The organism is Stanieria cyanosphaera PCC 7437 (assembly GCF_000317575.1).
Lineage (GTDB): Bacteria > Cyanobacteriota > Cyanobacteriia > Cyanobacteriales > Xenococcaceae > Stanieria > Stanieria cyanosphaera.
Map to the genome: position 1 here is coordinate 3,023,870 of NC_019748.1, position 57,671 is coordinate 3,081,540.

At 36.9% G+C, this 57,671-nt stretch carries 34 protein-coding genes, 1 pseudogene and 1 CRISPR repeat array (2 of these 36 running past the window's edge); of the genes and pseudogenes, 12 read left to right on the plus strand and 23 right to left on the minus strand.

From position 1 onward, the window contains the following. The 4 genes from STA7437_RS13070 to STA7437_RS13085 all read right to left on the minus strand — a co-directional run. A protein-coding gene (locus tag STA7437_RS13070) for a non-ribosomal peptide synthetase (protein ID WP_015193865.1) crosses the window boundary here: on the minus strand, window positions 1–1,792 show its 5' end (the start). It extends 2,804 nt beyond the left edge of the window; the window shows 1,792 of its 4,596 coding nt (coding positions 1–1,792); the start codon lies at window positions 1,790–1,792; the stop codon falls past the left edge of the window. An 88-nt stretch (window positions 1,793–1,880) separates the two neighbouring features. Further along, window positions 1,881–6,620 (minus strand): non-ribosomal peptide synthetase, encoded by a 4,740-nt coding sequence (locus tag STA7437_RS13075; RefSeq protein ID WP_015193866.1) that lies wholly within the window; start codon window positions 6,618–6,620, stop codon window positions 1,881–1,883. An 85-nt stretch (window positions 6,621–6,705) separates the two neighbouring features. After that, the gene (locus tag STA7437_RS13080; RefSeq protein ID WP_015193867.1) at window positions 6,706–11,310 is read right to left on the minus strand and encodes a type I polyketide synthase; all 4,605 of its coding nucleotides are present in this window, start codon (window positions 11,308–11,310) and stop codon (window positions 6,706–6,708) included. Beyond that, window positions 11,310–16,823, minus strand: a complete 5,514-nt coding sequence (locus STA7437_RS13085; protein WP_015193868.1) for a non-ribosomal peptide synthetase — start codon at window positions 16,821–16,823, stop codon at window positions 11,310–11,312. The genes STA7437_RS13080 and STA7437_RS13085 overlap by 1 nt, the downstream gene beginning before the upstream one ends. 848 nt (window positions 16,824–17,671) lie before the next feature. On the opposite strand from STA7437_RS13085, the gene STA7437_RS13090 reads away from it, so the two are divergent. The 6 genes from STA7437_RS13090 to STA7437_RS13115 all read left to right on the plus strand — a co-directional run bounded on the left by STA7437_RS13090 (window position 17,672) and on the right by STA7437_RS13115 (window position 25,708). After that, window positions 17,672–18,835 (plus strand): TonB-dependent siderophore receptor, encoded by a 1,164-nt coding sequence (locus STA7437_RS13090; RefSeq protein WP_150109069.1) that lies wholly within the window; start codon window positions 17,672–17,674, stop codon window positions 18,833–18,835. Between the two features lie 57 nt (window positions 18,836–18,892). Then, window positions 18,893–19,915 (plus strand): helix-turn-helix transcriptional regulator, encoded by a 1,023-nt coding sequence (locus STA7437_RS13095; RefSeq protein ID WP_015193870.1) that lies wholly within the window; start codon window positions 18,893–18,895, stop codon window positions 19,913–19,915. Between the two features lie 121 nt (window positions 19,916–20,036). Further along, window positions 20,037–22,721: a TonB-dependent siderophore receptor gene (locus tag STA7437_RS13100; RefSeq protein ID WP_245562026.1), complete on the plus strand. Its 2,685-nt coding sequence runs from the start codon at window positions 20,037–20,039 to the stop codon at window positions 22,719–22,721. A gap of 242 nt (window positions 22,722–22,963) precedes the next feature. Continuing rightward, a complete protein-coding gene (locus STA7437_RS13105) occupies window positions 22,964–23,989 on the plus strand; it encodes an ABC transporter substrate-binding protein (protein ID WP_015193872.1) in 1,026 nt (341 codons plus the stop codon). A 21-nt stretch (window positions 23,990–24,010) separates the two neighbouring features. Next, a complete protein-coding gene (locus STA7437_RS13110) occupies window positions 24,011–24,370 on the plus strand; it encodes a DUF1636 family protein (RefSeq protein ID WP_015193873.1) in 360 nt (119 codons plus the stop codon). A gap of 42 nt (window positions 24,371–24,412) precedes the next feature. Beyond that, on the plus strand, window positions 24,413–25,708 hold the full coding sequence (locus STA7437_RS13115; protein ID WP_015193874.1) for an MFS transporter: 1,296 nt from the start codon (window positions 24,413–24,415) through the stop codon (window positions 25,706–25,708). A gap of 11 nt (window positions 25,709–25,719) precedes the next feature. On the opposite strand, the gene STA7437_RS13120 is transcribed toward STA7437_RS13115, so the two are convergent. The 5 genes from STA7437_RS13120 to STA7437_RS26215 form a co-directional block, all read right to left on the minus strand. Continuing rightward, window positions 25,720–26,022, minus strand: a complete 303-nt coding sequence (locus STA7437_RS13120; protein ID WP_015193875.1) for an NIL domain-containing protein — start codon at window positions 26,020–26,022, stop codon at window positions 25,720–25,722. A gap of 275 nt (window positions 26,023–26,297) precedes the next feature. After that, on the minus strand, window positions 26,298–26,495 hold the full coding sequence (locus STA7437_RS13125) for a DUF6887 family protein (protein WP_041619412.1): 198 nt from the start codon (window positions 26,493–26,495) through the stop codon (window positions 26,298–26,300). Further along, window positions 26,482–26,676 (minus strand): DUF6888 family protein, encoded by a 195-nt coding sequence (locus STA7437_RS13130; RefSeq protein WP_015193877.1) that lies wholly within the window; start codon window positions 26,674–26,676, stop codon window positions 26,482–26,484. The genes STA7437_RS13125 and STA7437_RS13130 overlap by 14 nt, the downstream gene beginning before the upstream one ends. A 52-nt stretch (window positions 26,677–26,728) precedes the next feature. Then, window positions 26,729–26,962 (minus strand): hypothetical protein, encoded by a 234-nt coding sequence (locus STA7437_RS13135; RefSeq protein ID WP_015193878.1) that lies wholly within the window; start codon window positions 26,960–26,962, stop codon window positions 26,729–26,731. A gap of 73 nt (window positions 26,963–27,035) precedes the next feature. After that, on the minus strand, window positions 27,036–27,224 hold the full coding sequence (locus STA7437_RS26215; protein WP_150109070.1) for a hypothetical protein: 189 nt from the start codon (window positions 27,222–27,224) through the stop codon (window positions 27,036–27,038). A gap of 170 nt (window positions 27,225–27,394) precedes the next feature. Between STA7437_RS26215 and STA7437_RS13140 the strand changes: the two are divergent. Further along, window positions 27,395–29,002 (plus strand): annotated as a pseudogene (locus tag STA7437_RS13140) (IS1634 family transposase). A gap of 377 nt (window positions 29,003–29,379) precedes the next feature. Here the strand turns inward: STA7437_RS13140 and STA7437_RS13145 are convergent. Beyond that, on the minus strand, window positions 29,380–30,750 hold the full coding sequence (locus STA7437_RS13145; protein WP_015193879.1) for a cytochrome c biogenesis protein: 1,371 nt from the start codon (window positions 30,748–30,750) through the stop codon (window positions 29,380–29,382). Between the two features lie 20 nt (window positions 30,751–30,770). Further along, a complete protein-coding gene (locus STA7437_RS13150; protein WP_015193880.1) occupies window positions 30,771–31,517 on the minus strand; it encodes a cytochrome c biogenesis protein CcdA in 747 nt (248 codons plus the stop codon). 185 nt (window positions 31,518–31,702) lie between these two features. Between STA7437_RS13150 and STA7437_RS13155 the strand changes: the two genes are divergently transcribed. Continuing rightward, window positions 31,703–33,832: a tetratricopeptide repeat protein gene (locus tag STA7437_RS13155; protein ID WP_015193881.1), complete on the plus strand. Its 2,130-nt coding sequence runs from the start codon at window positions 31,703–31,705 to the stop codon at window positions 33,830–33,832. Here STA7437_RS13155 and STA7437_RS13160 read toward each other — a convergent pair. Beyond that, the gene (locus STA7437_RS13160) at window positions 33,829–34,362 is read right to left on the minus strand and encodes a COP23 domain-containing protein (RefSeq protein WP_071882386.1); all 534 of its coding nucleotides are present in this window, start codon (window positions 34,360–34,362) and stop codon (window positions 33,829–33,831) included. The two genes, STA7437_RS13155 and STA7437_RS13160, sit on opposite strands and share 4 nt — an antisense overlap. Window positions 34,363–34,607: 245 nt before the next feature. Here STA7437_RS13160 and STA7437_RS13165 point away from each other — a divergent pair, with 245 nt between their 5' ends. Then, on the plus strand, window positions 34,608–38,654 hold the full coding sequence (locus STA7437_RS13165; RefSeq protein ID WP_015193883.1) for a two-partner secretion domain-containing protein: 4,047 nt from the start codon (window positions 34,608–34,610) through the stop codon (window positions 38,652–38,654). Here the strand turns inward: STA7437_RS13165 and STA7437_RS24925 are convergent. Further along, window positions 38,638–40,014, minus strand: a complete 1,377-nt coding sequence (locus STA7437_RS24925) for a tetratricopeptide repeat protein (RefSeq protein WP_015193884.1) — start codon at window positions 40,012–40,014, stop codon at window positions 38,638–38,640. The two genes, STA7437_RS13165 and STA7437_RS24925, sit on opposite strands and share 17 nt — an antisense overlap. Window positions 40,015–40,323: 309 nt before the next feature. Between STA7437_RS24925 and STA7437_RS13175 the strand changes: the two genes are divergently transcribed. Continuing rightward, window positions 40,324–40,689, plus strand: a complete 366-nt coding sequence (locus STA7437_RS13175; protein ID WP_015193885.1) for a hypothetical protein — start codon at window positions 40,324–40,326, stop codon at window positions 40,687–40,689. 198 nt (window positions 40,690–40,887) lie between these two features. Next, complete coding sequence (gene radC, locus STA7437_RS13180) at window positions 40,888–41,619, plus strand: RadC family protein (RefSeq protein WP_041619416.1); 732 nt, start codon at window positions 40,888–40,890, stop codon at window positions 41,617–41,619. Window positions 41,620–41,629: 10 nt separating this feature from the next. Here the strand turns inward: radC and STA7437_RS13185 are convergent, their stop codons facing one another. Then, window positions 41,630–43,435 carry a two-component system response regulator gene (locus STA7437_RS13185; RefSeq protein WP_015193887.1) on the minus strand — a complete coding sequence of 602 codons (1,806 nt, stop codon included), beginning with the start codon at window positions 43,433–43,435 and terminating at the stop codon, window positions 41,630–41,632. A gap of 36 nt (window positions 43,436–43,471) precedes the next feature. Next, window positions 43,472–45,991, minus strand: coding sequence for a GAF domain-containing hybrid sensor histidine kinase/response regulator (locus STA7437_RS13190; protein WP_015193888.1), 2,520 nt, complete (start codon window positions 45,989–45,991; stop codon window positions 43,472–43,474). Between the two features lie 434 nt (window positions 45,992–46,425). Here STA7437_RS13190 and STA7437_RS13195 point away from each other — a divergent pair, with 434 nt between their 5' ends. After that, a complete protein-coding gene (locus STA7437_RS13195) occupies window positions 46,426–47,007 on the plus strand; it encodes a DUF6335 family protein (RefSeq protein ID WP_015193889.1) in 582 nt (193 codons plus the stop codon). 227 nt (window positions 47,008–47,234) lie between these two features. Here STA7437_RS13195 and STA7437_RS13200 read toward each other — a convergent pair whose 3' ends face one another. The 8 genes from STA7437_RS13200 to cas6 all read right to left on the minus strand — a co-directional run. Then, entirely contained in the window at window positions 47,235–47,462 is a 228-nt protein-coding gene (locus tag STA7437_RS13200; RefSeq protein WP_015193890.1) for a hypothetical protein, read from the minus strand. Between the two features lie 211 nt (window positions 47,463–47,673). Beyond that, window positions 47,674–48,288: a CRISPR direct-repeat array (repeat unit 36 nt; unit sequence GTGATCAACGCCTAACGGCATCTAAGGTTAGTACAC). A gap of 253 nt (window positions 48,289–48,541) precedes the next feature. Continuing rightward, window positions 48,542–48,835, minus strand: coding sequence for a CRISPR-associated endonuclease Cas2 (cas2, locus tag STA7437_RS13205; protein ID WP_015193891.1), 294 nt, complete (start codon window positions 48,833–48,835; stop codon window positions 48,542–48,544). Window positions 48,836–48,843: 8 nt separating this feature from the next. Further along, complete coding sequence (locus tag STA7437_RS13210) at window positions 48,844–50,502, minus strand: type I-MYXAN CRISPR-associated endonuclease Cas4/Cas1 (RefSeq protein WP_015193892.1); 1,659 nt, start codon at window positions 50,500–50,502, stop codon at window positions 48,844–48,846. Window positions 50,503–51,789: 1,287 nt separating this feature from the next. Next, entirely contained in the window at window positions 51,790–52,428 is a 639-nt protein-coding gene (gene cas5 / locus STA7437_RS13215) for a CRISPR-associated protein Cas5 (protein ID WP_015193893.1), read from the minus strand. Beyond that, window positions 52,428–53,288 (minus strand): type I-B CRISPR-associated protein Cas7/Cst2/DevR, encoded by an 861-nt coding sequence (gene cas7i / locus STA7437_RS13220; RefSeq protein ID WP_015193894.1) that lies wholly within the window; start codon window positions 53,286–53,288, stop codon window positions 52,428–52,430. The genes cas5 and cas7i overlap by 1 nt, the downstream gene beginning before the upstream one ends. Window positions 53,289–53,320: 32 nt before the next feature. Beyond that, a complete protein-coding gene (cas8a1, locus tag STA7437_RS13225; protein WP_015193895.1) occupies window positions 53,321–54,796 on the minus strand; it encodes a type I-MYXAN CRISPR-associated Cas8a1/Cmx1 in 1,476 nt (491 codons plus the stop codon). A 5-nt stretch (window positions 54,797–54,801) separates the two neighbouring features. Next, window positions 54,802–57,084 (minus strand): CRISPR-associated helicase/endonuclease Cas3, encoded by a 2,283-nt coding sequence (locus tag STA7437_RS13230; protein ID WP_015193896.1) that lies wholly within the window; start codon window positions 57,082–57,084, stop codon window positions 54,802–54,804. Continuing rightward, window positions 57,084–57,671, minus strand: the 3' portion of a protein-coding gene (cas6, locus tag STA7437_RS13235) for a type I-MYXAN CRISPR-associated protein Cas6/Cmx6 (RefSeq protein ID WP_015193897.1). Its footprint extends 75 nt past the window's final position; the window shows 588 of its 663 coding nt (coding positions 76–663); the start codon falls outside the window, past its right edge; it ends in the stop codon at window positions 57,084–57,086. Before cas6 ends, STA7437_RS13230 begins: the two co-directional genes overlap by 1 nt.

Genomic DNA, 57,671 nt, shown 5'->3' on the forward strand with positions numbered 1-57,671 from the left:
CTCCTTTGGGTTTTCCCGTCGAACCAGAAGTAAACAACACATAAGCCAGATTTTCTCTGTTTGTTTCGTTGAGAAGATTGGCATGACTTTGAGCTTCAATCTTTTCCCAGTCTGCATCGAGACATATTATTTCTTTGGTAAATTGAGCTAAATTAGAAGCTAATGTTTGATCGCTTAAAACTATTTTCGCTGCTTCCAAGCGATCGCTCAAGGCTGTGGCAGGAAAGTTAGAATCTAAAGGTAAATATGCGCCTCCTGCTTTGAGAATTCCTAACAGCGCGATAATTGCTAAATGAGATTTTTCTAAGTACAAGCCTACTAAAACTTCAGGTTGAACACCTCTTTGGCGTAGATAGAAAGCTAGTTGATTGGCTTGTTGGTTGAGTTGAGCATACGTTAACTGTTCCTCTTCAAAGATAATAGCGATGTGATCGGGTGTTTTTTCTACCTGTGCTTCAAACAGTTGATGAATACATTGATCTTGAGGATAATTTTGTTGGGTTTGATTAAACTCATAGAGTAGCTTATGGCGATCGCTTGAACTAAGTAGATTTAATCGCTCGATTCTGGTATTAGGATTTTGAAGTGCATCTGCTAACAGGTTTTGAAATTGTTGAGCAATTGCCGTAATGCTTTCTGGAGAGAAATAGTTGCGGTCGTAATTAAATTCTAGCTGTAATGTATCGTGAACAATAGCAGAGAGTTCGAGTGTAAATTTTTCAAGACAACTAGATTGTTTTAATAAGGAAAATGATACTTCTTCTGTATTTCTGGGAGTGGGTAATTCTTGAAACTCAAAACCAATGGGAAAAGCGAACTCCTCTTCTGGTACAAAATAATCTTGCCATTCTCGAACTGATTCTAAAGTCTGTTTAGTTAGTTCTAAAACTTCAGTAAAAGTTAGCCCTGGGGTGAAATCACTCTTAATCGGAATCCAGGTAGCTAATAACCCCATAATTGAGTGCATTTCTTCATATTCTCGGCGATCGCATTCCATCCCAATCACCATTTGTGCTTCTGTGATCCGCCAAATCAATATCTGCCAACAGGCTAATAAAATTAATTCAGTGGAAGTTTGATACTGTTGAGCAATTGTTTCTAATTGAGTTGTTAACTCTGAAGAAAGTACCAACTCTAAACTCTTAATCACCATTGATGATGAATTTAAAGACTTATTCTCTCCAGGTAATCTCACCGAAGGAAGCTGTTGTTGCTGCCAAAATTGTTGTGCTGTTTCAGCATCTTCATCTGTCAGTAATTCATTTTGCCATTGGGAAAATTGAACGTACTGTACAACTTCATCCTCTGACTGATCCAGACAGTTAGAATAACCATCAACAATCTCATTAAACAGATTCTTCAACGTCCAGCGATCGCCACATAAAGCAGGTAAAGTAATGAGTAAGATGTAGCTATTTGCTGCCACGTGGTATAAAACTAACCGTAAGATTGGCTCGCTTTCTAGGTTATATTTCTGCTTACTTGCTGAGTCTAACAACTCCTCAAGCTTGAATTCGCACTCGCTCAATTGTTTTTCTTCCCAACCAAAGGAAAAGCGATCTCTGATAGTCATCACTGGCAATTTGACACCAGGTAAACGACAAAAATTTGTCCTTAAGATTTGATGACGAGCGACAATTTGTTCAACAACTTGTTTTAATTTAGCTGGCTGTAAATTACCGTTAATCGCGATCGCAGCTTGGGTTAAATAACTCGAATCATTTTGTTGTAACAACCACAGTCTTTGTTGCTGGGGTGAAAGCTGAAAACTTTGAAGAGTTGGAGTTGGCATAAATTTAAAATCCTAGATAGTCAGTAAAGAGGAGGCAGAAAGTAAAAAGTAGAGACGTAACATGTTACGTCTGTACAAAAGTAAAAAGTTAATATTTTTGTTTAATTGCGTTAAATTTGTTTAATTTAGAAAATTTTTTCCGTTGTTTTGTTTGATTTAATTCTTCTAGCTCCTGATCGCTTAACATTTTGACATTATTAATGCGAGCATCGGGTGTTTCTGTAACGCTGTTGAGTAAATTTTGGAAGTGAGTAGACAGACTGATAATCGTAGTTTGGGTAAACAAATCTGCGTTGTATTGCCATTCCCCTTCAATTCCAGCTTCGGTTTCTTTTAAAAACAAAGCCAAATCGAATCTGGTGGTGGTATCTTCTACTTCCCTCAGTTTTAAACTCAATCCTGGTAGCTCAAACACTGGCATCGGAGTATTTTGCATTACCAATAAAACTTGAAATAGAGGCGGAGTATAACTTAAATATCGTTGGGGTTGTAAGGCTTTAACCAAGCGATCAAAAGGTAAATCTTGATGAGCATAAGCTCCTAAAGTTACTTGGCGTACTCGTTGTAATAATTCCGTAAAAGTAGGATTACCGCTTAAATCTGTTCTTAAAACCAATAAATTGACAAAGAAACCAATTAAAGGTTCGATTTCCGAGCAGTTACGATTAGCTACATCCGTACCGACTACAATATCATCTTGATTGGTGTAGCGTTGGAGTAACACCTGTAAAACTGCTAACACAGTCATAAACAAACTTACTCCTTCTCGACGAGATAGTTGCTCAATTGCTTGGGATAACTCGACAGGAATTAAAAAAGTTTCCTTTGCACTGGGATTAGTAGTAACTTCTTGTCTAGGACGAGTAGTAGGTAAGTTTAATACGGGAAGATTATGACCTAATTGTCGCTCCCAATAATTCAACTGAGTTGCTAAAAACTCTCCCTGTAATAATTGCCGTTGCCACACAGCAAAATCTGCATACTGAATTGCTAATTCTGGTAGGGGATTTGGTTGATTATTAACAAAAGCTGTATAAAGTGCCGACAATTCCCGAATAAATACTCCTGTTGACCAAGCATCGGAGATAATATGATGCATGGTAATTAACAACAGATGTTGATTAGTTTGCAGTTGAAAGAGGTTAAGTCTAAATAAAGGAGCTTGGCTTAAATCAAATACTTGTTGGGTATAAACTTGTGTTAGTTGTTTGATTTCTGTATCAAGTTCAGTTGGCGATAACTTGTGTAAATCTGCGCTCGCTAAATTAATCTTTAACTCAGGAGCAATTTTTTGTTTTGGTTGCCCATCAACCATGGTAAAACTTGTTCGTAATACCTCATGTCTTCTGACAATTTCGTTGATGCTTGCTGTAAGTGCCTCTAGGTTGAGTTCACCTTGCAGTTCTAAAATACTAGAACCATTGTAAGCATAAGATTCTGTTTCTAATTGAGCCAAAAACCATAGTCGTTGCTGGGCAAAGGATAAAGGTAAATCTCGCTCTCTTGCTACAGGTTTAATTGGTGGTAGTGCAACGCCGGTATGGATTGTTTCCATTTGATTAGCTAATTGAGCAATAGTTGGATACTCAAACAAACACCGTAGAGCTAACTCAACCGATAAACTTTGACGTATTTTAGAGACAACTTGAGTTGCGAGTAGAGAATGTCCCCCCAATTCAAAGAAATTATCATCAATACCTACTTGGGGAAGATGCAACACTTCTTGCCAGATTGTAGCTAAAGTTTTCTCTGTAGCATTACGAGGTGCAAGATATTGGCTTGTAGTTGGAGTAAAATCGGGAATGGGTAAAGAATTGCGATCGCATTTGCCATTAGGAGTTAAGGGGAAAGCTTCTAACTCAACGAAAGCAGAAGGAATCATGTAATCTGGTAATTTGGATTTGAGGAAATCCCTTAATTGTTTAATGTCTAGTTTTGCTTCAGAAATATAATAAGCAACTAATCTTGTATCCCCAGTAGTATCCTGATAAGCAACAACAACACAATCTTTAACTAGCGGGTAACTAGCTATAACTACCTCAATTTCCCCTAATTCAATCCGAAATCCCCGAATTTTAACCTGATGATCAATTCTGCCCAAATACTCAATTATGCCATCGCCATGATAACGAGCTAAGTCTCCAGTTTTGTACAGTATTGGTGTCAGGTTGCTAAGATTGACACCTGATAGCTGATGACTGGTAACTGTAAAAGGGTTAGGAATAAATTTCTCTTCAGTTAATTGAGGTTGATTTAAATACCCTCTAGCTAAACCTACTCCACCAATGTGTAACTCTCCAGCTACTCCAATCGGAACGGTTTGTAAATCTCGATCTAAAATATATATTTGAATATTGGCAATCGGACGACCAATAGGAACAATAGAAAGAGAACTATTTTTCTGACAACGCCAATGAGTAACATCAATAGCTGCTTCGGTTGGCCCATAAAGATTGTATAACTCGCAGTTAAGTCGAGCAAAAAACTTTTCTTGTAAAGCAAAAGATAATGCTTCGCCACTACAAATAACTCGCTTGAGAGATTGGCAATGTTCTAATCCTTCTGCCTCCAGAAAAATCTGTAACATTGAAGGAACGAAATGGATGGTAGTTATCTGTTGTTCTTTAATTAAATTGATTAAATAATTGCGATCGCGGTGTCCTTCAGGTTTAGCAATGATTAAGCGCGCACCTACCATTAAACACCAAAAAAATTCCCAGACGGAGACATCAAAACTGAAGGGAGTTTTTTGTAAGACAGAATCTTCTGTAGTTAATTGATAAGCCTCTTGCATCCACAGTAAACGATTTAATATCCCTCGATGGGTATTCATTGCACCTTTGGGTTTACCCGTCGAACCAGAAGTATAAATGACATACGCTAGGTTATCTATATGCAAATTACAAATAGGATTAGCAATACTTTCTTTTGTCTTGATTGGTTGCTTCTGTTCTAAAAAGATTACCTGCGCTTGATGAGGAGGAAGATTTTGTTCAATTTGCCGTTGAGTAATTAGAATAGAAGTTTGAGAGTTCTCCAACATAAAAGCTAATCTGTCTCTAGGATAACTAGGATCGAGAGGGAGGTATGCACCTCCTGCTTTGAGAATGGCTAAAAGACCAATTACTAGTTCAAGCGATCGCTCTAAGCAAATCCCGACTATTACTTCTGGTTTGACTCCTAGTTTCTGGAGATGATGGGCTAGTTGATTGGCTCTAGTATTTAATTCTCGATAGGTTAGTTGTTGATTTTCAAAAATAACTGCTACTGCATCTGGAGTTTTTTCTACTTGTGCCTCAAATAATTGATGAATACATTTATCTTGTGGATATTTAACTTCAGTATTATTCCATTCAACTAAAAGCTGTTGTTTTTCTGCTGCTGTTAACAGATCAATTTGAGATAGATGCAAATCGGGATTAACAACTACATTTTCCAACAGTGTTTGATAATGAAGCAACATTCTCTCGATCTGAGCGACCCCAAAGCGATCGCTATTATATTCAAAACACGCCTCTAAACTACTCCCCCTGTCTCGAATTTCTAGAGTGAGAGCTAATTTTGCCATGCCATGAGCAAGCGGTACTTCCGCTACGGTTAACCCTGGTAGTTCTAAATCTGAATTTGGTAGATTGTACAAAATGAACATCACCTGAAACAAAGGCGACTGGCTCAGATTTCTTTCGGGCTGTAAGTGAGCGACTATTTTTTCAAAGGGTAAATCTTGGTTAGAATAAGCTTCAAGAGCTACTTGTTTAACTTGTTGAAGTAATTCAGCAAAAGTTGGATCGCCTGATAAATCGCTTCTTAGTACTAAAGTATTAACAAAAAGACCGATCGCGTCTTCTAATTCTGGACGGTTGCGATTAGCAATAGGTGAACCTACTAAAATATCTTCTAAAGCCGTATAACGAGACAACAAAACTTTGAATGCTGCTAAGAGCAACATAAACAAAGTGACATTTTGTTTTTGACTCAGAGTTTTGAGGGCTTGACTGAGTTGGGAGGATAGTACAATTGATTTTCTCGCACCTCGGCAAGAATTTACTTTGCTGTGGTTGATTTGCTGATTAAGAGTCGGAATTTCTAAATAAGGTAAACTGCCACTTAGTTTTTGCTTCCAGTATTCGAGTTGAGTGGCAAAAATACGATCTGATTGTTGTTTTTCCCACCAAGCAAAGTCTGCGTATTGAATTGATAATTCTGGTAAAGAAGGAGATTTTTTTGCTTGAAAGTCTGCATACAGGGTAGCTATTTCTCGAATAAAAATACCCATTGACCAACCATCACAGATGATATGATGCACTACCATCAGCCACAAATATTGTTGCTCTGAAAGGCGATATAGTTTCAGCCTAAATAAAGGATATTCGGACAAATCGAAGGGTTTTTGAGCTTCCTCGGTCGCTAACTGCATTGCTCTTGCTTCGGCATTAGCTTCCTGCTCAATATCGACGACAGGCAAAGTTATCCAACGATGAGGTGTAATTTGAGTAACTGGTTTACCATCTTTGGCAACAAATTGACTCCGCAGAATCTCATGACGTTGAAGAACTTGATTAAAGCTTTGTTCGAGTGCTGTTAGATTGAGACAACCTCTTAGCTTAAACAGACTAATTTCATTATATAAAGGACAATCTGGTTGTAACTGATGCAGAAGCCATAACCTTTCTTGGGCATAAGAAAGAATTCCTGTCTCAGAGTTTGGCTGCGAATTACTGATTAATGGTGGTTTTAATTGATTTAATCCTTTGCTCTGAAAACGGCGTTCCAATAACGCCCTTTGTTCGGGAGAAAGAGCAGCAATTCTTTCAGAAAGATCCTTCATACAATCAGTTAATAATCTTGTCAGCTTGAAATTTGTTGATAATTAATCTTAATAAGAACAGAAAAAAAAGACCCTATTAATGTCCTCAAGATTCCCTCGCCAGTTCTTGTTTAAGAGCTTCAGGCGAAAGATTCTCTATTTCTGTCAATAATTGTTCCATCTCATCAATGTCTGCTGCTGGCGTGATTTGATCCGCTATAGCATCAGCTAACTGAGCGATAGTAGGAGCTTCAAAGAGAAGCGTCCTTAAGGGTAAATCTAAATTAAAAGCTTCCCGTAGGCGAGAAGTAACCTGTACAGCGAGCAGAGAATGCCCGCCTAACTCAAAAAAGTTGTCATGAATTCCAATCTTTTCAAACCCTATCACTTCTTGCCAAATTTTTGCAATAGTTTTTTCAATTTTGTTACTAGGAGCAACATAATTTTTACTCAGATGTTGATAATTAGAATCGGGTTTTTGTGTAGTATAGGTAGCCAGAAAATTATTATTTTGCTCGATTGCTGTGGCTAAATCTTGAGTCGAGACAATTACTTGTGCCAATTCACTAACTAAAGCTCTTTCAAATACTTCTACTGCTTCAGCAGACAACAATCCATTTTTGAGATTATCTGCTTGCCATTGCTTCATTTCTGGGGGAATTTCGGTATTTACTGCCATCCCAACTTCTTGCCAAGCATCCCAATTAATAGCTACTGTATGGCAATTACTATGATTACAACGAGCGAAAACATCTAAAAAAGCATTCGCCCCAGAATAATCAGCCTGTCCAAATCCTCCTACAACCGAACTAAGAGAAGAACAAAGCACGAGAAAATCTAAGTCTATTCCTGCTAAAACCTGATTAAGAACTAATGTTCCTGTTACTTTCGGTGCAAAGACACTTTCAGCTATTTCTGGTGTTTTTAATTGAATGATGCCACCACCAGCCACACCAGCAGCATGAATAACACCATTGATCTTACCAAAACGTTTTAAAGCAACAGCGATCGCATTTTGCATCTGAGCGCGATCGCAGATATCTGCTGTCAGGGTTAAAACTTCTGCGCCTAAAGCTTCTAAATCTCTAATTTTGGTAATTTTTTGGCTAATAGAATCTTCTGCATCGTGATTGCTTAACCATTCATCCCATGTTTCTTGGGAAGGTAATTGAGAACGTCCTAATAAAATAAGTTTAGCTTGTACTGTACGAGCCAAATATTCAGCTAAAACTAAGCCAACACCTCCCATTCCTCCTGTAATTAAGTAAACACCTTCTTGTCGTAACTTGGATTTTTCCTGAGTATTTTTAGCAAGGGGAATTGGCTCAAAAGTTTGTACCCAACGACGATTACCTCGATAAGCAACAATTTTATCTTTAGTATCAGTGGTAAATTCTGTAATTAAATTTTGCTCGGATTCTGGAATGACAAGATCTACTTGACGACAATCGAGGTAAGTGTATTCTTGGGGAATTACTTTAAGCGCGCCTAGTACTGTTGCTTGTTCATAAAACAAGGTTTCATTGCCGATAATGTCATAAAGACTATTTGTACCAACGACAATTTTAATTTTGTGCTTGGGTTGTTGTTGTTCGAGTGCTTGGGCAAGGTAGATGAGACTGTAGAAAGATTGATTGTAGGGGAGATGGGGTGAAAGACTCCACAAGTGAATAATTTTGGTGGGAAGATTGCTGGTAAGGGAGATCGCTTTTAACAGACTATGATAATCTTCTGGATTAGTAGGATTAATCTTATAGTTATGATCATGCTGGCTAAACTTGTCTCCACAATATACAGTACTTACTTCTGTTCCGTTTTGTCTTAATTGTTCAACTAATTGTTTACCAATTCCCGAACTATCTACAAAAATTAAATAGCTTTCTTTACTAAGATCATTTGTTTGAATTAGAGGTACACTTTTCCAAGCAGGAACATAAAACCAATCAGAAAGATTGACTTTTTTAGCAATATTCTCCTCTACACCTTTACTTCTGGGTGCTTCTGCCTCTTTACTATCGATCCAATAACGTTGACGTTCAAAAGGATAGGTGGGTAAAGGTACTCGCCGACGCTTTTGATGGGCAGAAAAATTGCACCAATCAATTTCTACTCCTGCCAGCCACAACCTACCCAACATATTTAAAATAAAAGCATGATCCGAAACTTGTTCCTTTGGATGAGGCAGGGAAGACAAAACGATTTGCCCTGTTGCTTGAGAAGAATTGCGTCTAACCAAAGTAGATAAAGTCCTTCCTGCACCCACTTCTAGTAGGATTTGATGAGAATTTTGTAAGAGTCGATCAACTCCCGCAGCAAAACGAACTGTTTCCCTAATATGTTTTGCCCAATAATGAGGATTTGTTGCCTCTTCTGCGGTGATCCAAGTTCCTGTAACACAGGAAATAAAAGGCATTTGAGGCGGATTTAATTTAACTTTAGCAACTTCTTGTTGAAACGGCGCGATCGCGTCATTCATCATTGAGGAATGAAAAGCATGAGAGGTATGGAGATGACGGCATTCAATTCCTTGCTCATTGAGTTGATTTTCAAGTCTAGCGATCGCTTCAGTATTACCAGAAATTACACACAAATTTGGCGCATTACTAGCAGCTAAAGATAACTCATCGTTAAGTAGGGATAATTCATGAATTGTCCTTACTTCTGCCTCTGATAAAGAAACCGCTAACATCGAACCTGGAGGCATTTGTTGAATTAACTTACCTCGTTGTGCAACTAAATGCAGGGCATCTTCTAAAGACATCACACCAGCAAGAGTTGCAGCTACATATTCCCCAATACTATGCCCGATGGCAGCTTGAGGTTTAATTCCCCAAGACATCCACAATTGAGCTAAGGCATATTCAATTACAAATAAAGCTGGTTGGGTTATTTCAGTTTGCTGTAGGGGCGAATTGGGTAAGGGCGATTCGCGAATCGCCCCTATGGGATACAATAGCGATCGCAAATCTAAACCCAATTCAGGTTCTAATAATTGACAACAGCGATCGATCCACTCACGAAATACAGGTTCAGTTTCATACAGTTCTTTCCCCATATTGACATACTGAGAACCTTGCCCAGGAAACATAAACACAATTGAATAACGTTCCTGTTGGGTACAATGAGTTAAAACCCTTTGAGGATTTCTAGATTGAAGAGCGATCGCTATATCTTCAACATCTTGCCCTACTACCATGCGACGATAATTAAATTCCTTACGCCCCACCTGCAAGGTATACGCCACATCCGCTAAATCTAATTCAGGATGTTTTTGTAAATGTTCAACTAAATTATCCGTTGCTGTATCTAATGCCGATTCAGTTTTTGCAGAGATCATCAACAATTTTTGTAAGGGCGATTCGTGAATCGCCCCTACGAGATATGGGGCTTCTTCCAGTACCACGTGAACATTAGTACCACCAATCCCAAAAGAGCTAACCCCTGCCCGTCTAGAATATCCTGGGGTTTTCCATTCCCGAAGTTCAGTATTAACGTAAAAAGAACTATTAGTGAAATCAATTTTGGGATTAGGTTGTTGAAAATGTAAGCTAGGGGGAATTTGCTTGTGTTTAAGTGCTAAAACTGTTTTAATTAGCCCCGTAATTCCTGCTGCTGCGTCTAAATGCCCGATATTAGTTTTGACCGAACCTAGGGCGCACTCTGTAAGGGCGATTCGCGAATTGCCCTTACGAACTCCAAAAACCTGGTTTAATGCAGCAATTTCAATTGGATCTCCTAAAGGAGTTCCCGTACCGTGAGTTTCAACATAAGAAATAGTTTCGGGTTCAACTTCTGCTAAAGCTAAAGCCTCGGCAATGACTTCCGCTTGTCCATCTATGCTAGGGGCAGTGTAGCCAATTTTACCAGCACCGTCATTATTAATTGCCGAACCGCGAATAACAGCATGAATGCAGTCGCCATCAGCTAAAGCATCTTCTAAACGTTTTAAAACAACTACACCAACCCCACTTCCTGGCACAGTTCCCTGTGCTTGGGCATCAAAAGCACGGCAATGTCCATCAGGCGATAAAATTCCTCCTTCCTGATACAAATATCCCGTTTTCTTGAGGTTAGAAATACTAATTCCTCCTGCCAAAGTTATGTCAGATTGATAAGTTAATAAACTTTGACAAGCCATTGAAGTAGTAACTAAAGATGTGGAACAAGCTGTTTGTATATCAATACTTATTCCCGTAAGATTTAATAGATAAGAAATGCGAGTAGTTAAAAAATCTTTTTCGTTACCAATTATTGTTTGATAACCTAAAGCAGTCTTAAAAAAATCTTCATTGGGATTGAGGTTAAATAATAAATAATTATTCCAACCCACTCCAGCAAAAATACCAATTTTACCTGTATATTTATCTGGATTATAACCAGCATTTTCCAAAGCAGAATAGGCACATTCTAAAAAGATACGATGTTGAGGATCGAGCGCGGATGCTTCTTGAGGATTGTAACCAAAAAAATTAGCATCAAAGAGATCGATATCTTCTAAAAATGCTCCTGCTTTAACATAATTAGGATCATTAATAACAGTTTTATCTACGCCACTAGCTAATAATTGATCATCAGTTAATTGAGTAATAGATTCTCTACCTGCTTTAAGGTTCTCCCAGAATTGCTCGATATTTTTAGCTCCAGGAAAACGACCATCCATACCGATAATGGCAATACTTTCTTCAGTATTTAAACTTGCTCCACTATTCATTATTTACTTTTCCTCCTTACTTGCTTTCTACGAGCGAGCGCATTTTTTTGTTTGTCAATGCGATTAATAAATTGCTCAGAATTATTGCGGTTAGTTATTGTGAAAGAATTATTTTCTCTTTGATTTAAATAATTAGCTAAAGAACTAATACTGGGATATTTAAATAAATCCGTAATAGTTAAATTTATTTGGAAAGAACTTTCTAGTTTTTCTTGTACTTGAGCTAAAAGTAAAGAATGACCACCTACATCAAAAAAGTTATCATTAACATCAATGTTTTCTCTCTGAAGTATTTCTTGCCAAATTTCGGCGATTATTTGCTCTTGTTGATTACGAGGTAAATTTGTAGTAGAGGTAATTTGTAAATTGTCCTCGATCTTAATTGTTTTTAAAAATTTTCGATCAGTTTTACCATTGACAGTTAAAGGTAATTCTTTCAATAATTGCCATTTAGTAGGAATCATGTAATCGGGTAAATGTTCTTTTAAATAAGTTCTTAATTTTTGAATTAATTCTTCTGTTAATTTATCTGTTTCTGGTTGTTGTAGAACTAGATAAGCTACCAAAGTTTTATTATTTGAGTCTTGATTGTCAACAATAACTACAGCTTGTTTAATATCTTGATATTTATTTATAAATGCTTCAATTTCAGTTATTTCAATCCGAAAACCTCGAATCTTAATCTGATTATCAACTCTCTCTAAAAATTCAATATTACCATCAGGTAGATATCGGGCTTTATCTCCAGTTTTGTACAGTATTGGTGTCAGGATGCAGGGGTGTAAAGGTGCAGAAGAGCTAATACTGATAACTGGTGTACAGACGTTCCATGGAACGTCTCTACTGGTTACTGTAAAAGGGTTAGGAATGAATTTCTTTTTGGTTAATTCAGAATTATTTAAATATCCTCTAGCTAAACTAACACCACCGAGATAAATTTCACCCCAAACTCCAATGGGAACTGGTTGTAAATTATGATCTAATAAATAAACTAGGGTATTAGGAAAAGGACGACCAATAGAAACAATGCGATCGCTTGATAAGTTTAATTGTTTAGCTTCAAAATAAGTACTATCAATAGTCGCTTCACTAACACCATAGGCATTAATTAATTTAGTATTTAAACCACATAATTTTTTAACTCTTTGATAGTCTTGGACGTACCAACTATCAGAACCAACTATCAACAATTTTATGAAATCTAAACTTTGCTTGGTTTGCTCTAAATAATTAACTAAATTCATCAAGACGGCTGGGACAAAATCAGCACAGTTAACTTTTTCTTGGAGCATTAATTGATAAAGTTTTTTCGGTTCTAAGAGCAACTCTTTAGGACAAATTACTAATTTCGCTCCCGAACATAAGGCTTTAATTAAATCTCCTGTAAAAACATCAAAGGAGAAACTCGCCATTTGTAAAAAACAACTGTTATTACTATCAGGTAACAAGTTAGCTTTTTGCCACGCTAAATAAGTATTAACTAAACCACCATAGGTACAAACTACGCCTTTTGGTTTACCTGTTGAACCTGAAGTATAAATTGTATAAACTGCATTTTCCGATGTAATCCGAATCTCTAAATTTTCTGAACTTTTCTGACTAATATTGTTCCATTCAGAATCTAAACAAATAACTTTAGCTGAACGAGTTGGTATTTTTTTTCTGAGATATTCTTGCGACAAAATAACTGCTGGAGAAGCATCTTGTAACATCCAAGCGATTCTTTCGGTAGGATATTCGGGATCGAGAGGAAGATAAACACCACCTGCTTTAATAATTCCTAAAATAGCAATAAAAACTTTTAAAGAACATTCTAAATAAACCCCAACTAATACTTCTGGTTTTACCCCAATTTCTTGTAGATAATGAGCTAGTTGATTTGCCTGATTATTTAACTGTTGATAGGTTAATTTTTGGTTGCCAAAAACTACTGCTACAGCATCAGGATTTTGCTTTACCTGTGTCTCAAAAAGTTGTTGAATCGAAACATCTTGTGAATAGTCAACTAGAGTTGGATTCCAATCAATTAGTAATTGCTGTCTTTCTTGGTTCGATAATAAAGGTATGTCTGATAATTTGGCTTGAGGATGAACAACAATTCCTGTTAACAAATTTTGATAATGACTTATCATCCTGTTAATAGTTGCATCATCAAATAAATCCGTATTGTATTCAAAGGTAGCAATTAATTTTTCTGCTGTATTTTCAATTGATACACTGAGATCGAATTGTGCTATTCGAGGATCGACTTTAAATTCACTAAAAGTTAAATCGGGAATTGTTGGTAACTGAGGTGCATTTTGCCAAGCAAACATCACCTGAAACAAAGGTGTATAGCTTAAATCTCTTTCTGGTTGTAATACTTCTACTAATTTATCGAAAGGTAAATCTTGATGGGCGTAAGCTTCTAATGCTACCTGACGAATCTGAGATAATAAGTCTAAGAAACTGGGATTTCCTGCTAAATTACTCCGCAGTACTAGAGTATTGACAAAAAAGCCGATTAATTCTTTTAATTTTTCATGGTTACGATTAGCTATTGGTGAACCAACAAGCAAATCTTCTTGTCCAGTATATCGATAAAGTAAAGTTTTAAATCCTGCTAGCAACAACATAAATAGAGTAACCTTTTCCTGTTGAGCAAGATTTTGTAACTGTTGTGTTAAACTTGCTGGTAATTCCCAAGCTTGACTTTTACCTTGATAACTTTGTACTGGTGGTCTTGGTCGATCTGTAGGTAGTTGTAATAGAGGCGGTGCATCTTTAAGTTTTTGCTTCCAATAATCAATTAATTTCTGTTCTTGAAATGATTGCTGTTGCCAATAAACAAAGTCTTTATACTGGATTGGTAATTCTGGTACAGATAATCTCTGATAATGTTGAGCAACTTCTGTCATGAAGACTTCTGCTGACAAACCATCAGCAATAATATGGTGCATCGTCAACAGTAAAAGATGTTTTTCTGAAGCAAGCCTTAATAATTTCAGTCGTAACAGAGGTATTTGAGTGAGATCGAAAGGCTGTTGATGTTCTTGTGTTGTAATTAAATTAAGATCAATATCTTTTTGCCCAATACTTTCAGATGGAAAACAATCAAATTTCTCCCCGTCAACTACTGACAAAGTGACTGTCAAAGCAGGATGAATTACTTGTACTGGTTTCCCTTCTGATGTAGCAAAAGAAGTTCTCAGTATTTCGTGTCTAGCAATAACCTGATTAAGAGAGTTTTCTAAAGCCTGAACTTCCAGTTTGCCTTCAATCTGCACCGCAAACGAGATATTATAGGCAGGATTACCAGATTTAAGACGATCTAAAAACCAAAGTCTAGCTTGAGCAAAAGAAACTGGATGAATATTATTACTAGTAGTAACTCGTTGAAGAGAACTCGATCCTTTAGAACTATTTGTTTTTAATTGAGCTAATATCTTATTAGAAAGCGATCGCGTTGTGCATCCAGAAAACAAATTCGCGATCGCAATTGTTACTTCTAAGTCAGCTTCGATCTGATTTTTTAATTCAAAGACTTTTAAAGAATCAAGTCCTAAAGAAGTTAAAGAATGATCTAAATTAATGTCTTGAGGCAATCTTTTAAGTACCTGAGCAACTTTTGATTGCAGATATTGGGTTAAAAGTTCTTGGGGAGACAGTTGTAAAAGTTCTTTTTTAATTAAATTATTCTCTGCATCAACCCATTCCTGAGTTTCTAAAACACTACTAGCAACCGTATCTAATCTACCCTCTAAAAACTTGTTTCTAGTTGTTCGACGTTGAATTTTTCCACTTGAAGTTTTGGGAATCGAACCAGGTTTAATTAAAACCACACCATAAACTTCTATCTCATGGGTTTCAGTTACAGTTTGCCGAATAGCTGTAATTACTTCTTCTAGATTAGGTTTAGCGCGAAACTCTAACTCTTGTACAATTAATAATTTCTCATCATTGTCTATCTCTACCGTAAAAGCTGCATTACTATCCAAACGTAAAGCATCATGACTTCTCTGCGCAGTTAATTCAATATCTTGCGGATAAAGATTACGCCCCCTGATAATAATTAAATCTTTCAGTCTACCAGTAACAAACAACTCTCCCGAATCATCCAGAAAACCCAAATCACCAGTGCGTAGAAAATGATGTTGCTCAATGGATGTATCATTATTGCGGAGAAAATCAGCCTCCTCTTTACATCTGTGCGTCTTTGCGTGAAATACTTCTTCAGTCTCTTCTAAACGATTCCAATAACCCTTAGCAACACTATCCCCAGTAACCCAAATCTCCCCAACACAGTTGTTTTCACAAAGAGTCAAAGTGTCAGGATTAACAATTACAATTTTTTGCCCAGGAATACTTGTACCACAACCAACTAAAGTTTTACTATTTCTATTTTCCTCAAAGACTTCCACAATGCGATTTTCAGCCAAAGCCAACTTATCTATAGCTTTACTAAGATTTCCCCTTTTCTCCTTTTCCCCTTGCCTTCTTCCAGCAACCAACAGAGTTGCTTCCGCCATGCCATAACAAGGATAAAAAGCTTCCTCACGAAAGCCACATTCAGCAAAAGTTGCAGCAAATTCCTTTAAAGTCTCATGACGAATCGGTTCTGCACCATTAAATGCTACTTGCCAACTACTTAAATCTAAACAGGAACGTTGTTCGCTACTAATCTTTCTAAGACACAATTCATAAGCAAAATTGGGCGCACCACTTGTAGTTCCTTGATATTTAGAAATAGCTTGTAACCAACGATAGGGACGTTGTAAAAAAGAAGTAGGCGACATCAAAACACAGGGAAAACCACCATACAAAGGTTGCAAAATCCCACCAATCAATCCCATGTCATGATAAATCGGTAGCCAAGAAACAAACTTACTCTTTGGTGAATGTCCCATCCAACGATAAGTCATTGCTGCATTGTGCAGTAAATTACCATGACTTACCATTACTCCTTTTGGTGTACCTGTCGAACCTGATGTATATTGTAAAAAAGCAATTGTATCTCGATCTAAATCTAATTCTTGCCAATGAGCTTCAATTTTTGTAACTAAATCGTCTGTTGCCAGCCATTTTAAATTTCCTAACCAAGACTCCATTTTAGGTACAAGTGTCTTAGTTGTTAAAGCGATCGCTTCGCGCCTCGGCTGCGCCGAGATCGCAGCTTGAGAATCTGCTACAATAGCTTGTATACGAGGCGTATTTCTTTGGTTTTGTGGTGGATAAGCAGGAACAGCAATTACTCCTGCATATAAACAACCAAAAAAAGCTGCTAAATAATCTAACCCTGAAGGATAAAGTAATAAAGCTCTTTCTCCTGTTAATCCCATTCTTTGCAGATAAGCAGCAATTCGTCGACTATGCAGATCTAACTCTTGATAAGTAACTTTAGTCTCTTGATTTTCCCCGTCTTCTAAAAAAATAAAAGCATCGGCATTGGGTTGTTTGCGACTTTGCTGACGCAGAAGTTGGACAACCGAAAAGTAGTTATGACTTGTTAGTAAGTTATTGTCAAGTTGATTCATCTTTGCAATCACAATGTAGGCAAAAATTGATTAGTTATTTATAACGGCAGCGTCGCTCAAGCCTACGCACCTATGTGGCTGTCAATTTTTAATTGATGGGTTTCGTTCAGCTATTAGATTGATGAACAGTATTGCTTTGAACTCATATAAACTGTTTGGATTATTCAGCAATTTTACTGTACAGCGTTTTGCCAATTAATGCAAATAATTCTTATTTATCTTTGCAAAGCATGAGCGAAACTCTCGCTTTTTTTTTACAAATTGCAAGATAGTTAACGAGGTGTACAAGCTCTGGCAATCCGCTTTACATAGAATGGCAGCACAAGTTACAGCCCCTCACAAACAATTTGCCAAAGATTGATTGGATAAAACTGAAGCTATGCTCTTATATTTACAATTTCAAGCTTATTATTGCTATTTTTATCTAAAATCACACTTGTTATGATAGAGATGAGAAATCAATTAAAGACTTAAACTTCATCTTGATTTGTTGCAAATAATAAGCATTTAGATTATACAAATAATTAGCGACTTAAAACCTAGTTCATTGAAAAAATAATTTTTTATTGATACGAGGCAACATATAAAGAAACGCTATATATGCTCGTTTCCTGAAATGAGGCAAAAGGCAGCAGAACAAAATTAATTGAGCCAAAAATGATTCAAAACAGTTTTAAAACCTTGGTCTTGATCTTTTCAATCACAATTACTTCCTTTACTTTTTTACTTAAATCTTCACCTACATTAGCTACTCCGATCAACTTAGAATCTTGGCGCATTTCTCAGCCAACTATTTCTTTTAATGACTTATCTAGGGGAAAGTTGTCATTTTACCAAAATTTCACGACTTGACTATTCAAAGACATAATTCTTCTCAAGCATGGACAATGACTAATTCTTTCCGTGCAGCTTATCTTAGTTGGGATCGCAGTCATAATTTAGCTACATCTCAACTAGAAACTGAACGCTATTTTGATTACGGAGAATTTCCCCTCGAACAGTTTTATAACTTAATTCTAGAAACAACTCAGGATTTTCAAATCGAAACCACAGCACAAACCACCACAATTGGCATAGAAGTTAATAAAAATCCTTTTATGATCTCTGGTGATAGAATTGAATCTTCAGCTTTTAAAACCTCTATTCTTCCCAGTCCTTATTTAGCCAGCGATTTTTTCAGTAAAAAAAATTATCTAGGCTTGTTCATTGTCCATGAAATTAATTTTAGCGATCGCTTATCATTTTATGTTGAAGGAACTTTCGATGTCGTAATTAACGATACGAGCGATCTTCCTGAATTACCTTCTGTCGAACCAATTGAAAACAATAATTTTTATCCCGAACTAGGTCTTAGCTATCAACTAACTAAAAATACTCTTCTGTTTACCACTTTGTTTTATGCTAACGAACCAATTGAAGGAATTGATGCTTTCAATAACCCTTTACAGTCTGAAAAATATACGGGAATCGAACTGGGAATTGAAACTGAACTAGCTCAAAACTGGTTGGTAATCTTTTCATTTTATGATGAAACTCAAAATAATATTACGACAATCGATCCAAACCAACCTGATTTCGAGCTACAAATTAACGAGCAAATAAGTCGATATTGGATGGGGGAACTGAGAGGTGAAATTACTCCTGGTTGGTCGGTGTATGGGTTTTATAGTTATACCGACGCCAAAATTACTGAAGATGAAGTAATCACAGTAGGAAATTCGGTTGCAGGGGTAGCAAGTCATAGCAGTGGTTTTTGGACTAGCTATGAAGTTACTCAAGATAGATGGCAGGGTTTGGGTTTTGGTGGTGGAATGACCTGGAATGGCGATCGCTCTGGAGATGCCCAGAATAGTTTTATTTTACCAGGTTATCTCCAAACTGATGCAGTTGTTTTTTACTCTCAAAACAATTTTAAAGCTGCAATCAGCATCCAGAATCTTTTTGATGCAGGGGTAGAGGATGAAGAAATTACACCCCAAACGATTTTTGGTACAGTGCTTTGGGAATTTTAATTATTAGTTGCAATTAATGAGAAAATTTGTAAATAAACTTTTAATAAAAAAATACTAATGGAAATTTTAACTGAAAAAGAATTTGATTTGCAGTGGTTAGAAAGTTTGCAATCGAACCAAGTATTATACAATCTACGAGGATTCGATCAAGTCAAAAACAGCATCAGCAAATGGTCTGAAGATAGCTGCCATATTTGTCAGTTTGCTTCTGGAGTCGAAGTAAGTTTAAACGATGAAATTATCTATTGCAACCACAGTGTTGAGAACGAACATCATGACTTGCGAATGCTAGTCTCTAAATTTTATTTATCTGGCAATCAAGGTGTTATTTCTCCTGGAATTGAGAATGTTGAAGCTGAATACAGTGAAAATCAGGGATACAATTATCTATTTTATTTACCAGATATTACAGAAACAGAACAATTTTTTACAGGAACTCCTTTGCAAAAAGTACGAATCAATCTAGATTTGGCATTTCTAAAAACTTTTGTTCAAGGACTAGAAGATATTCCCAAACTACTACAACCTTTAATCGAAAGCGATCGCGCACCTCGGTTTCATTGTCCTGTAGGAAAAATCACTCCCATGATGCGGACAGTGATTCAACAGATGTGGCATCATCCTTATTCTGGTGCGATCGCTCGTATGTATTTAGAAGGAAAAGTTTTAGAATTACTAGCCTTGCAGTTGTCTCAACTCCTTGAAGCAGAGCAAATTAAACCCTTACCTCAAAAATTACACTTCAAAGACATCGAGCGTTTGTATCATGCTCAGGCAATCTTACAACAACAGTATCTCAATCCACCTTCTGTGATTAATTTAGCACGGCAAGTAGGGTTAGACCGCATCAAACTACAACAGGGTTTTCGGCAAGTATTTCAGACTACTCCTTTTGGCTATCTGCAAAATTACCGTTTAGATTTAGCGCGAATTCTTTTGGAGAATGAAGAACTGACTGTAACCACTGTAGCTAACCGAGTTGGTTATTCCAACATCAGCTATTTTTCCCGTACTTTCAAACGTCGATTTGGCATAACTCCTGGTCAATGTCGTTCTGAACAAAACATCTTGAAGGACTAAAAATTTATCTTTTAGGACATAGACTTATCTACGCAAAATCACTTAAACTCAACTCGTTCTTACTAATTGCAAATAATTTTCTATAAGTATTATTAAAAGCTGGTAGATGAGGATTTTTGAGTTGAAACAAAGTCTAGGGTTATCTGCGATCGCGTCGATTAAAGCGATCGCTATGGGGTTTAGTTTAATTGCTATAGTTCCTTTATCAATTGAATCTGTGAGTGCCGAGGAAGTGGCAAAAAATCCAATTAGTTCTCAAAACAACCAAGCTTCAAGACAGTTACTTGAAAAAACGAAACAGCGCAACAATAATAAATCATTAGAACCTATTTTTTTAAATGCCAAAGACCTCTTAGTACAAAGACAAAATCAAGGCATTGCCCGAGTAACAGATGTACAAATCAACCAAACAGAGAATGGCTTGGAATTGATACTGGAAACTCCATCCAGACAACAGTTAGTACCATTAATTCTTCCTGAAGGAAAAGATCTAGTGATTGATATCCTCGACGCAACGTTAGGATTTTCCCTCAGAAACGGATTTAAACAGGCAAATCCTGCACCAGGAATTAGTCAAATAACGGTAACTAAAGTAAATGAAACTAGTATTCAAGTTAGGATTACCGGGACACAACAAGTACCAAGTGCAGAAGTAATTTCTAATCAAGACAATTTGGTTCTAGGTGTGACTCCTGACGGAACAACGGTTCAACAAACACCAGATGAAGCGATGCAGCGCGGTCATGGGGGAAACCTCCATGAGCGACTGCATCAAGAAGAGATCGAAATTATTGCCACTGGTGAAGTTCAAGAGGATGATGATTACTTTGTTCCCGATGCAGGTGTTACTCGTACCGATACGCCAATTATTGATACCCCTGGAACAATTCAAGTAATACCTAGACAAGTAATTGAAGACCAAAGAGCAATTGAATTACGTGATGCTCTATCAAGAAATGCAGTGGGTGTAGTTACTAACAGTGCGCCTAGTTCAAACTTTAATAATGTCTTGATTCGCGGTTTTAATGTTTCTTCCAACTTTTTAAGAAATGGAATTCCCGAATCGTTTTTCACTCTCACACCACCGAGAGATTTAAATAATATTGAGCGACTAGAAGTCTTGTCAGGACCTGCTTCTGTAATTGGAGGTCAAATTTCTCCAGGAGGCATTGTCAATCTGGCAACCAAACAACCTTTATCGTCTCCTTTCTACGAGTTATCGGCTAGCTATGGTAGTTTTAATAGTGTTGAAGGTGCATTCGATTTTTCTGGTCCGCTCAACGATAGTAAAACAGTAGCTTACCGTCTGAATACTTCTATCTATCATTCTGATACTTCAATTGATGTAGATGAGGTTGATATCGAAAGATTTTCAATTGCCCCAGTCCTCAATTGGCAAATTGGCGAGCAAACAAAAATTAGTTTTGAAGGACTATATCTTAACTCGCGGACTCCTCAACGGATAGGATTACCAGCACAGGGAACAGTTTTAGATAACCCTAATGGTGAAATTCCTCGAGATCAATTTGTCGGAGAACCTAATTTTGACGGCAATGACCGCAAAATTACCCAACTTGGATATGATCTAGAGCATAGTTTGAGTGACGATTGGTCGTTGCGTCATGCTTTTCGTTACACTAATTTTCAAAGTAAGCAAAGAGAAGCATTTGTTAATGCCATTCAAGATGATTTAAGAACTTTAGAACGTTCTGGCGATTCCTTTATTGACGATATCAATAATTATCAAACTACCGCTTATCTGACTGGTAAATTTAAAACTGGTGAAATTAATCACGAGTTATTGGCAGGTATTGATTATGTCTTTGAAGAAGATTATTTTGAATCTGAATTTTTTGAAGCAGAAAATATAGATTTGTTTGAACCAGTTTATACAGGTGGGGTAGGAGCAGCTTTTGAGGATTCTTTAGGTAGATTTAGAGATACAAACCAAGGAGTAGGAATCTATCTACAAGACCAAATCAAATTTTTTGATGACCGCTTGATTGTAGTTCTTGGTGGACGAGTCGATTTTGTAAGTAGTTCATCGCAAGACTTACGCGATCAAACTTCCGAAGAAGCCTCTCAAGACGATACTGCTTTTAGCCCTAGAGTAGGAATTGTGTATAAACTTGCTGATAATATTTCTCTCTACGGTAGCTTTAGTCGCTCTTTTGAACAGGTAACAGGAGTAACTGCTACTAATGAAATTTTTGAACCCTCTCGCGGAACTCAATATGAAATTGGAGTCAAGGCTAACTGGCTAGATAATCGCTTGTTTACAACTTTGGCTTTTTATGATTTAACTCTTTCAAATTTAACCACATCAGATCCTAACAATCCTCAATTTGACATTCAAACAGGAGAACAAAACAGTCAAGGAATTGAATTGCAAACAGGAGGAGAAATTCTGCCTGGTTGGAATATTATTGCTAATTATGCCTATACTGATGCCAAAATTACCCAAGACAATATTTTTACAGTGGGTAACTCTTTGGCTAATGTTCCCGAAAACGCTCTGAGTTTGTGGAGTACCTATACCATTCCCGAGGGTAATTTGTCTGGTTTAGGATTTGGTTTTGGTTTGTTGTATGTTGGACAAAGAGAAGGAGATTTAGATAACTCTTTTCAGCTTGAGGACTATCTCAGAACCGATGCAGCTATTTACTATCGTCGAGAACAATTGAAGCTGGCACTCAATTTTCAAAATCTATTTGATGTAGACTACATTGAAGTTTCAGACGACGATCTCAGAGTTTACCCAGGGGATCCTTTTACAGTGCTATTTTCTGCTTCTTATGAGTTTTAGCCTGGGCAGTTATCAGTTAATAATTACTAATTACTAATTACTAATTACTAATTACTAATTATGAGGGATGAATAATCAACTATTAACAATCAACAATCAACTATCAACAGTTATCAGTGATGACTGGTTATTGTTCCCCTTTCTCCTTCTGCCTTTGATCCTTCTTTTTACTTTGTCGCCTATAGTTTATCAAGCACAAAAACTCCTTTAAATGACACGCCCTTCCCCTCTTTCTTTGGTTTATGTCCCAACTACGTCGTTGCTTATATTGGTTAATTATTGGAATCTGTACTTCGATTTTAATCGTAGCGTGCGCCCGTTCTCCTAGTTCACTTCAAAGCGATCGCTCTGGGTCAGAATCTTGTCGTCTGGTTCAACACGAGATGGGAGAAACAGAAGTTTGTGGACAACCGCAAAAAGTAGCTGCCCTTAGTCCTCATATTTTAGATAGTATATTGGCACTTGGAGTACAGCCAATGGCTTATGCTGAAACCGAAGATTTAAACATACAAGTCTACGACAATCCAGCAAAACAGATTCCCTATATAGGCAAATGGGTAACGACACAGCCAATCGGATTAGGCGATCGCAAATCTCCCTCTCTCGAACGTCTTGCCTTACTTAAGCCAGAGGTAATCTTGGGAGAACAATGGTTGCACCAGGAAGAATATCCTTTGCTTGCTCAAATTGCACCTACTTTAGTTTTTAGCGATGAACAAGCAGATGGACAACAAGTTTGGCAACAAGACATTCAAGGAATTGCTCGTGCTTTAGGTCGAGAAAAACAAGCAGAAGAACTTTTAGCAGCTTTTGACCAGCAAATCGCTCAAGCTCGTAAGGCACTGCAACCTGTTTTACAAGCTTATCCCCGTGTGTTTTTGATTAATTCTAATTTAACTACCTACGTTGCCTCAACACCGAAAAGCACTACAGCAAGATTATTAAAAGAAATTGGCTTTGAAATTGTTCAACCACGAGGAGTTCAAGACTATGCCGAAATTTCCTTTGAGATTTTACCTAATGTTGAAACAGATATTATTTTAGTTTTATCTTCGACTGATGAAAGTTTACTCAATCCTGAAGAAGTTGTCAGGAAAAGATGGGCTAACAATCCTCTACTCAATTCGATGTCAGTTTTTCAGCAAGATCGAGTATTTTTTGTCGATTATCAATTGTGGGGTAGCAGTATTCGAGGACCATTAACCGACAAACTTATTTTAGAAGCCTTACCCGATCTACTATTAACAACTGTAAAACCAAATAGTTAAAAAAATTGAGGAATTATTTCCATGTCGAAACCTGTTTTATTTGTCTGTCAATCTTGTAATCTTAGTTCTCAAAAAGATTTAGAGCCACCTCTGGGTATTAGTTTGGTAAATCGGCTCAACGAAATTAATTCCGATAAGTTTGTAGTTCAAGCAATAGAATGTCTGTGGATGTGCGAAAGAGGTTGTGTAGTAGCTTTGTGTGCAAATAATCTACCTACCTATTTATTTACCGATTTACCTCTTCACGAAATCCCCGAAGCTTTAGTCAAGTTTGCCGAACTTTATCTTAATTCTAAAGGCAAGTTTATTCCTCATAGCAAATTACCTCAAGTGTTGCAGTCAGCCCACGTTGCCCGTATTCCAGCTATTCAAGCTGGTTAATCTCGCTCAATTTTTATGTCTTTACCTGATTAAAAAAAGTTAGTGCGACAATTTATCCTGATTTGGTTCGGTCAATTAATTTCTACTATTGGCAGTTATATGACCGATTTTGCCTTGACTCTCTGGGCCTGGCAAATCACAGGTTCGGCAACAGCCCTTGCTTTGATCGGATTTTTTTCTCAACTGCCTCGTATTGTTATTTCTTTATTTGCAGGTATTATTGTTGATCGCTTCAACCGTAAGTATTTAATGATGTTAGGAGATGCGATCGCAGCTTGTGCTACTGTTGGAATCCTAATTCTTCATCTGACTGGACAGTTGGCTATTTGGCATCTGTATTTAGCTGCATCAATTAATGGTGGTTTTGGTCAAATTCAACAATTAGCTTATTCCACATCTATTACTACTTTGGTATCGCCCCAGAATTATACTCGTGCCAACAGTATGAATTCTGCTGTTCACTACGGCTCAAATATTATTGCTCCTGCTTTAGCTGGGGTGTTGTATCCGATCATTGGTTTAGAGGGTATTTTACCGATTGATTTGGTAACTTTTGTCATTGCGATCAACACTTTACTTTGGATACGTATTCCCCAACCCCAAACAACAGAAACACAACCAGCCCAAGCAAGAAGTGAAGGAAAATTAAGTAGACTAAAGTTTTGGTGGCAAGAAATCACTTTTGGTATTCGTTATATTTGGCAGCGTTCCAGCTTACGTACTTTACTAATTATCACTACTTTATTTTGGTTTGCTCATGATTTGGGTGCTACCATAGACGATCCGATGATTCTAGCTCGCTCGAACAGTAATTCTCAGGTTCTCAGTGGGATTCTTTCTATTGCAGGTATTGGCGGAATTACTGGTGCGGTGATTTTAACAGCTTGGGGTGGAACAAAACAACGGATCAATGGAATGCTGGCTGGGTTTATGGGCGCGGGTATTGCCAAAACAGTATTTGGATGGGGTCAAAGTTTAAATGTTTGGTTACCCGCTCAATTTTTTTCTTCGATTAATTTTCCTCTTCTAGGTAGTTCAGAAACTGCTTTGTGGATGGAAGTTATTCCTGCTAACCTCCAAGGACGAGTTTTTGCAGCTAATTCCTTAGTTTTAGAATTAGTTAGTGCCAGTGCAACACTGATAGCAGGACTGTTGAGCGATCGCGTTCTTGAACCAGCTATGCAGTCACCAAGTCTTTTAAGTTCTTTGTTTGCTCCTATTTTTGGTACTGGTAGAGGTGCAGGAATGGCATTGTTGTATGTTTTTACTGCGATCGCTATGTTTTTGATTGGTGCGATCGGCTATAAACTACCTCAACTGCGTCGACTGACAAAGTGACTCGTATTATTTTACCAGCCATCAAATTCTTGCTCGTTTTTGTGCCAAACCTCAATATCTAATTCCGACAGATAGATCAAAGCACTATCAATTTGTCGAGAATTACCTTCTAGTTCTATGTCAAACCAACCATCTCCTTGACCATCTTTACCTAAAATAGCTGCAATTATATTGAGTTTTAAATTGAAATCAGCAGCAAGTCTAGAAATAACTGGTTCTAAATAATATTTTTGAGGAATTCTCAACTGAAGATGAACTTGCAGGGAACGGTTTGGATAGGAAGAGTCTAGTTGCAACATATCAGAACTAATCATTTTCAACCAATCTTTCGGAAAACAATAATTTTTTTACGACAATAATCGTCGCAGTACAGCTTGTTTGGCTTGACAAACTAACCTATTTTCATTGTAATTCATTTTTGATTTAATCTCAATTTATTTGTAAAACAATTTAGTTTATACCAAGTAATAATCAGAAAAGGCGATCGCGGTCGATCAATCCCTTTTAAAAGCGATCTCGGCGCAGCCGAGGCGCGAAGCGATCGCACAGACCGCATTAAAATCTAAACAAAATTTTTGTAAAATTGGTATTAACTAGACCGCTTTTGCTGAATAAAGTTATCAAATATTTGCTTTTGTTCTGATAAGGAAATCTCTGCGTTAACTAAAACAGAATTTGGACGAGGACGGTTCGCATATTCATCCCACGCTTCTTGGTCTTCTCTATGGGATAAGACGTATTTTCTTAGTTCTTGCAAACTCATTTGCTTGTAGTTAGGTTTGGTCATTGTTGCTAAACCTCCATCTACCATCAGGATAAACGATAAATTCTATTCCTTCTTCAACTCCTGCAATAATAAATATCTCTTGTCTGTTTGTATCGAAACGAAATAATTGAATTGGTTGATAGTAATTTGATAAGTATTGGCATAAAATTGCTGCTTTAATTGCTTGCACTGCTGTTGGCATTCATTATTTTCTAATTTTGGGCTTTTTGGACAATTATCTCACCATTTTAGGATTATTTTAGTAAGAAAAAGCGATCGCCATTTTTTTTGTTGTAAAAAGGAGTAATAATTCCATTACGGTTAGTTAAGTTTCCTCCTTCAAATTCCATTACTTGACTGCCATCAGCCTGTATGTAGATAGAAGAGGTTGGTAAACCTAAACCAGAGTAAATTCCAAATAAGCCATTTTTAGAGTCAGGATTTTTAAAATAAGTATTGGTATAATAATCGGCAATTGCTCCATACATTAAGAATTGCCCTAATTGACTTTGATAAACAGAAGCTCCATTACCAATATTGTTGTAGAAAGTCCGAGAGACATTAGTTCCAAAGTAAGACTGAACTTAATGAAGAGTCGATATAATTCGGAACTTCTAATGATGAAGCGGATAAGCTCAAAGTATAGTTAGAATTAGCATTTGTCACTCCAGGGAAAACTGTGACATAATAAGTCCCTGCAAGTAAAGGAAGATTAAAAGATTCGGCTATAGTACCTTGATTTTGCGACAATGCTAAAATTTCTTTGGAGTCGACAACACCATTATTGTTGAAGTCTTGAATCAGTTGTACGTTGGCATCAGCACTTAATTGAGACAGATTTAGGTTGAAACGGGGATTTCGCAGGTTGAAGAATAAATGTAGGGTATTAATATGAAGAGTTTAAATGACCCATATTGAATATCCAAGTTAAAAACTTAGACCACTTAGGAATAGTAGCAGGAATTGTGGCTCAAATTGGGCTGGTCGAAGAAATAGATCGGCAGATAGCCAAACATCCTCAACAAATGATTAGTACAGGTCAAGTAGTAAAAGCCATGATTCTTAATGGATTAGGCTTTGTTAGCGCACCTCTGTACCTGTTCGGAGAATTCTTGATCGGCAAAGCAACAGAACATCTTTTGGGAGAAGGAATCAAACCAGAACACCTCAACGATGACCGAATCGGAAGAGTGTTAGATAGTTTATCGAATCAAGGACTAACACCATTGTTCACCAACATTGCCATGTTAGCCCATCAAAGATTTAATCTCTCGACCAAGAGTCTGCATCTAGATTCGAGTAGCTTTAGCGTCGAGGGAAGTTATGAAACAGGAAACGCAGATGAATCCAGCAAATTAATCGAATCCGTCAAGATTACCTATGGTTACTCGAAAGACCATCGACCAGATTTAAAACAATTTATGATGGATGTGATTTGTACTGGAGATGGAGATGTACCCCTGTTTGTGAGAATAGGAGATGGTAACGAATCCGACCGTGCCATTTTTGCCAAGTTGATTGAGCAGTTTAAACAGGAATGGAATTTAGATAGTATTTACGTTGCTGACAGTGCGCTTTACAGTGCAGAAAATTTACAACAATTGGGAGAGCTAAACTGGATTAGTCTTGTCCCTCGAAGCATAAAAACTGCGAAGATTCTAGCCGAATCAATGGAAGACGAGGTTTTTGTTGAGAGTGAAATTCCTGGCTATCGCATTGCATCCTGTTGTTGTGATTAGAGTGGAGTGCCTCAGCGTTGGTTAATTATTGAAAGTGAGAAGCGTTGTGATAGCGACTTGAAGCAGCTAGAAAAACGACTAGCAAAACAACTAAAAATAGCCACCAGTGAACTCAAATCACTAATGAGGCAAGATTTTGCCTGTGTTGCTGATGCCAAACAAGCTGCTGACAAACTGAGCCGAAGTTGGAAATATCATTGCTTAGAATCAGTCCAAATTGAGTCTCATCCTCACTACTCTCAACCAGGGCGACCAACTAAAAATCAATCTCCTGAATATCTTACCTATCGGGTCATCGCTCAAATTATTCCTGTAGAGAAAGTAATTGAGATTGCCCGAAGACGAGCAGGAAGATTTATTTTAGCGACCAATGTTCTCAATGAAGCTCTTCTACCCAATGATAAGGTGTTAATCGAATACAAAGGTCAGCAGAGTTCTGAGAGAGGCTTCCGCTTCCTGAAAGACCCTTTGTTTTTTACTTCCAGTGTTTTTTTGAACACTCCTCGAAGAGTGGCAGCTTTAGCAATGGTCATGGGTTTATGTTTGCTGGTTTACACTCTCGGTCAACGTCAGTTAAGACCAGCTTTAGCTGATGCAGAGGAGACTATTCCTAATCAGCTTAAACAGCCTACTTCTACGCCTACTTTAAGATGGGTTTTTCAGTGTTTTCAGGCTATTGATCTGGTTGCTCTTGATCGCCAACTACAAATTTCCAATCTGACTGATACCCGTGTACGGATTTTGCGTTTTCTCGGATGCTCCTGCCAAAAATATTATTTAGTTTGCTAACCTACCTGCGAAATGTCCGATATAAAGTTATAGTTAAAATTTTATTTAGATTTTAATTATTCAATCAAATTTATCTTGATTAATTAAGTACAAAAATAATTTTTATAAATTCAACTAGTAAAGATTCTAGTTGCTTCAACTAGCAAAAATACTTATTAATTAACGTTCATCAGTAGAGAAATATAGCAACCGAACTATAGTAGGGATAATTCATGAATTACCCCTACTAAACCTCTCTGTGTCTGGTGCCTCTGGTGTACAAAAATATTCTATCGTCCTAATTTTTAATTCAACTGGTATAACAAGCTATCTCTCTACTGCGATTACGGACATTATATTACCACGCCTCCTACAAGACTTTAGAAATAAAGATAAACTTAAACCAAGGATTCTTGCTTAACTTGATTAGTTTCTACTTGCTGTATTTGTTCAATAATTTCAACAAATTCTCTTTCAAAAGTTACCTGGGCGCGATTAGTTTTTCCACCCAAGAAAAATCCTGTTTCTGTTTCCAAAGCCCAAATTTGTGAATGAGAAAAATAACTCATCACTACTCCCAACATTAATAAAGCAAAACCTGTATAAACCAAAGGTACACCAGGATCTGCTTTAATTTGTAAACCAGTACTACCAATAAGCTCTAGTAATTTAAGCGTAACTCCATTGACTTCAATATTTTGTCCAACCCGAACCGCATTAACTAATTGTCCTTGTTGATTGTAAACAAAAACAGTTCCTTGTAAATCTCTAGCAACTAAAGAAACTCCTTCACTTAAATCTGGTTTGGTTGGTAACCAAGTCCCCCAAATTCTCCCGTTACCCTGAGTATTTAACTGAGCCATTGGTAACTTAAAAATAGGACTATTATTTAACTGAACTTTTACTCCTGCAATACTCCAATTAGTTTGATAAAAAGTTACCCCATCGTAACGTAAGGGTTGATTGACAAAAATTGTTTGTCGTTTTAATTCTTGACCTTGAAGATCTACTACTGATAAATCAGAATAAAATTGATCGATCGCACCATCATTAGTATAGTCAATCCAAAAACGATTTACTTTTACTGCCCATTGTTGAGGAACTTGTTTTAATGCCAAAGGTCCCGCTTCAAAAATATTTCTTACCTGAAAGGTTTCTCCACTAGGAACAAGTTCTTGGGCAAAAAAACCTGTAAAAGCACCCCAAATTCCACCTGCTAAAACAATCAAAATTCCTAAATGAACTACAATTGGGCCAATTTTACCTACTAAACCACGACGAGCGTAAAGAGCGTTATCTTGTAAAAAAACCTTGTAGCCTTTCTGTTGTAATAAAGAATTTAAATTTTTAATTGAACCTTGAGTTAATTCTACACTCAAAGCTAATTTATTAAACTGACGGGGTTTGAGATAAAATTTCCAATTACGGGCTGCTTTAAGGGCTGGTAGTTGTCGAATAAAGGTACAAGTAGTCAAACTAGTACCAAACAAAACTAGTAAAGATAAATACCACCAGGTGCTGTAAACATGATTTAATCCCCAACTGAGAATTACCTTCCAAGTTAAAAAACCATATAAAGCTGGTGCTTCGGGATAATTTTGTTGATAAAAAGTTAATGATTCTCCCTGTTCGATGACTGTACCGCTAATACTAACAAGGGCAATAATTAATAATAATGCGATCGCTAATCTAAGATCGGCAATAATACTAAAAGAACGACGTAAGGAGCTAGAAAAAATTGTAGCTAAAGGAGAATCAGATTCATTCATCTTCAAGGTATTCGGAAAATCTAGAAATTAATAGTCGACACTCGCGATAAAAGCGAAAAAATACCAAAGCTTAACAGTAGCGTACCACTAACAGGATTAATCCAACCCGACCAACGACGTAAAGACAATAATTTTTTCAACGAAGCGGTAAAAGTTCCTGCCAAAATCAAAGGTGCTACATAACCAGTTGCATAAGCTAAGAGTAAACTAGTTCCTACAATCAAACTTTTAGTTGTAGCTACCCAAGCGAGTAAGCTAGCTAAGACTGGAGTACTACAAGGAGAAGCAACTAAACCAAAGGTTAAACCGAGGGAATAAGAACGAACTTCCCGAGGAAGATTTTTGGCTAGTGCATTGGGATCGCTATTTCCAAAAGCAGGAAATTGTAGTGGTAAGATTTCTAAGAGATTTAATCCCATGATAATCGCTACCAAACTAACAAGTATCGGCAAACCAAAACCGATTTGACCGTAAACTTTACCTATCGAAGTAGCAATTATCCCCAACCCGGCTAAAGTTGTTGCCAAACCCAAAGCAAACCAAATCGATTGAATTGTTGCTTGTAATCTACTTTGAGATTCATAACCACCAATGTAACCAATCGTAATCGGCAGCATCGACAGCATACAGGGTGTTAAACTGGTTAATAATCCTGCTAAAAAAATTAGACCTATACTCACAATGCTGAGATGATTTAGCTGAGTATTAACAAGGTGATTAGCAAACTGTTCAAGTTGATAGAGTTGAGTTTGGAGCAATGTCAGCATTTAAAAATTTTAATTTGCTTTTAGCTTGAATTTTAGCAAATTCCAACTTTATACTTGTCGATGCAGAAAGATTGTCTATAATATTAAGCCAGATTTATCAAGTTTAACTGAAATAAATCAAGCTAATCTTATTTAACAAAAACAACTTTATAAGATAAAGAGGCAAGTTAGCTTGCAAACAACCTATGGCTCAAACTCAAATTATTAAGCCTCTCGGTTTTGTACTGCAACAGGCTGGTTTAATTTCACCAGAACAAGTAAGAATTGCCCTGAGAACTCAAAATCAACTACCAGAAAGAAAAATAGGTGAGATTTTAGCAATTAAAGGCTGGATTAAGCCAGAAACCGCTTATTTTTTTGCAGAAAAATGGCCTAAAATTCTCCTTAAATCTCAAAAACTTCCAATAGGACAGTATTTTAAAGCAGCAGCGTTATTAAATGAAACTCAAATTGATAATATTCTGCAAAAACAACAAAAAACAGGACAAAAATTTGGTGCGATCGCTGTAGTAGAAGGTTTTATTTCTCAACAAACTCTTGATTTTTTTTTAGAACAATTAGAACTAGCTAAACTATTAAAGCAGGAAAACTTTAATTTTTCTATTACTAATAATCCTAGAGATTATATTCCTTATATCAAAGATTATTTACTCCGAAATAAAAATTGTGAACCAACTACCTTACTAAAACTATATCGCCAAATTTGGCATCAAGGAGAAGTACTTGCCAGTGGTAGTAATGAAGAAATCGAATTAATTAATAGTGGTTTAATTGTTAGAAAAGGCAACAAAATTAAAATAGCTCAATCGGTTTATAAATCGGTTTTGAATCTTAATTGGATTGAACAAGAATTAGTTCGTTTACAACCTTATGGTCAAATTAGACTGAAATTGTTTGGACTAGAAAGTAAAGCTAGTCTTCCTTATAAAGTTTTAACTGAAGTTAATTATTGGACAAGTAAACAACCTTTTTTGACTCAGAAACTATATCAACTCATTAAGGAAAGAGAATCTTTTATTCCTAAAGGAAAAGAAACAGTAATTATTGAAGAATTAGTTCAAAATCACATTATTGAAAATTGGCAACAACAAATTGCGGGTTCTCATCTTCAAGAAATTAGCGACCGCATCTTGAACAATCAACATTGTTCTCCTGTGGCTTTACTAAAATTATATAAAAAAGTCTGGCAACAAAGAGAAGTTAGTGTCAATAATAGTCCAGAACAAAATGAATTAATTCAAATTGGATTACTTAAACAAGAACAAGGCAAAGTTACTGTAGCTAATCGGATTTATCAAACTGTTTTTAATCAGGGTTGGATTGAAAGTCAATTAGCTTTGTTAAATCCCTCTCCTACAAATAATTCAGCTATAACTATTGTCCCTAAAACTCAATCAGCTAAAACTAAGCGCGATTATTCTAAAATCAGTTTAGCTTTTTTAAGCTTGTTAGTATTAGGAAGTCTCTGTTTATTTGGATTTAATATTTTGGCAAAAAATCGCGAAGCAAAAATGTTTGAGCAAGCCAATAATTTGTTACAAAAACAAGAATATCAAAAAGCTTTAGCTATTTATAATCAAGTGCTAAAAACCAATGGCAATTATTATCAAGCTTGGACTAATCGTGGATACGCCTTAGCAGGATTAAAACAGTATGATAAAATGCTACAATCTTGCGTCTCAGCCACAGTTATTCAACCCCAAGCGGATTATGCTTGGAATTGTCAAGGAGAAGCACTTCATAACTTGAAACAATATCAACAATCTCTTGTAGCTTTTGATAAAGCGATCGCAATTAATCCGAAAGAAGCAATTTTTTTGATTAATAAAAGTGACTCTTTGAACAAATTGCAACAAGAGCAAGCAGCATTGGATACTATTAACCAAGCTATTGAAATTTTAGAAAATAGCCAGGAAAGTGTTGAAAATAGTCAAATTGCAGGAAATTTAAAAGTTGCTTTTTACTACAAAGGACAAACCTTACTCAGACAACAACAATATCAAGAAGCTTTACAAGCTTATCAACAAGCACTTCAATACGATCCTAATTATTTACCTGCTCAATGGGGCAAAGGAATAGCTCTCAAAAAACTCAAACGCTATTCTGAAGCTACAAGCGAATTTAACCAAATCTTACAAAGATTAGACTTATCGGCAACCCAAAGAGCCACAACTTGGTTTTATTTAGGTTTAAATCTTTGTGACGCGATGAATCTATCTGAAGCTATCGAAGCTTTTCAGACAGCCATTGAACTTCAGCCTAATTATGAAGCAGCCCAAACTGCCCAAGCTAGATGTCAAGCTAAATTAAACTAAAATCGCCAAAAATCCCACCAAGAACGGTCAATTTTAGTATAAATACGACTAACAGTACGAGGATTAAAAGGTTCAGCCGATTTAAATTGCTTACCTAGCAGTTCATACAAAACTTGATTAGGAGCAGTTTTGGTAGCTAAAGAAAATAAAACTTCTGCTTGAGGAGATGTACATCCTTTTCCTCTTCGCTCTACAGTGCAAACTACTGATTGCTGATCGACAACTTCACTAGTTAGATAACTAAGATGATTTTGTTGAAGTTTGTTTTGTAGGGTTTGCGCAGTATGTTGACAATTGGTTAAAGCATTCTGAGGAGCAAAGTATTGAGGCAAAAATTGCAGAATAGCAACTTCTTGTTGGGAATTGTGCGCCACTACAGTAGGAATTTGCTCTTGAGTACTACATTTAATTTCTACATTCGTAGCTTTACTAGGAACAGCAGCTAAAGCTAAACTAATCAAAGCCAGAGTAGGGGTAGCACAGAGATTAGCTAAAAGCGAGAGTTTCGCTCTCTTTGTTCGCGACCGCATCGAAACCATAACTTGTACTGCTAATTTATTTAGTTGAATTTTGTTGTCAGATCAAATTTAAAACATTTTAGTTTTTTTTGCTTCTTTAATCAAGTTATTGTCATAATAAACTTAATATTTAAAAGAATTAAAAATATAAAATTAAACAAAATTTGCTCTAATTTTAATTAGATTTTTGCTTGAATCACTCACTCAAAATAATTTATAATTTAACTCAATTAATCTCGATTAAAATCTCAACAATAATGAAATTGCTTGCCTGGCAAACTATAGTTTTTTCAAGTTTGAGTGTTAGTTTATTTCTAGCTCTTAGCCCTGCTCAAGCCCAAATTACTCCAGATAATACAGTTGATACTCAAGTAAATCAAACTAATAATGTCTGGCAAATTGACGGAGGACAAACACGAGCAGGTAATTTATTTCATAGTTTTGAAAATTTTTCTTTACCTACAAATCAAACGGCTTTTTTTAATAATTCTGCTCAGATAACCAATATTATTAGTCGAGTTACAGGTGGTGCTTTATCTTCAATCGACGGATTAATTAAAGCCAACGGTGTAGCTAATTTAATTTTGATTAATCCTAATGGAATTCAATTTGGTGCTAATGCCCGTTTAGATATCGGTGGTTCGTTTATGGGCAGTACCGCTAGTAGCGTAAAATTTGCCGATGGTACTTTTTTTAGCGCTAATGAGCTTCAAACTCCTCCCTTACTGACCGTGAGTGTACCAGTTGGGTTACAGTGGGGTCAAGGTAATGGAGCAATCAAGGTTACAGGAGAAGGACATAATTTAAGTGAAGCTTCTGTCGGATTTTCTCCTTTCATTAGAGGTGAAGTTAACGGTTTAGAAGTAAAACCAAATCAGACATTGGCACTTTTAGGCAATGGAATTACTCTAGAAGGAGGAACTTTAACTGCTGAAGGAGGAAAAATTGAATTAGGAAGTGTTGCTAACGGGTTAGTCAATTTCAATTTTAGCGACCAAGGTTTAACTTTTAGCTACGAAAATGTTGCAAATTTTGCTAATCTAGAAATGCGATCGCTAGCTTTAGTTGATACCAGTGGTACGGGTAGTGGTACGATTAATCTACAAGGAAAGAATATTTCCCTTACCGATGGCTCAGTTGCTTTAATTCTCAACGAAGGCGAACAACCTGCTGGACAATTGACGGCTGAAGCAACCGAAAGTATTACGATTAGTGGCACTAACCTTGACGGAGAGATTGGTAGTGGTTTGTACACCGAAGCTATTAGTAGTGGCAAAGGTGCAGATATTATCATTAAAACTGGGCAATTGAGCTTACAAACAGGTGGGGCAATTTTTGCTGATACTTTTAGTTCCGGAGCAGGAGGCAATGTTAGGATTGATGCCTCTAACTCAATTGCCATCAATGGCTTTTCTTCGATCAACCCTAATACTTTTAGTATTATTACCTCAACTACTTTTGGTTCGGGAGATGCAGGAGATGTAACAATTTCTACTCAAAGATTAACTGCTTTTGATGGCGGAAATCTTACTTCAACCACAGGAGGATTGCAAGGTACTGGCTCTGGTGGCAATGTTTTAGTTAATGCTAGTGAGCTAGTCGAACTAGTGGGTGTGACACCAGGAGTATTTACTCCTAGTCAAATTACCGCAGGAACAGGCGGTACAGGTAATGCAGGGACAGTTACCATCAACACCCAAAAATTGGTCTTACGAGATGGGGGCAGAATTGATGCTTCTACCTTGGCAAGTGGCAATGCCGGTAGTGTGACGGTGAATGCTTCTGATGCAATCGAAGTCAGTGGCACTGTACCTAATTCTCTTAATCCAAGTTTGATCATTTCTTCTGCTAATTTAGTAGACAAACCTCTACGAGAACTTTTGCAACTACCAGACGCACCAAGTGGCAACTCAGGAGACGTAACTCTCAATACTCCAAAATTAAATATTACAGATGGAGCGCAAGTTACTGTCAGAAATGATACGGTTGGGAATGCTGGTACTTTAAGAGTTAATGCTGATAACATTTTTTTGAGTAATCAAGGCAGTATCACCGCTACCACCAAAGATGGGATTGGGGGTAATATTGAGCTTGAGGCCAAAACAGTACAACTTAACAACGGACTGATTAATGCTTCCGTACTTGGCTCCGGAGGTGGAGGCACAATTAAGATTAAAGCATCGGAATTAGTCGATGTCTTTGGTAGTGGTAATCAAGATTTGCGAGAAAATATTATCTTTCCTATCATCCAAGGAACAGTCGATCAAATTAATCCTACCCAAGGGATAATTGCGGTTGCCAATAGCAATGGTAAGCCTGGAAGTATTAGTATTGATACCAACCGTTTTAATGTTATTAATGGAGGTTTGGTTGTTTCTTCTACTTTAGGTAGTCAGCCTGCTGGAAATATTGACATCCAAGCTAAACAAGTAGATGTGGCAACCTCACTACTGGTAGCCTCCACTTTTGGCTCTGGTAATGCTGGTAATATTACAATTGATACAGAAAAATTAAACATTAGTGATGGGGGAGAATTTCTCGTAACTACTTTCGCTTCAGGAAATGCTGGAAATCTAACTGTTCGTGCTAAAGATTCAGTCGAATTAGTTGGTCGTTCTCCTGGTGATGGTTTATTTGCTAGTGGTTTAGTTGCTTCTTCAGAAGCTCAACCAGTACCGGCAGAAGGCAATAGTGGCAATTTGTCGATTACTACTTCCCAACTAACTATTAAAGATGGTGCAACTGCTTCAATCAATTCTTTGGGTTTTGGCAATGGTGGAACACTAAAGATTAATGCTGATTCAGTTGTTTTAGAAAATCAAGGTACTTTACAGGCAACTACAACTTTTGGTCAAGGGGGTAATATTCAAATTAATGCTGATACAGTGTTAATTAATCAAGGTTTAATTAATGGTTCTACTTTTGCCCAAGGAAGAGGAGGAAATATTGAAATTAAAGCTAGTGACTCTCTGCAAATTATTGGTTCTGGCTTAGATTTCTTACAAGAAAATTTTATCTCGACCCAAAGTATAAATTTAGAATTACTTCAAAATATTGATCTGGTTACTGTTCTTCAAGGAATTCTAGCTGGTACTGCTGGAGAAGGTGATGCTGGTAATATCACCATTACAACCCAACAATTGCAACTTAATCAAGGTGGTTTAATTGGGACGGCTACTATAGGTAGTGGAAATGCTGGCTCAGTATTTATTAATACTGAATCTTTGCTCGCAGACGGTGGAATTATCTCGGCGAGTACGTTGGCGACAGGTACAAGCGGAGACGTTACAGTCAACACCAACAATCTAACTCTTAGAAACGGAGGACAGATTGTTAGTTCAACTCTTGCTAATGGAGATGCAGGCAATCTCACTATCAATGCAGATGAATTTGTAGAATTGAGTGGTAGTGCTTTCAATGGTAATTTTCCTAGTGCTTTATCAGCAGGAGGACAACCTTTAGCAACGGCGACGGGTAACGGTGGCAACTTAACCATTACGACTCCTCAATTAAAAATTGAAGATGGGGCTTTGGTTTCGGTGAGTTCGATTGGCAGTGGTAATGCTGGAACTTTATCGATTAAGGCAAATTCTCTCTTTTTAGATAATCAAAGTGCAGTTAGTGCTAGTACGGCTTCAGGAACAGGAGGCGATATTCTGCTTACCATTGCCGATGAAATTCAATTACGTAATACTAGTCTAATTTCCGCTCAAGCAGGAGGAATTGGTAATGGTGGTAATATTAGTATTGACTCTGGCGCGATCGCTTTATTAGAAAATAGTGGTATTGAAGCGGATGCTAATCAAGGCATGGGAGGCAATATTCAGCTTGACACTTTGGGACTGTTTGTTTGTCAAACTTGTCGGATCAGTGCTAGTTCTAATTTAGGAGTTGATGGCATTATCGATATTATTACTCCTGCTGGAGAAGCTAATTTAGAAATAGTCGACTTGCCTTTAGAATTTAATCAAGTCGAAGAAGTAGTTGAACTTTCTTGTCAGCCTAATAAGAATCAAATCGGCAGTCAGTTTGTTATTACTGGTAGAAACGGTTTACCACCTCGACCAAGCGATCCTCTTAGTAGTCCTGCTTTAACGGATTTCGATAATAATTACCAAGCTGATAATTTGAATCATTCACAACCAGCTAGTAACTCACCTTTACCTCCACCAGCTTTAGGATGGTACGTCAATTCTCAAGGTGTAGTTGTGCTTAGTGCCAATCCATCTGATCATAATCCTGGTTATTCGGGATTAAATTCTCCTAATTGCCAATCAGTAGGAAATTCTAAAAAAGACTATTAGCGATCGCACGAACCTTATCTTTTAATTCTACTGTTGGAGCAGATTGTTCTGCTAGTTGCAGTAAATTTTTGGCTGTGTTGCTATCTCCTTGTTGTTGACGTAAGACCGCTTTTCCAATTAAAGCGGAAAGATTATTAGATTCTTGCTGCAAAATACGGTCGTAAACTACTTCTGCTTGGGTCGGTTTGTGTTTTAATTCATAGATTTTGGCAAGATTTAGCTGCCAATTTAAATTATTTGGTTGTTTTTGAACAATTTGTTCAACTATAGGCAGCGCACCTTCTAAATTTCCTTGTTGAATATTTTGATTAGCTCGATTAACTAAACTATCAAAATCTTCTGGAGATAATTGATTAGATTGATTTGTGATTGAAGTTAATTGAGGATTTGGTCTAAACCAATTAAAAACATAAGCCAAAACAGCGCTCGCACTAAGAGAACTTACTAAAGCTAAAATTAATAAAATAACGTAATTAAAAGATTTTTTGGGAGTATATCTAGAATTAAACTCTAATTTTTGGCTATTTTCTAAATTTTGAGCTAACTGAGGACTGTTACTACCAACTAATTGTGAAGTTAACCACAACAAAGGCGCTGCCGTACCTATCGGCTGAAGAGAATAATTTCCTGCTTCTCCTTCAATTGGGATAGCAGAATAAAATCGTTTGTAGTTAACAGCCAGTTTGTCTAAGCGTTCAATTAAAGGTTGAATTTTTTCTTCAATTTGAATCTGACGAAATCCAAGCTGGTTCTGTTTTTGCAAAGCGGAGTAACTTGAATTGAATAAACCTGTTTCTACGCGAGAGGTTCGCTCTTTTAGTTCGCGGTCGCATTGAGTAAAAATTAAAGCAAAATTATATTTTAAGTTATGTTGTTTAATTACAGACGCGATCGCAATTCCTTGTTTAATAATAGGTTCTAATCGAACAAGATAATTATTATTATTAATTAATTCATAAGCATTAATAAAAAGGCAACAACTATGAGAATTCATTACTATTTGTTGAAAATCAGGATGAGATAGTTCACAAAATTCTCCTGGTAAATCCCACCAATTAAAACGACAAATATTTTGTTTGCCCCAAATATTATGACGTTGCAAAATAAAGGGAAATTGACTAATTTTTAGAGTGGGTGGTGGATAAAGACTTGTAGATTTTACATAATCAATCACTCCTTTTAAATTATCTAAAGCTTGAGTTTGGGGCGATTGTATACAAAATTTTTGTCTTTTATTTTGACGATAAGCGTTATTAATTTCTAAATAACTTCCAACTAGAAAAACTGTTTTACCCACTCCTCTTTGACCAATACTGAGTAAATTATATTCTTCTAGGTTATTTTCAGAATTTAAAGTCATTGTTAATCTTGTTTGAGCAATACTCAAATCCTAAAACTTACTAAGCAATTAGTTACTTAATTTTTGTTTTTAAACTTAATTATATTTGACCACTAAATCAGCAAGGTTTTATTACCACTGATTTAAAGTGAAATCTTTAACTGGTTTGTACTTTATCTCAAGTCCGTCAAACTGTGGTCTACAAAATAATTACTAATACTCTGATAACTTGAAAAATATTTTAACTTTTCTTTACTTTTTTAAACATTATTTGATAAATTTTAATTTAACGCAATCATTAGCAAAACTAATCCTAGGAGCAATTACCCAATGGCAAAGAATGATTATTTCCTCGAACCTGATGACGCTCAAACCTTTGGCAATATAGAGTTTATGAGAAAGAAAATTAAAGTCAAAAGAAGTTTTCCGAAAACCATCCGCAATCAAAACGGTTTTAAAATAGAAACAGAAATTTCTTCTGTTAACGATAGAACTCCCGCTTCTGACGGATATAAATCTATTCCTGATTATCTTAAACCAGAAACTAATTCCAATAACGGCATTAATCCTAGTTCTGCTCAGTCGCAAACGAATGTAAATAATGGTGCTGGATTTACCAGCCCAGAAGAACGTCGTAAAATCGATACGAATATGGATATGTTTCGGAACATGGCTCGTAGCATAAAAAAAAGATAGTTCAAATCTTTCGATTAAAAACTAATTAATTTGATTTTAGGAGGCGTTGATTCGTCATCCTAATTTTTTTATAGGTTAGGTAACGCATCGAAGGCTAACGAAGTATAGATCAAACTCTCCGATTAAGCGAGATTTAAAACCTTGCCAGTGTCATTAATTGGTAGCTATAACCAGCCTAGCCTACAACTATCAAATTATATGACCTACAATCTGAGAATTGCCGATATACCTGCTAGTGAACGTCCTCGGGAAAGATTAGTCAGTTTGGGAGTAAAAAGTTTAACTACCGCAGAATTATTAGCAATTTTACTCAGTACAGGTCAAGGTAAAGGAAAATTATCTGCCATTGGCTTAGGACAACACATCTTACAACAACTGAGTCAACATCGTCGCGATCCTTTGGATGTATTGCGAGAGGTTAATCCTCAAGAATTGATGAAAATTCCTGGAATTGGTTTAGCTAAAGCAGCTACGATTGTTGCAGCCGTAGAATTAGGTAAAAGAACTTTTCAATTTAGACCTAATCAAAGAGCCTTAATTGATAGTCCTGTTGCTGCTGCTGCTGCCTTGAGTCATGATTTGATGTGGCAACATCAAGAAAGATTTGCGGTATTAATGTTGGATGTGAAAAACTGCCTGATTGGCACTCAAGTAATTACCATTGGTACAGCGACAGAAACTCTAGTTCATCCTCGGGAAATATTTCGAGAAACAATTAGGCAAAGTGCAACTAAATTAATTGTGGCGCATAATCATCCTTCGGGAAATTTAGAACCTTCGCAAGCAGATTTGGAATTGACTGAACAATTATTACAAGGAGGAAGTTATCTTGATATTCCTTTATTAGATCATTTGATTTTGGGCAATGGTAATCATCAGAGTTTACGACAAATTACTGATTTATGGACTCGTTATCCTCAAGGAGATTAAATACAATTTTTTACCAGTGAGGATTTTGAGCGATAAGTTTGGTTGCTTCCTCCGCATTGAGAGGTTTAGCAAAAAGAAATCCTTGACCAAAATGACAACCTAACTCTCGAAGTTGAGTCAATTGCTGCTTAGTTTCAATACCTTCAGCTACCACATTCAATTTCATTACATGGGCAATACTGAGAATAACTGGAACTAAACCCAGATTATCAGGAGTTCCATCAAGATTTTGAATAAAAGAACGATCTATTTTTAAAGTGTTGACTGGAAAAGTTTGCAGTTGGCTAAGAGAAGAATAACCCGTGCCAAAATCATCAATACTAAGCTTAATGCCACGCTCTTGTAATTGCCGAAGCAAAAGTTTAGTCGATTGTAAGTTTTGCATCATCGAACTTTCGGTAATCTCCAGCTTAATTGAGTCTGAATCAAGTTTAGTTTTTGCAAGGATGCGATCGATTTCTTCTACTAAACTACTTTGACTTAGTTGTTGTACAGCCAGATTAATATATATGTTGAGATGAGTAAATCCTTGCTGCTGCCACTGAGAAAGTTGATCACAAGCTTGCTCGATGACTAAGCTACCAATCGAACAGATTAAACCAGTTTCTTCAGCAACGGGTAAAAATGAGTCGGGAAACATTAATCCGTGTTGAGGATGTAACCAACGAACTAAAGCTTCAAAGCCAACAATTTTTCCCTGAGCTAAATCGACAATTGGTTGATAATAAACAAGCAACTCTTTTTGCTTAATGGCTCGATGTAAATCCGTTTCAATTTTTAACAATTGATGGGCAGCGTAATACATTGTCGGTGTAAAAACCTGATATTGCCCTCTTCCTAAGTCCTTAGCTCGATACATAGCTGTATCAGCATCTCTTAAAATATGTTCAGGTTGTTGATAGTCGGGATTGATCAAAACAATACCAATGCTGACATTGATAAAAATTTCATAATCAAGGCAATAAAATGGTTGTTTCAAAAGACTGATGATTTGCTTTGCTGTTTCAATTGCTTGATTAAGCTCGGAAATTCCAGATAAAAGAATAGCAAACTCATCTCCACCTAAACGAGCAAGGGTGTCTTTTACTGAGACTATGTTTTGCAATTGGTGAGCAATTTTTTTTAACAGTGCATCTCCTACTAAATGTCCGAGAGAGTCGTTGACTACTTTAAAGCGATCGCAATCGAGAAACAACAGTGCAAATTGATAAGCAGAATCGATTTTAGTTCGATAGAGCGATTGTTCTAATTGTTCCATGAACTCAGAGCGGTTAAACAGTCCAGTCAGATCATCATAGATTGCCATCTGTCGCAGTCGTTCGTTAGCACTAAGCAGTTGTTGTGTGCGTTGTTTGACTCGTTCTTCAAGCTCGTTGTTTAATTGAACAATTTTTCGTTGTGCTGCTTTTAAGGCTAACTGGTTATGTACTCGCACCAAGACTTCTTCAATTTGAAAAGGTTTTGTGATGTAATCTACTCCTCCAATTTGAAAAGCTTTTACTTTGTCGAGAACATCATCCAAGGCACTTAAAAAAATAATTGGCAGTGTAGTAGTTGTCGGATTTGCTTTGAGTTTTTGACAAACTTCATAACCACTCATGTCAGGCATCATGATATCGAGCAAAATTAAATCTGGTGGCAGAGCCTGTACTGCTGTTAATGCCATTTGACCATTGGTTGCTTTACGAACGGTATAACCTTGTTCGGTTAACATAGTTGATAGTAATCGCAAATTTTCCAAGGTGTCATCTACAATGAGAATGTCTTTGGGCAGAGATTGATCAGCTTGATTTAAACTGGGAATTTTCTCGCTCATAATTATTGTTAAGCTGCTGTTGAAAAGTTGAGAATTTTAGCGGTTGGATAATTGAGTTAGGTTAATAATTTCGTCAAATTTAAAGTTTTCAATCAGATTGGTGAGAGCCTCTGCTAAATCTTGCTGTTCTGCTGGAATGAGCTTAATTAATTGAAGTAATTGAAGATCATCTCCTTGAGAAGCTCTTTGAAAAACTTCTTCAAGCCATTCTGGTGACATAGTTTTAAAACTGTCGCTGTTTAGAGTCAAATGAGCAGATGAATTGTTTGGTGACTGGGAATGTGATTGATTATTGTCTTTATAGATATATCGCACTCCCAAATACTGAGCCATTTTTTCAAACAACTCCCCATGACGAAAAGGTTTACGAACAAAATCATCACATCCAAAAGCAAGAATTTTTTGACGCTGTTCTTCAAAGACGCTGGCGGTAAGAGCAATAATCACAGTTGCTTGTCCACGTAAAGAAGATTTAATTCTTTTGCTAGCTTCAAGACCGTTCATTACGGGCATTTGCATATCCATCCAGATCAAATGAGGTTCCCAACTTTCCCAAAGTGCGATCGCTTCTTGACCATTAGCAGCTTCTCGAACCTGAAATCCAATTGAACTAAGGATTTTTACCATCAGATTACGATTAGTAGGTTTGTCTTCTACAACTAAAATACGAAACTCTGGTTGATCGGGAGCAAGTGCGATCGCTATTTGAGATTTTCTCAGGGATGTTTCTGGGTTAACTGGTGCGCTAGTGATCAAGGGAATCGTAAACGTAAAAGTTGTTCCTTGCCCGACTTGACTATTTATAGTAATTTCGCCACCCATCAATTCTACAAATACACGACTAATCGATAGTCCTAATCCTGTGCCTTCCTTTGATTGCCAGCCTGCTTGTGCTTGTTTAAAGGCAACAAAGATATTTTCTATTTCTTCTGGAGAGATACCAGGTCCTGTATCTTCAACACTAAAGTAGAGCATTTGTTCTTGAATCGATACTTTTAGCTTGACTTGTCCTTGTTCAGTAAATTTAATGGCATTGCCAAGAATATTAATCAGCACCTGACGAAGTTTGTTGCGATCCGTTTTGATGTATTGAGGAACATCGCTATGAAGATTAAAAGACAATTGAAGTTGTTTGTATTGAGCTTTAAGTTTCAGCAAATCCTCAAGTTCAATGAGCAGGTTATATAAGTCAAAACTAGTTTCGTTAAGAAAAGTTTGTCCTGCCTCAATTTTGGACATTTCTAAAACGTCATTGATCAGGCTTAATAAGTGTTCGCCACTAGAATCGATAATATTAATGTATTCTTGATGTTCTTGAGAAAGATTAGAAGCTCTTTGCATCAATTGGGCATAGCCAAGAATGGCGTTGAGAGGAGTACGCAGTTCGTGACTCATATTGGCTAAAAATTCGCTTTTGGCACGATTAGCTCTTTCTGCCTCGTTTTTAGCGAGTCTTAATTCTTGTGCTTGTTGTTGAGTGCGTGCTAGTAATTCAGCTTGTTGCACAGCTACACCTAACTGTGTGCCAACTTGAATCATGATTTGAATTATGCCTGGTTGCCATTGACGAGGAGCAGACAACTGATAGGCAAACAGTAATCCCCAAAGATAATCGTTATAGAAAATTGGCACAACCAGATAAGCTTTAGCCTGTAGTTGTTCTAATAATTTTAAGTAACACTGATTAAAACCAGATTCGTAGATATTATTAACAGCGCGATAACTATTTTTTTGAACAAAAATTCCTCCTTGGGAGTCTTGTAAATAAGTATCTTTAAGCGTCTTGATCGCACAGTTTTCTTGAGCGATCGCAATACTGGTTAAAGTCGTGTTTTCTTGCTGTTGAGAGATAACTTGATTCCATCCTTCAGCAACAGATTCAGCAATTAGTTCCCCACTCCAATCAGATTTAAATTGATAAACCAACACGCGATCGCAATTAATTGCTCTTCGTATTTCTTCAGTAGTATCAGAGAAAATTGTCTGTAAATCCAGAGTTTGCCTCATTTTTTGCAAAATTCTGGTAATTGCTTGCTTATGTTCTCCTGACTGCTGTAATTCGGTAGTGCGTTCCTGTACCCGTATTTCAAGCTTTTCATTGATACTACGTAATTCAGCTTCTGCTTTTTGGCGTTCGACGATTTCTGTTTGTAATTCTCCATTAACAATTTCAAGCTGTTCGGGAGTTTTAAGAGACAAAAATCGGGGCAATAAGGTTGCCATTTCAGCAGCCGTATAACAAGAAACTAAAGCATTCATAGCTTTTTCAACTCCTGCTAGCCAATAAGCTGGATGCCAAAGTGTCCAAATTTCAATCAAATGTCCCGTACCACAAAGTATGATAAACGCGCCAAACATGATAAAGAATTTTTGAAATGGAACATCGCTACGCTTAAATACAAAGTAGAGCAGCATAACGGGAATCGAAAAATAAGCGATCGCAATTAGAAAATCGCTGACTAAATGAAGTCCAACTAAAGGCGTTTGCCACAGATAGCAGTGACCATGAGGGATATAAGATTTGGGTGAAATAAGATTAATGAGCAATTTCCCCATACTATTTCAACAAGATTTAAAATTAAGTTTTCCTGGGCAAAAAACGAAGTACTTTTGAGTAATTTTGCTTGGTTAGTTCCAGAAGCATTAATAAGCTTTTACTTGAGGAAGTAACATATAATTAGAATTCCCAATTTTGCACAAAAATTTCTATTTATTCAATTTTTTTCGAGAATATAGCCCTTAAAGTTGTTAAAATATTTCGCTGCTACGCCTGTAAAAAGAGCAGATTAAACAGTTTGAGCAATACCTATAGCTTGGTCAAAGTGTCGATCTTAAATCAAAGAAAGTATGCAATAGATGTTTTTTAGGGCCGAACGGCAGGAAAGCCCTTACAGAGTTTCAGATTTACCAAACTCTAACTTTATGAGGATTTGAGTCAAGCTCGAAGTTAGATATCCTGCAAAGAGTATGGACTAAATATCTAAAAATTTATGGTGGATAAAATTCAAAAAACCAACTCTGATGCAAACAATCACAACCAAACTAAAGAAATTAGAAAAGAAATTGACATAGAAACACGGACAGAAGTAACACCAGAAGAATTAGAAGCAATAGAAAGTGAAATCGGTTTAGAACAGATGACTAGAGAGCCAGATCGTCTTAATGAAGATAATCTTTATAGTAGCCTGGATGAATCAGAATTTGCACCTAGTTACGGAACTGGACTCAAAGGTGAACCTACAGATCATGCGGGCAGAAAAGTGCATGATCTTCATAGCCCAAGATTTGATGAAGCTGATTCTATTTTAACTGGAGGCGATCTTGATGCTAATTACGAAGAAGCTGATGCAGTAGGAGATGAAGCAGTTGGTGGAACTGTTGCTACACCAGACCAAGACATTGTTGATAATTTAGGTGCTGCGGTAGGTCTAGAAATGCGCGACCGCGACCTTTGGAAGCGAACCCCTCGCTCTTCCTTGCGAACTAATCAAATATTAGAACATCGTGACGAAGATCGTTGGGAAACAGACCCCCAATCTTCTGAAGATTATGAAGAACGTCAAGACGATTAATTAAGAGCAAATCTATTTTTATAATTAATCAAAAAGACCTAAAAAATAATTACCACAAACACTAGTTTTTTGTAAAATAATTACGGCTAATTAAACTGACATTTTGAGCATTGCTTTCAATTTTGTTTTTAAGGAAGCAACGCTCAAATCTAATCTAGGTTAAAGTACGATTTATAGCTTCTGACTTTTTCATCAACTAAATCAATATTTTGAAAAGATTTAATTATTTAAGATTCCTCATCTCTAGTTAAATCTCCTCTCAAATCTCTGCGATCGTCCAACATTTGAGGTGCTACACCAGGATTGCTAATTAGTTCTTCAGGATTTTTAGGAAAATTAGGTTGATTAATTAGTTCTGGTGGATTAATAGCTTGTTCGATCATAGATTTATTAGATTCATTAGTTGGTTCAGATTGGTTATTTTTCTGAGCGTCATTTAAAGGTTGATTAGCCATTTTATTTTTCCTGATTTTCTGTCGTTTCAAAATTTTATTTATGTTTAATTTTATCTAGTTAATCTTAACTAAAACATCTATACAAAGTTGATTAGTGTAGTCACTCAAAAGTTATTAAATAAAATTCTTCTGAGTACAGAACAAAAAATTAACATCAACATCTAAGGTTAGTACACCCTGACGCGATCTCTTTCAAATTCTAAGTTATAGGGTGATCAACGCCTAACGGCATCTAAGGTTAGTACACGAGCAACAGGTTCCACCATGACCCATTCATTCGTGTGTGATCAACGCCTAACGGCATCTAAGGTTAGTACACCGGTTAACTAGCTCTGCCTCCGAATCTTTCTTTGCGTGATCAACGCCTAACGGCATCTAAGGTTAGTACACAAGTCACCCTTCCCGATTCCCCGCAAAAAACTGATCCAGTGATCAACGCCTAACGGCATCTAAGGTTAGTACACCTAGCTAGCTTTAGATTACTTTGGTGCGTGTCGACAGTGATCAACGCCTAACGGCATCTAAGGTTAGTACACTAGAATACACAAAAAGATAGCTAACATTCGCAAAGATAGTGATCAACGCCTAACGGCATCTAAGGTTAGTACACGATCGTCAATAATCCTTGAGCAAAAAGACTTGGTTGTGATCAACGCCTAACGGCATCTAAGGTTAGTACACATAAGATTTGAAAATCATAACCACTTGTTCTATTTAGTGATCAACGCCTAACGGCATCTAAGGTTAGTACACTTAGTAATGCTATAAGTTGAAGCAGCAGCGTCAATTGGTGATCAACGCCTAACGGCATCTAAGGTTAGTACACGGCAGTCGCCATAATCCAGATTTGGTAGGCTTTCTGAGGTAATTTTACAAGCATCTCCAACAAAATGGCAACTCCGAATCAAAAAACTCATTTCTATGCCAATAAGCAATGCTTGAAATCATTTTACCGTCTGGTTTTCAAAAAATTCAAGCACCATTGTGACCCTCAAAAACTCTCAAATACCTTTTCTAGATAGGATCAAAACAATTCAAACCCACCACAAGCCTTCAACAAACAGAGGTGCTTGTTTTCATTACAGTACGCGAAACCCTTCATTATTGATCAGCCAAGTATTAGGACGATTATAAGCGGGTAAACTTTTAACGCACTGGTGAGATAAGCGGATTAGAATTAAATCGTCTTCAAGAGTGAGAATTTTTTCTAATTGCCAACGCATTTTTTCTCGATCTCTTTGTGAAAGCCAGCAGCGAAAAATGGAATATTGTAAGCGATCGCCATATCCTTCCAATAATTTATAAGCTTTACGCCAACGTTTTGGACAGCGAATATCGTAACAAACTAAGTACCAATTTTTTTGTTCAGCCATAACTCCTCCTATCGTAAGATAAGTTGACCGAACAAACCACCTTCGCCCATCCATTCTTTTTCTAGTAATCGCACTTCTAGTTCCAAAAGACGACGATAGGTAAGGGAGTATTTAGTAACGGGATGTTTCCAGGTTTCTTGTTTACGCTGTTCGTAGATTTCGACTAATTTACGCCTTCCTGTTTCACTCAACCAAACTTGTTCTCCGCGAATCTCGAAGTCATCATTAATCTCCCATTGTTGACGATTAATAGAAGCTACTATTGGCATATCTACGAGGATGACTCGAAAAATTTCCATTAAATCCAAGGCTAAAGGCGCAGCAACAGATCTGGGTTGATGGTAAAAACCCAACGCTGGTTCTAACCCGACTGTCAGAATAGCATTCATCACATCTTTGATTAATAACGAATAGCCAAAACCCAGTAAGGCATTAAATCTATCTTTGGGAGGGCGACGATTGCGACCATCAAACCTCATTTGGGGAGGAACATCCGAACTCAAAAGACAAGGTAAAGCACCAAAGTATAAAGCAGCTAATTTACCTTCTATTCCCAAAAGTGATTCAATCGAGTTTATTTGAGGAATTTGTGCGATTATAGCCTGCATTTGCTTAATATTTCGCTCTAATTTCATTGATTTGAGCTTTTTAATTCGTCTACCACGCATGAGAAATTTACGCTGTCCCTGTCCGCGACAGTTGACTAATTTTTTAGCTAATGACAGACGAAATTCGGGATTATTCAGTGCTTCATACTGCCTAATCCGTCGTTGAATATTTTCCTGACGATTATCAAAACTACCAATATAGCGACCGCCACCAGAGACAAAATGAATCCCAATTCCTCGGTCGGCGCAGAAGTGTAAAGCTTGAGTTGAAATTTGAGAAAAACTATGAAGTACTAACTGTCCTACTTGTTGGGCTGGTACTTTTTCTACTTGTCGGTCTTTACGAGTAATTTTGATTTGTTCTCCAGTACGACCCACTTTCGTTCCTGGTTCGAGAATATGTAAAATCTCTCTTTCATCATCTTGAGGAAAAAGACGTAACGGTTCCCATTCTTGGTTATGAACTAATCTAGCTTCTTCTGGTAAACAGACAGGAGACAAAGAACAACGAACGCAGAGTCTTTCATTTTCCGTTACTGGTGGACGATGAATTGAGGTTCGTATCTGTCGGGCAAGAGCGATCGCATCTTTGACAGCTTTTTTTCCTTCATCATCGAAAGGTATGTGAACCAAGACATTATCGGCATGGTAGCGGATTCTACCTTCGGTAACTTTAACTCCCAACGCAGATTCAATTAAATAGCAGTAAGCCAAGATTTGAATGCGATCGCTTTCCCAGGCTTGAGGCTGTTTATTCTCATCCCTGTGACAACGCCCTCGTTTATGTTCGTAAGGGATAGTTTGACCGTCGCGGGTTCTAAGTGCGTCAACTCTACCCCTCAATCCCAGTTCTTCACTTATTAAATATAAATCTTCCCAATCTTCATCTTCTTTTTTTTCTAGTTCGGCGTGTAACCTTCGCCCTGCAAAAACAGCAGCATCTTGGGTATAGAGTTCTTCTACTTCTTCGAGGTAGTAAAGACGGGGACAATAAGCTAAAGCATGAAGGGCAGAAACACGGATGGTTTCAGTTTCAGCAGGTATTGGAAGTAATTGCATTCTTTGTATATATTTTGTTTACTTTTAATTACAACTACTTTAATCAATCAACCTGGCAAAAACGTTTCCATGTTTCTAATGTTTTTGGTTATTTTTTTAATCTTTTCGAGAGAGTAATCAACGCCTTACGGCGATCAAAGGTAGAACACTTTTTACTTTTTACTTATTACTTTTTACTTATAACAAAGTGATCAACGCCTTACGGCGATCAAAGGTAGAACACTTTTTACTTTTTACTTATTACTTTTTACTTATAACAAAGTGATCAACGCCTTACGGCGATCAAAGGTAGAACACTTTTTACTTTTTACTTATTACTTTTTACTTATAACAAAGTGATCAACGCCTTACGGCGATCAAAGGTAGAACACTTTTTACTTTTTACTTATTACTTTTTACTTATAACAAAGTGATCAACGCCTTACGGCGATCAAAGGTAGAACACTTTTTACTTTTTACTTATTACTTTTTACTTATAACAAAGTGATCAACGCCTTACGGCGATCAAAGGTAGAACACTTTTTACTTTTTACTTATTACTTTTTACTTATAACAAAGTGATCAACGCCTTACGGCGATCAAAGGTAGAACACTTTTTACTTTTTACTTATTACTTTTTACTTATAACAAAGTGATCAACGCCTTACGGCGATCAAAGGTAGAACACTTTTTACTTTTTACTTATTACTTTTTACTTATAACAAAGTGATCAACGCCTTACGGCGATCAAAGGTAGAACACTTTTTACTTTTTACTTATTACTTTTTACTTATAACAAAGTGATCAACGCCTTACGGCGATCAAAGGTAGAACACTTTTTACTTTTTACTTATTACTTTTTACTTATAACAAAGTGATCAACGCCTTACGGCGATCAAAGGTAGAACACTTTTTACTTTTTACTTATTACTTTTTACTTATAACAAAGTGATCAACGCCTTACGGCGATCAAAGGTAGAACACTTTTTACTTTTTACTTATTACTTTTTACTTATAACAAAGTGATCAACGCCTTACGGCGATCAAAGATAGAACACGGCAGTTGCCGTAGTCCAGTTATAGCAAGTGTTCACAGACAATTCTACAAGCACCTCCAGTAAAATGACAAATTGAAGAGTCAAAAACTTGATTAACCCCAAAAAGCGATCCTTAAAACCCCTTCCTTATCTTGGTTTCAGCAAAAATCAAGCATCTCTCAGCATCTTTAAACCGCTTAAACCTTTTCTCTGTATGAGATAAAAGCAATTAATTCACTCAAACAATCTCAACAAGCAAAGGTGCTTGCATTTAGCTAGATCGACTAGCTTGAATTTCGACCCAGCAATTAGGATTAAACTCTCCTAGTGAAAATCTTTGAAAAGTTCCTCGCTGATTTTGGCGATTAATCCAGACTGGTAAACTAATCAATCCGCGACAATCCTTTATGAACCAATCAATTTTTCCATCCTCTTCTCGATAAGGTCTTATTCCGTTGATTAATGCCCAAGATTCTCCTAAACTAATTCCACCAAAACGAGTAATCTGTTCTGGAGAAATAAGCGCGATCGCAACTCTTTCATCTAGTTTAATTTTTGCTGATTCTTCACTTGAATCAAGTTTTACCACTACCTTTAAATCTGTTAGTAATTCTTGAAAATTAGGCTTAGAAAACTGACTCGGAGGATAAGTTCCCATGTGCGTTTTACTGAATTTGTGATGTCGTTGTTTTCTAACAATGCGAGAAATTGGTGGTTTATCTCCAATAATTCCCATTGCTAATTTGACCCCTAAATGAGCCGTTAAATCTTCTTCTCCTACTAATGAAAGTAAAAAACCATAAATAGTAGAAAATGGTGGATAACAATAGGTTTCTTTGTAATCTCGCGCAAAACTGCGAGGAAAACTAGTACAGGGACATTCTAGATAAAGAAGACTGTTATTACTCATTAAGCTGTTACCCCCGTTTTAAGCAACTTCTTTGCTTCAACAATCGCTTCTTTGATTCCCCGACAGACCTTAACTTTTAATCCTTTAAGTTGTTCGCCGTAAGGAGTGTCAGCAATTTCTCCTGCTACGATTAATTCTGAAGCAAGGACATCTTTAACATCAACTAGACGAACTAAACGAGAACAACCAACAGAATCACCAACTCTTTCAAAACAATTGATAATCCAGGGACTCGGATCGTTAGTTACTCGAATAACAATTGATTCTGGACGAAATTCATATAAAAAACGAGCATGATTTCCGCCAACGTGCTTGATAGCTGGGATGGCATCGAGTAATAATTTAGCCCTTTCTGAGTCTTTTAAACTGCTAGGAGTTAAAGCCAAAGTATATTGATAAGCAGTGCAATGAACTTCTGTATTGTGAATTGAGGTTTTTCCTTTTTCACCACCTTTAGAACCAAAGGTAATATCACCCCAATAAGGATCGAGACTGATCGCCCGACTCACTTCTAAAACTCCACGACGCTTGGTTGTAGCATTCTTATTATCTTTATCTTTCTTGGCATCCATAAAGCCAAAAAGATCGTCATCTATATAAGTTTTAGGGTTGTACTTTTCATCTTTGATATTGTAAACATCAGCTTCAGCATCAAAAGTACGATTAACTCGATCTGGTTGAGAATTTTGTAAGCATTCTCGATAACCCCAACGAATAGCATCAGCACTTACCGTCGTATATTGATCGTTGCCTTTGGTAATTTTTTGTAAAGTAGATAATGTACTACCATCTCCTTCACCTCGGTTATTAGCAGCAACAGCAGTAGGGGTAACAACAGTAACAAAAATATGTTGTGTCATGTTTTTTCTCCTTAATAATGATTAAAAACTAATTAAATAGACATTTCAAAGCCTTCTTCGGCTTCAGAAATAGATTCATCAAGCACTTCTTCTGGAATTTCAGATTTACCATCTTTACCTTTTCCTGTGTAAGAAGCGATCGCAAGTAGAGCTAAATCTCGCGCCTGTTTCCATTGGTTATCTTTATGAAGCCATTGATAAATCTCTCCTCCAACGCCCCTAGTTGCTTTGCTGCGATAACGGCTTAAGAAGTCAACCATTGTCTTAGCAAAATCTTGCTGAGTACTAGGTCTTTGTAAACGATTAATTACTTTATTAGTAACTTGAGGATAATCAGGCTCTCGACCTTGTTTTTGAGCCTGTACAATTTGCTCTCTTAAATAACTACTGAAAGCACCTTGAACAGCATCGAAAAATGTCTGCTCAAGTGCATCAAGATATTGAGACATACTTACTAATCCTTTTTTTTCATAAAGTTCATTTTGTTTTTTCCATTCATAAAAACCCAAATACCACGGTTTACTAGCGATCAGGTTGTCGCAAAGCCAAGGTAAAACTTTGGAAATGGCTAACCAAGTTTCTCCTTTATCATTGGTACGAACTTGGGGTTTAAAAAATTGAAAAGCTGAATCGTATAAATCTAAGATTTCATCATCTACTCTGACTCGATAGACAGCTTGTTTAAGATAGCTTTGACTGCCATCCCATTGTTGTTTACCTAATTGATAAACTTCACAATAATCGACTCTCCATTGTTTATTATCTTCAATTAGCTTTTCTTGGAGTAAAAAACGTAATCCCGATTCTCCAGAACTGCTAGAGCGAAAATCGCGATAGGTGCTTCCAGAATAATTTTTTCTTCGTCTTACCCATTTGGAGATATTTTTAACTTCTGGAATAACAACCGCCGAACGATATCCTGATAATTGATAATAGCTACAAGCTAAAGGAAGAAAAACTAGAGCTAGGAAACCTTCGGGAGACTCTTGATAAGCACCATGAGCAAAACATTCTACTAATCCAGGTAAATGATGACCTTTAACAGGAATTTCAGGTTTAAATTTTCCTTTAGCGTTAAAAGCTTCCTTAAAATCTCTAGTGTAATAACAGTCTTCTACAAGTCTGAAAGAACGAGAAATTTCGGGTTGACCTTCATCAATTAGAAACGTTAAAGTGACGGGCTGCTTATTCTGTTGTCTTTGTTTTCCATGCTGAAGAAAAGTTGTCGTGACTCCTTCGCTGAAGATATATTTTCCTTGTTGGTCTAAATTAAGAGCAGGAACATCTAAATAACCATCTTGAAGACGATAAGTTTGTTGTAGTAAACCCAATACAGCTTCTTTATCGCTGCATGACCAAGATAAATTCACCGCATCTTCTGTAACGTCCCAGTTTATAGGAACATCATTGGGATTAATAACCGATAAAGCTAAAGCCAAACCAGCAATTCCAGCGCGATGGGGAAGTAGGGTGTTAGGGTCAAAAATAGATAGGGTAAGTTCTGTCATTTTGACTAATTTTCACGACTTTTAAGTTCATAAGCACCTAATTCTGGGGAATAGCTCCATATTTCTGTAGGTGCAATGGGATAAAACTTGTGTTTTTGCCATTTCTGATAATTTTTAGCAGGAATTGGAATGGTATAACGGGGAATTTCTTTAGCAGGTAAGGATTTAATGGTCGCTAAATCTTGTTCTAGCAATACCGTGATGTTAAAACCTTCTTTTCCCAAAGATGTAGGATAAGTACGCCAATTACCGTCTAATAAAACTGATTTGGTGTCTGGTTGACCAAAAGTATCAGAATCTTCTAACCATTGGGCTAAATCTCTCTGACAAACTTCGTCTTCAAAAGACTGAATTAGTCTCAAGCCATTTTCTAGTTCTTCTTTACTATAAGGAAAACCAACTTTGTCATCGGGATAAAATAGAGCATCTAAAGCATGACCACAATAACGACGGTTTAACCTTCCCAAACGCTGAATTAGACCTGCTGGATCGGCAATTTGCGAAACTAGAAGCGTTGCTGAAAGATCGAGAGACATTTCTGCTACTTGAGTTGCGATCGCTAAAATCGGCTCGTCTTGTTTAAAACCATCTACTACATCACGGTGATGTTGAACCCTGTCTTGATAGCGATAGCGACTGTGATACAGTACGGCGTTTAATCTTCTAGCTTTGGCATCTTTGTAAACATCAATGGCAGTATTTACCTGATTGCAAACCCACAACACCTTACCGCCTGTGGATAGTTCATGTTCTACTATTGACCAATCGGGTTGTGCTTCATAATTGAATCTATAACGGGGTTGTGCTTCAATTTCTTTTGAACCAGAAATAATTTCAATCGGTTCGCCTACAGCTTTGGTAATTGCTTCTTTTTGCCAGGGTAAGAATGAAGCAGACATCAGTAAGATTGGGGCTTTAAACACCTCTAAAAATCTCAGTAATGCACCGAATAGGCGGTCATCGTAACAGTGAACCTCATCAAAAACAAAAGCAGCGTTCGCGATCGCAGGAAAACAATACATTGGTCTGCGGTTACATTGAAGTAGTCCGAGAACTGTATCGACCGTACAGACAATCGATTCTTTTCCCCAGGCTTTAAAAGACTCTAGTTTGATTGCAGATTCGTTGTTTCCTTCTCCTGCTTCCTCTTCTTCTCCTGTAGTCGCCATTGCTAAATCCACATCGGCACGAGAATGTAGCAAAACTGAGTCAAGTTGATCGTGAACGTAATCAAGAAAACCTTCGGTGCTAGTACCTGTGGTGGGATAACAGAAAATAAGTTTTCTGCCAATAGCGAAGGATTTTGCCCAATTGTAAGCTCCTAATGTCTTTCCCGTGCCACATCCTGCTCTTGCTAGAGTTACCCTTGTTTTACTTTGAGCTAACTGAATTTGAAATGGTCTTAACTGATGAGCGTCGAGTCGAGCATCAATTACTCGTTGAAGCTTAGTTTCATCGAGAGTATTTTGGACGTTTTCAGTAATCCAGTTTTTAATAGATATTGATTCATTCACATTAGGAATTGCCGAACCGATAGCGTCGCCAGCAATTAAAAGCGATTTAATAACTGCTAAAAAAACTGAATCTGGTTGCCATTCCAAGGATAAAAAATCAGCAATTTGAAAGCGTTTTTCTTTAATCTGTTTTACAGACCAAGATAGTGAGGGTTTTTGAGATAATTTAATATTATTAGGCAATCCAAGAGCTTTGATTCCATATTTGAGTAATTGTTTAAAATGACGATTGAATTGTTGTTTACCATCAACTACATCAAGAACATAAAGAAATAATCGATCGTCTCCAGAGAAGCGAATTTCTCCTAATTCATCAGTACATTTTCCACTTCTCCCCCCCAGTTTGAGATGATGCCCTCCTGCTGCTGCTAAAGCTGTTAAAAAATCTCCTTCGCCTTGTTCTAACCATTCGCGAAACTCCCAAGCGAGTAAAACTGAAGCTACTTCATGACGAATGATTTGAGGATGATCGGGTAAAAATCTTTTTGGATGAGCATCTTTAATATTGGCGCGTACAACTCCTTGAAAATGTTCGTTAGCTTTGCCCCAATCATGAAGATAAGCTGCTAAACACGCTGTTGACTTTAGTTCGGATAAATTACATTGAAGTCCAAATTGAGAAATCAAGCGATCTCCCAATACATCAACTAAAGTAGAGACGGCATTAACCACGTCTGCGGTATGCCCCACTAAACTATAAGAACCCTTCCATTTACCAGGCTCAAAAGATTTGGCTAGTAATAAATCTGGCTTTAAAACAGGTGCTTGTTTCATTAAGCAACCTCCGAACTTGGATAAAACCAGCCACAACCAAAGTGCTTTCTACCGCCCAAACCATAGCACTGCAATTTGAGTGAATCTTCATCATTCAAGTTCTCTACAACCACGCCAAAACCCATCACATTTTTGTTTTTTATTTTCAGCGATCGCAAAGCCAAGTCACCATCGCAATTGCTATCGATAAAAGCTTTTCCTTTAATTTCCAAACTTAATAATGATTTTTGGCAAGATTCTAAGAAATAAACAGGTGCATCATGTATATCCCATTTTTCTAAGTGAAAAGTAACTAATCTGGCTTTTAGGGTTTGACTTGGTTCTAGTAAACACAATCTAGGCTGAACTAGACGAATTAAATGTCCTCTAATATCCAATACCTGATTCTGAAACAGACGATACCATTGTGAAGCTTGTTCTGATGGACATCTCAGTCGCAGACGAGACGAACGATTGAGATAAATTAATCCTTGTCGGTCTGGTACTCCAGGAATAGTAGATAAAATTACTTCAGGTGGAAAATCTCTCGTTCTCTCTTCTTCTAGGATTATTTGGCTTGAGTTTTCCAAGACTATATTTTTTAAAGC

What these genes read in the sequence shown, in the direction of transcription:
- STA7437_RS13075 (WP_015193866.1), bottom strand. Translation starts at nt 6,620, where the DNA reads ATGAAGGATCTTTCTGAAAGAATTGCTGCTCTTTCTCCCGAACAAAGG.
- STA7437_RS13080 (WP_015193867.1), bottom strand. Translation starts at nt 11,310, where the DNA reads ATGAATAGTGGAGCAAGTTTAAATACTGAAGAAAGTATTGCCATTATC.
- STA7437_RS13085 (WP_015193868.1), bottom strand. Translation starts at nt 16,823, where the DNA reads ATGAATCAACTTGACAATAACTTACTAACAAGTCATAACTACTTTTCG.
- STA7437_RS13095 (WP_015193870.1), top strand. Translation starts at nt 18,893, where the DNA reads ATGGAAATTTTAACTGAAAAAGAATTTGATTTGCAGTGGTTAGAAAGT.
- STA7437_RS13105 (WP_015193872.1), top strand. Translation starts at nt 22,964, where the DNA reads ATGTCCCAACTACGTCGTTGCTTATATTGGTTAATTATTGGAATCTGT.
- STA7437_RS13110 (WP_015193873.1), top strand. Translation starts at nt 24,011, where the DNA reads ATGTCGAAACCTGTTTTATTTGTCTGTCAATCTTGTAATCTTAGTTCT.
- STA7437_RS13120 (WP_015193875.1), bottom strand. Translation starts at nt 26,022, where the DNA reads ATGATTAGTTCTGATATGTTGCAACTAGACTCTTCCTATCCAAACCGT.
- STA7437_RS13125 (WP_041619412.1), bottom strand. Translation starts at nt 26,495, where the DNA reads ATGACCAAACCTAACTACAAGCAAATGAGTTTGCAAGAACTAAGAAAA.
- STA7437_RS13130 (WP_015193877.1), bottom strand. Translation starts at nt 26,676, where the DNA reads ATGCCAACAGCAGTGCAAGCAATTAAAGCAGCAATTTTATGCCAATAC.
- STA7437_RS13135 (WP_015193878.1), bottom strand. Translation starts at nt 26,962, where the DNA reads ATGTATGGAGCAATTGCCGATTATTATACCAATACTTATTTTAAAAAT.
- STA7437_RS13145 (WP_015193879.1), bottom strand. Translation starts at nt 30,750, where the DNA reads ATGAATGAATCTGATTCTCCTTTAGCTACAATTTTTTCTAGCTCCTTA.
- STA7437_RS13150 (WP_015193880.1), bottom strand. Translation starts at nt 31,517, where the DNA reads ATGCTGACATTGCTCCAAACTCAACTCTATCAACTTGAACAGTTTGCT.
- STA7437_RS13155 (WP_015193881.1), top strand. Translation starts at nt 31,703, where the DNA reads ATGGCTCAAACTCAAATTATTAAGCCTCTCGGTTTTGTACTGCAACAG.
- STA7437_RS13160 (WP_071882386.1), bottom strand. Translation starts at nt 34,362, where the DNA reads ATGCGGTCGCGAACAAAGAGAGCGAAACTCTCGCTTTTAGCTAATCTC.
- STA7437_RS13165 (WP_015193883.1), top strand. Translation starts at nt 34,608, where the DNA reads ATGAAATTGCTTGCCTGGCAAACTATAGTTTTTTCAAGTTTGAGTGTT.
- STA7437_RS24925 (WP_015193884.1), bottom strand. Translation starts at nt 40,014, where the DNA reads ATGACTTTAAATTCTGAAAATAACCTAGAAGAATATAATTTACTCAGT.
- STA7437_RS13175 (WP_015193885.1), top strand. Translation starts at nt 40,324, where the DNA reads ATGGCAAAGAATGATTATTTCCTCGAACCTGATGACGCTCAAACCTTT.
- radC (WP_041619416.1), top strand. Translation starts at nt 40,888, where the DNA reads ATGACCTACAATCTGAGAATTGCCGATATACCTGCTAGTGAACGTCCT.
- STA7437_RS13185 (WP_015193887.1), bottom strand. Translation starts at nt 43,435, where the DNA reads ATGAGCGAGAAAATTCCCAGTTTAAATCAAGCTGATCAATCTCTGCCC.
- STA7437_RS13190 (WP_015193888.1), bottom strand. Translation starts at nt 45,991, where the DNA reads ATGGGGAAATTGCTCATTAATCTTATTTCACCCAAATCTTATATCCCT.
- STA7437_RS13195 (WP_015193889.1), top strand. Translation starts at nt 46,426, where the DNA reads ATGGTGGATAAAATTCAAAAAACCAACTCTGATGCAAACAATCACAAC.
- STA7437_RS13200 (WP_015193890.1), bottom strand. Translation starts at nt 47,462, where the DNA reads ATGGCTAATCAACCTTTAAATGACGCTCAGAAAAATAACCAATCTGAA.
- cas2 (WP_015193891.1), bottom strand. Translation starts at nt 48,835, where the DNA reads ATGGCTGAACAAAAAAATTGGTACTTAGTTTGTTACGATATTCGCTGT.
- STA7437_RS13210 (WP_015193892.1), bottom strand. Translation starts at nt 50,502, where the DNA reads ATGCAATTACTTCCAATACCTGCTGAAACTGAAACCATCCGTGTTTCT.
- cas5 (WP_015193893.1), bottom strand. Translation starts at nt 52,428, where the DNA reads ATGAGTAATAACAGTCTTCTTTATCTAGAATGTCCCTGTACTAGTTTT.
- cas7i (WP_015193894.1), bottom strand. Translation starts at nt 53,288, where the DNA reads ATGACACAACATATTTTTGTTACTGTTGTTACCCCTACTGCTGTTGCT.
- cas8a1 (WP_015193895.1), bottom strand. Translation starts at nt 54,796, where the DNA reads ATGACAGAACTTACCCTATCTATTTTTGACCCTAACACCCTACTTCCC.
- STA7437_RS13230 (WP_015193896.1), bottom strand. Translation starts at nt 57,084, where the DNA reads ATGAAACAAGCACCTGTTTTAAAGCCAGATTTATTACTAGCCAAATCT.